Origin of the sequence: Agromyces sp. Root1464 (assembly GCF_001427265.1) — a bacterium.
Taxonomy (GTDB): domain Bacteria; phylum Actinomycetota; class Actinomycetes; order Actinomycetales; family Microbacteriaceae; genus Agromyces; species Agromyces fucosus.
The window spans coordinates 282,042-337,456 of the sequence record NZ_LMFU01000001.1; the positions used below are offsets into that span (position 1 = coordinate 282,042).

At 70.6% G+C, this 55,415-nt stretch carries 52 protein-coding genes (2 of these 52 cut by a window edge); 26 read left to right on the top strand and 26 right to left on the bottom strand.

Annotation, left to right across the window (positions count from 1 at the left end; all coding sequences use genetic code 11):
• Positions 1 to 531, top strand: partial view of a TetR/AcrR family transcriptional regulator gene (locus tag ASD23_RS01320; RefSeq protein ID WP_235507596.1) — the 3' portion only. 90 nt of this gene lie to the left of the window's left edge; the window shows 531 of its 621 coding nt (coding positions 91-621); its start codon lies off the left edge, out of view; its stop codon occupies positions 529 to 531.
• Between the two features lie 3 nt (positions 532 to 534).
• On the opposite strand, the gene ASD23_RS01325 is transcribed toward ASD23_RS01320, so the two are convergent.
• A complete protein-coding gene (locus ASD23_RS01325; RefSeq protein ID WP_157376972.1) occupies positions 535 to 1,527 on the bottom strand; it encodes an AraC family transcriptional regulator in 993 nt (330 codons plus the stop codon).
• Positions 1,528 to 1,663: 136 nt separating this feature from the next.
• On the opposite strand from ASD23_RS01325, the gene ASD23_RS01330 reads away from it, so the two are divergent.
• A complete protein-coding gene (locus tag ASD23_RS01330; protein ID WP_056005245.1) occupies positions 1,664 to 2,506 on the top strand; it encodes an SDR family oxidoreductase in 843 nt (280 codons plus the stop codon).
• A gap of 12 nt (positions 2,507 to 2,518) precedes the next feature.
• Here the strand turns inward: ASD23_RS01330 and ASD23_RS01335 are convergent, their stop codons facing one another.
• Entirely contained in the window at positions 2,519 to 2,755 is a 237-nt protein-coding gene (locus ASD23_RS01335; RefSeq protein ID WP_056005248.1) for a helix-turn-helix domain-containing protein, read from the bottom strand.
• Positions 2,755 to 3,252 carry a DUF2975 domain-containing protein gene (locus ASD23_RS01340; protein WP_056005252.1) on the bottom strand — a complete coding sequence of 166 codons (498 nt, stop codon included), beginning with the start codon at positions 3,250 to 3,252 and terminating at the stop codon, positions 2,755 to 2,757. Before ASD23_RS01340 ends, ASD23_RS01335 begins: the two co-directional genes overlap by 1 nt.
• Positions 3,253 to 3,463: 211 nt before the next feature.
• On the opposite strand from ASD23_RS01340, the gene ASD23_RS01345 reads away from it, so the two are divergent.
• The 3 genes from ASD23_RS01345 (at position 3,464) to ASD23_RS01360 (ending at position 9,287) form a co-directional block, all read left to right on the top strand.
• Positions 3,464 to 6,925, top strand: coding sequence for a glycosyl hydrolase family 95 catalytic domain-containing protein (locus ASD23_RS01345; RefSeq protein ID WP_082571084.1), 3,462 nt, complete (start codon positions 3,464 to 3,466; stop codon positions 6,923 to 6,925).
• A 1,005-nt stretch (positions 6,926 to 7,930) separates the two neighbouring features.
• Positions 7,931 to 8,302, top strand: a complete 372-nt coding sequence (locus tag ASD23_RS01355) for a hypothetical protein (RefSeq protein ID WP_056005258.1) — start codon at positions 7,931 to 7,933, stop codon at positions 8,300 to 8,302.
• Positions 8,303 to 8,411: 109 nt separating this feature from the next.
• Positions 8,412 to 9,287, top strand: coding sequence for a CPBP family intramembrane glutamic endopeptidase (locus tag ASD23_RS01360; RefSeq protein ID WP_056005261.1), 876 nt, complete (start codon positions 8,412 to 8,414; stop codon positions 9,285 to 9,287).
• A 12-nt stretch (positions 9,288 to 9,299) separates the two neighbouring features.
• Here ASD23_RS01360 and ASD23_RS01365 read toward each other — a convergent pair whose 3' ends face one another.
• From ASD23_RS01365 to ASD23_RS01375, 3 genes are read right to left on the bottom strand one after another with little or no spacing between them, the layout of a single operon-like run.
• On the bottom strand, positions 9,300 to 10,097 hold the full coding sequence (locus tag ASD23_RS01365) for an SDR family NAD(P)-dependent oxidoreductase (protein ID WP_199470601.1): 798 nt from the start codon (positions 10,095 to 10,097) through the stop codon (positions 9,300 to 9,302).
• Positions 10,094 to 10,528 (bottom strand): SRPBCC family protein, encoded by a 435-nt coding sequence (locus ASD23_RS01370; RefSeq protein ID WP_056005264.1) that lies wholly within the window; start codon positions 10,526 to 10,528, stop codon positions 10,094 to 10,096. Before ASD23_RS01370 ends, ASD23_RS01365 begins: the two co-directional genes overlap by 4 nt.
• Positions 10,525 to 10,917, bottom strand: coding sequence for an ArsR/SmtB family transcription factor (locus tag ASD23_RS01375; RefSeq protein ID WP_056005267.1), 393 nt, complete (start codon positions 10,915 to 10,917; stop codon positions 10,525 to 10,527). Before ASD23_RS01375 ends, ASD23_RS01370 begins: the two co-directional genes overlap by 4 nt.
• A 130-nt stretch (positions 10,918 to 11,047) precedes the next feature.
• Between ASD23_RS01375 and ASD23_RS01380 the strand changes: the two genes are divergently transcribed.
• Together ASD23_RS01380 and ASD23_RS01385 are read left to right on the top strand one after the other, a co-directional pair.
• Positions 11,048 to 11,548: a GNAT family N-acetyltransferase gene (locus ASD23_RS01380; protein WP_056005270.1), complete on the top strand. Its 501-nt coding sequence runs from the start codon at positions 11,048 to 11,050 to the stop codon at positions 11,546 to 11,548.
• A gap of 80 nt (positions 11,549 to 11,628) precedes the next feature.
• Complete coding sequence (locus ASD23_RS01385) at positions 11,629 to 12,204, top strand: GNAT family N-acetyltransferase (protein WP_056005272.1); 576 nt, start codon at positions 11,629 to 11,631, stop codon at positions 12,202 to 12,204.
• On the opposite strand, the gene ASD23_RS01390 is transcribed toward ASD23_RS01385, so the two are convergent.
• Positions 12,182 to 14,791: an MMPL family transporter gene (locus ASD23_RS01390; RefSeq protein WP_082571085.1), complete on the bottom strand. Its 2,610-nt coding sequence runs from the start codon at positions 14,789 to 14,791 to the stop codon at positions 12,182 to 12,184. The genes ASD23_RS01385 and ASD23_RS01390 overlap by 23 nt on opposite strands.
• A 122-nt stretch (positions 14,792 to 14,913) precedes the next feature.
• Here ASD23_RS01390 and ASD23_RS01395 point away from each other — a divergent pair, with 122 nt between their 5' ends.
• Genes ASD23_RS01395 through ASD23_RS01405 form a run of 3 tightly spaced genes read left to right on the top strand, consistent with a single transcriptional unit; the run spans position 14,914 to position 18,003 of the window.
• Positions 14,914 to 15,471 carry a TetR/AcrR family transcriptional regulator gene (locus tag ASD23_RS01395; RefSeq protein ID WP_056005275.1) on the top strand — a complete coding sequence of 186 codons (558 nt, stop codon included), beginning with the start codon at positions 14,914 to 14,916 and terminating at the stop codon, positions 15,469 to 15,471.
• A 46-nt stretch (positions 15,472 to 15,517) separates the two neighbouring features.
• Positions 15,518 to 16,873 carry an FAD-binding oxidoreductase gene (locus ASD23_RS01400; protein WP_056005278.1) on the top strand — a complete coding sequence of 452 codons (1,356 nt, stop codon included), beginning with the start codon at positions 15,518 to 15,520 and terminating at the stop codon, positions 16,871 to 16,873.
• A gap of 32 nt (positions 16,874 to 16,905) precedes the next feature.
• Positions 16,906 to 18,003 (top strand): DNA glycosylase AlkZ-like family protein, encoded by a 1,098-nt coding sequence (locus ASD23_RS01405; RefSeq protein ID WP_056005282.1) that lies wholly within the window; start codon positions 16,906 to 16,908, stop codon positions 18,001 to 18,003.
• A 4-nt stretch (positions 18,004 to 18,007) separates the two neighbouring features.
• Here the strand turns inward: ASD23_RS01405 and ASD23_RS01410 are convergent, their stop codons facing one another.
• The 6 genes from ASD23_RS01410 to ASD23_RS01435 form a co-directional block, all read right to left on the bottom strand.
• The gene (locus tag ASD23_RS01410) at positions 18,008 to 19,486 is read right to left on the bottom strand and encodes a sulfatase family protein (RefSeq protein ID WP_056005285.1); all 1,479 of its coding nucleotides are present in this window, start codon (positions 19,484 to 19,486) and stop codon (positions 18,008 to 18,010) included.
• A 117-nt stretch (positions 19,487 to 19,603) separates the two neighbouring features.
• On the bottom strand, positions 19,604 to 20,617 hold the full coding sequence (locus ASD23_RS01415; RefSeq protein ID WP_056005287.1) for an aliphatic sulfonate ABC transporter substrate-binding protein: 1,014 nt from the start codon (positions 20,615 to 20,617) through the stop codon (positions 19,604 to 19,606).
• Between the two features lie 60 nt (positions 20,618 to 20,677).
• Entirely contained in the window at positions 20,678 to 21,463 is a 786-nt protein-coding gene (locus ASD23_RS01420; RefSeq protein WP_056005290.1) for an ABC transporter ATP-binding protein, read from the bottom strand.
• Positions 21,460 to 22,275 carry an ABC transporter permease gene (locus tag ASD23_RS01425; protein ID WP_056005293.1) on the bottom strand — a complete coding sequence of 272 codons (816 nt, stop codon included), beginning with the start codon at positions 22,273 to 22,275 and terminating at the stop codon, positions 21,460 to 21,462. Before ASD23_RS01425 ends, ASD23_RS01420 begins: the two co-directional genes overlap by 4 nt.
• 72 nt (positions 22,276 to 22,347) lie before the next feature.
• Entirely contained in the window at positions 22,348 to 23,541 is a 1,194-nt protein-coding gene (locus tag ASD23_RS01430) for an ROK family transcriptional regulator (RefSeq protein WP_199470602.1), read from the bottom strand.
• A 200-nt stretch (positions 23,542 to 23,741) separates the two neighbouring features.
• On the bottom strand, positions 23,742 to 26,480 hold the full coding sequence (locus tag ASD23_RS01435) for a family 20 glycosylhydrolase (RefSeq protein WP_056005296.1): 2,739 nt from the start codon (positions 26,478 to 26,480) through the stop codon (positions 23,742 to 23,744).
• 122 nt (positions 26,481 to 26,602) lie between these two features.
• Between ASD23_RS01435 and ASD23_RS01440 the strand changes: the two genes are divergently transcribed.
• Positions 26,603 to 26,899 (top strand): Dabb family protein, encoded by a 297-nt coding sequence (locus tag ASD23_RS01440; RefSeq protein ID WP_056005299.1) that lies wholly within the window; start codon positions 26,603 to 26,605, stop codon positions 26,897 to 26,899.
• A gap of 68 nt (positions 26,900 to 26,967) precedes the next feature.
• Positions 26,968 to 27,900: a hypothetical protein gene (locus tag ASD23_RS01445; RefSeq protein ID WP_056005302.1), complete on the top strand. Its 933-nt coding sequence runs from the start codon at positions 26,968 to 26,970 to the stop codon at positions 27,898 to 27,900.
• A gap of 54 nt (positions 27,901 to 27,954) precedes the next feature.
• On the opposite strand, the gene ASD23_RS01450 is transcribed toward ASD23_RS01445, so the two are convergent.
• The 4 genes from ASD23_RS01450 to ASD23_RS01465 form a co-directional block, all read right to left on the bottom strand.
• Positions 27,955 to 28,995: a CPBP family intramembrane glutamic endopeptidase gene (locus ASD23_RS01450; protein ID WP_235507597.1), complete on the bottom strand. Its 1,041-nt coding sequence runs from the start codon at positions 28,993 to 28,995 to the stop codon at positions 27,955 to 27,957.
• 53 nt (positions 28,996 to 29,048) lie between these two features.
• Positions 29,049 to 30,734, bottom strand: a complete 1,686-nt coding sequence (locus ASD23_RS01455; protein WP_056005305.1) for a 3-ketosteroid-delta-1-dehydrogenase — start codon at positions 30,732 to 30,734, stop codon at positions 29,049 to 29,051.
• Positions 30,735 to 30,848: 114 nt separating this feature from the next.
• A complete protein-coding gene (locus ASD23_RS01460; RefSeq protein ID WP_056007541.1) occupies positions 30,849 to 31,337 on the bottom strand; it encodes a GNAT family N-acetyltransferase in 489 nt (162 codons plus the stop codon).
• Between the two features lie 53 nt (positions 31,338 to 31,390).
• Entirely contained in the window at positions 31,391 to 31,906 is a 516-nt protein-coding gene (locus tag ASD23_RS01465) for a MarR family winged helix-turn-helix transcriptional regulator (protein WP_056005308.1), read from the bottom strand.
• Between the two features lie 145 nt (positions 31,907 to 32,051).
• Between ASD23_RS01465 and ASD23_RS01470 the strand changes: the two genes are divergently transcribed.
• From ASD23_RS01470 to ASD23_RS01485, 4 genes are all read left to right on the top strand, one after another.
• Positions 32,052 to 33,347, top strand: coding sequence for a SufS family cysteine desulfurase (locus ASD23_RS01470; protein WP_235507598.1), 1,296 nt, complete (start codon positions 32,052 to 32,054; stop codon positions 33,345 to 33,347).
• On the top strand, positions 33,344 to 33,802 hold the full coding sequence (gene sufU, locus ASD23_RS01475; RefSeq protein ID WP_056005312.1) for a Fe-S cluster assembly sulfur transfer protein SufU: 459 nt from the start codon (positions 33,344 to 33,346) through the stop codon (positions 33,800 to 33,802). The genes ASD23_RS01470 and sufU overlap by 4 nt, the downstream gene beginning before the upstream one ends.
• A gap of 297 nt (positions 33,803 to 34,099) precedes the next feature.
• Positions 34,100 to 35,563, top strand: a complete 1,464-nt coding sequence (locus tag ASD23_RS01480; protein ID WP_082571086.1) for a Gfo/Idh/MocA family protein — start codon at positions 34,100 to 34,102, stop codon at positions 35,561 to 35,563.
• Positions 35,564 to 35,591: 28 nt separating this feature from the next.
• Complete coding sequence (locus tag ASD23_RS01485; RefSeq protein ID WP_082571226.1) at positions 35,592 to 36,776, top strand: NEW3 domain-containing protein; 1,185 nt, start codon at positions 35,592 to 35,594, stop codon at positions 36,774 to 36,776.
• A 78-nt stretch (positions 36,777 to 36,854) separates the two neighbouring features.
• Here the strand turns inward: ASD23_RS01485 and ASD23_RS01490 are convergent, their stop codons facing one another.
• Together ASD23_RS01490 and ASD23_RS01495 are read right to left on the bottom strand one after the other, a co-directional pair.
• On the bottom strand, positions 36,855 to 38,201 hold the full coding sequence (locus tag ASD23_RS01490; protein ID WP_082571087.1) for a class I SAM-dependent methyltransferase: 1,347 nt from the start codon (positions 38,199 to 38,201) through the stop codon (positions 36,855 to 36,857).
• Positions 38,198 to 39,577 carry an FAD-binding oxidoreductase gene (locus ASD23_RS01495; protein WP_056005315.1) on the bottom strand — a complete coding sequence of 460 codons (1,380 nt, stop codon included), beginning with the start codon at positions 39,575 to 39,577 and terminating at the stop codon, positions 38,198 to 38,200. Before ASD23_RS01495 ends, ASD23_RS01490 begins: the two co-directional genes overlap by 4 nt.
• Positions 39,578 to 39,678: 101 nt before the next feature.
• On the opposite strand from ASD23_RS01495, the gene ASD23_RS01500 reads away from it, so the two are divergent.
• Entirely contained in the window at positions 39,679 to 40,356 is a 678-nt protein-coding gene (locus ASD23_RS01500) for a YdeI/OmpD-associated family protein (protein WP_056007559.1), read from the top strand.
• A 13-nt stretch (positions 40,357 to 40,369) separates the two neighbouring features.
• Here the strand turns inward: ASD23_RS01500 and ASD23_RS01505 are convergent, their stop codons facing one another.
• Positions 40,370 to 41,173, bottom strand: coding sequence for an alpha/beta fold hydrolase (locus ASD23_RS01505; protein ID WP_056005318.1), 804 nt, complete (start codon positions 41,171 to 41,173; stop codon positions 40,370 to 40,372).
• A 150-nt stretch (positions 41,174 to 41,323) separates the two neighbouring features.
• Here ASD23_RS01505 and ASD23_RS01510 point away from each other — a divergent pair, with 150 nt between their 5' ends.
• Genes ASD23_RS01510 through ASD23_RS01520 form a run of 3 tightly spaced genes read left to right on the top strand, consistent with a single transcriptional unit; the run spans position 41,324 to position 43,880 of the window.
• Positions 41,324 to 42,034, top strand: a complete 711-nt coding sequence (locus ASD23_RS01510; protein WP_056005321.1) for a DUF2306 domain-containing protein — start codon at positions 41,324 to 41,326, stop codon at positions 42,032 to 42,034.
• A 5-nt stretch (positions 42,035 to 42,039) separates the two neighbouring features.
• Entirely contained in the window at positions 42,040 to 43,194 is a 1,155-nt protein-coding gene (locus ASD23_RS01515) for a sensor histidine kinase (protein WP_157376974.1), read from the top strand.
• Entirely contained in the window at positions 43,191 to 43,880 is a 690-nt protein-coding gene (locus ASD23_RS01520) for a response regulator (RefSeq protein ID WP_056007563.1), read from the top strand. The genes ASD23_RS01515 and ASD23_RS01520 overlap by 4 nt, the downstream gene beginning before the upstream one ends.
• A gap of 16 nt (positions 43,881 to 43,896) precedes the next feature.
• Here ASD23_RS01520 and ASD23_RS01525 read toward each other — a convergent pair whose 3' ends face one another.
• Entirely contained in the window at positions 43,897 to 44,400 is a 504-nt protein-coding gene (locus tag ASD23_RS01525; RefSeq protein ID WP_056005327.1) for a bifunctional nuclease family protein, read from the bottom strand.
• Between the two features lie 164 nt (positions 44,401 to 44,564).
• Here ASD23_RS01525 and ASD23_RS01530 point away from each other — a divergent pair, with 164 nt between their 5' ends.
• Positions 44,565 to 45,704, top strand: coding sequence for an acyl-CoA dehydrogenase family protein (locus tag ASD23_RS01530; protein ID WP_056005330.1), 1,140 nt, complete (start codon positions 44,565 to 44,567; stop codon positions 45,702 to 45,704).
• A gap of 27 nt (positions 45,705 to 45,731) precedes the next feature.
• Here the strand turns inward: ASD23_RS01530 and ASD23_RS01535 are convergent, their stop codons facing one another.
• From ASD23_RS01535 to ASD23_RS01550, 4 genes are read right to left on the bottom strand one after another with little or no spacing between them, the layout of a single operon-like run.
• Positions 45,732 to 46,322 (bottom strand): TetR/AcrR family transcriptional regulator, encoded by a 591-nt coding sequence (locus ASD23_RS01535; RefSeq protein ID WP_056005333.1) that lies wholly within the window; start codon positions 46,320 to 46,322, stop codon positions 45,732 to 45,734.
• 1 nt (position 46,323) lies between these two features.
• Positions 46,324 to 47,940, bottom strand: a complete 1,617-nt coding sequence (locus ASD23_RS01540) for a cytochrome b/b6 domain-containing protein (protein ID WP_056005340.1) — start codon at positions 47,938 to 47,940, stop codon at positions 46,324 to 46,326.
• Positions 47,941 to 47,946: 6 nt separating this feature from the next.
• Positions 47,947 to 48,933, bottom strand: coding sequence for an electron transfer flavoprotein subunit alpha/FixB family protein (locus ASD23_RS01545; RefSeq protein ID WP_056005346.1), 987 nt, complete (start codon positions 48,931 to 48,933; stop codon positions 47,947 to 47,949).
• A 9-nt stretch (positions 48,934 to 48,942) separates the two neighbouring features.
• A complete protein-coding gene (locus ASD23_RS01550; protein WP_056005348.1) occupies positions 48,943 to 49,719 on the bottom strand; it encodes an electron transfer flavoprotein subunit beta/FixA family protein in 777 nt (258 codons plus the stop codon).
• 165 nt (positions 49,720 to 49,884) lie between these two features.
• Between ASD23_RS01550 and ASD23_RS01555 the strand changes: the two genes are divergently transcribed.
• The 5 genes from ASD23_RS01555 to ASD23_RS01575 all read left to right on the top strand — a co-directional run bounded on the left by ASD23_RS01555 (position 49,885) and on the right by ASD23_RS01575 (position 54,732).
• Positions 49,885 to 51,681 (top strand): acyl-CoA dehydrogenase, encoded by a 1,797-nt coding sequence (locus ASD23_RS01555; protein WP_056005351.1) that lies wholly within the window; start codon positions 49,885 to 49,887, stop codon positions 51,679 to 51,681.
• Positions 51,682 to 51,881: 200 nt separating this feature from the next.
• Positions 51,882 to 52,583 carry a GAF and ANTAR domain-containing protein gene (locus tag ASD23_RS01560; RefSeq protein ID WP_056007567.1) on the top strand — a complete coding sequence of 234 codons (702 nt, stop codon included), beginning with the start codon at positions 51,882 to 51,884 and terminating at the stop codon, positions 52,581 to 52,583.
• A complete protein-coding gene (locus ASD23_RS01565; protein ID WP_056005354.1) occupies positions 52,580 to 53,299 on the top strand; it encodes a GAF and ANTAR domain-containing protein in 720 nt (239 codons plus the stop codon). The genes ASD23_RS01560 and ASD23_RS01565 overlap by 4 nt, the downstream gene beginning before the upstream one ends.
• A 116-nt stretch (positions 53,300 to 53,415) precedes the next feature.
• Positions 53,416 to 53,778, top strand: coding sequence for a hypothetical protein (locus tag ASD23_RS01570; RefSeq protein ID WP_056005357.1), 363 nt, complete (start codon positions 53,416 to 53,418; stop codon positions 53,776 to 53,778).
• A gap of 132 nt (positions 53,779 to 53,910) precedes the next feature.
• Positions 53,911 to 54,732, top strand: coding sequence for a tryptophan-rich sensory protein (locus ASD23_RS01575; RefSeq protein WP_056005360.1), 822 nt, complete (start codon positions 53,911 to 53,913; stop codon positions 54,730 to 54,732).
• Positions 54,733 to 54,796: 64 nt separating this feature from the next.
• Here ASD23_RS01575 and ASD23_RS01580 read toward each other — a convergent pair whose 3' ends face one another.
• On the bottom strand, positions 54,797 to 55,415 hold the 3' portion of the coding sequence (locus tag ASD23_RS01580) for a lytic transglycosylase domain-containing protein (RefSeq protein WP_056005363.1). 311 nt of this gene lie beyond the right edge of the window; only the last 619 of its 930 coding nucleotides appear in the window; the start codon falls outside the window, past its right edge — the gene reads right to left on this strand; it ends in the stop codon at positions 54,797 to 54,799.

A 55,415-nucleotide genomic window follows, 5' to 3' on the forward strand; every position in this document is an offset into this window, starting at 1 on the left:
GCGATCTACCGGCACTTCCGCAGCAAGGAGCAGCTGATGGAGGCGCTCCTCGACGAGTTGACCCTGCGCAGCGTCGCCGCCGTCACTGCGGAGAAGGCCGAGTGGCGCGAACGACTGCGGCAGCTCTCACGCGCGACCCTGGCCCACTACTCAGCGCACCCGGCCATCGGGGCCGAGGCCATCGTGCTCACGACTCACGGACCGGGCGAGCTCGAGGCCATCGAGATCATGCTCGAGGCGTTCGCCGAGGCCGGCCTGGCCGGCGACGACGTGGTGCGGCACTACGCCCTGCTCGCCTCGCACGTGCTCTCGAGCGCCGCCGGCATCGCGCGAGGCCGCGCCGAGCGCGGCGACGGCCCCGAACCGGGCCCCTGGTTCGACGGTCCGATCCTCGCCGACCCGCGCCGGTTCCCGCTGATCACGGCCTTCAACAGCGAGCTCGCCGACCTGAAGGACGAGGACCTCTTCCTGCTCGGGGTCGAGGCCGTCATCCAGTCCGCCGAGTTGACCGTGGCGCGCAACGCGGAATAGGCGTCACGGGGAGGCGGCCGGCGGCGGGCGCAGCGCCGCGATGCCGAACCCGCCTCCTTCGCGACGCACCGCTCCCGGCGTCCAACCGTGGTGCCGCTTGAACGCACGCCCGAACGACGCCTCCGAGGCGTAGCCGACCCGAGTCGAGATCGACGCGATCGAGTCGGTCGTGCTCGCCAGCTCGGCACGCGCCTGCTCGAGACGCCAGGCCGCGAGGTAGCGCATGGGCGGTTCGCCGACGAGCGCCGTGAAGCGCTCGGCGAACGAGGAGCGCGACATGTTCGCCTCCCGCGCGAGTTCGACCAGGGTCCAGTCGTGGTCGAGGCGGGCGTGCATGCGGCCGAGCGCACGCCCGATGTGGGGGTCGCGGAGGGCGGTGAGCCATCCGGTGGCCGACGGCTCCGAGCTCCGCAGCCATGAGCGGAGCACCTGCACGACGAGCACGTCGGCGAGGCTCGTCATGACCGCCTCGCCGCCCGGCTGAATGCTCTCCGCCTCCCGCGCGAGCAGGCGCAGCACGGTCTGAAAGGCTCCCGACTCGCCGTCGTCCCACGCGTCGACCCTGATGAGGGCTGGGAGTTCCTGGATCAACCGCGCCGAGAGCGGGCCGTCGACCTGCAGGGCCGCATACGCGATCTGCGTGCGATCGCCCCCTCCCCCGAAGCGCATGTGCTCGTAGGTGTCGCTCACCTGCTCGACGGGGATCTCGAAGAGCGGCGTGCTCGAGGCATCCGCTGCACTCAGCAGTCGATGGGATGCGCCGCGCGTGACGAGTGCAGCGCTGCCCGCCTCGAGCGAGTGCCGCTCACCGTCGATCTCGAGGACGCATCGGCCGGCGAGCACGACGGGCAGCATCATGAATCCCTCGAGCTCGGGGAACTCCACGCCCCACGGCGCCGTGAGCTCGGCACGGCAGTAGAGCGCGCCGGTGAACCGGAGCAGGTGGAGGCCGTCGCCGAGGTGGTCCTGGGCGACGGGCGTGCGCGGGTTGACCATGCATCCAACGTGCCATGCAACTTGACCGCAGATCCGCAGATCCGGACGATCGGCATACGAATCCGGCCGCATGGCGATTGAACGTCCGGATACTTCGGTCGAAGGTGGACTCACCACCCACCGAAAGGAACCCATCATGTCAACGAACTTCGCCGTCATCGGCTCCACCGGCAAGACCGGCCGCCGCGTCGCCGACCTCCTCGAGGCGGAGGGCTTCGCAGTGCGCCGACTCTCCCGCGGCACGAGCCCGGCGTTCGACTGGGAGCACCCGGAGCGCTGGGCCGACGCCCTGCGGGGTATCGACCGCGTGTACGCGGCCTATGTGCCCGACCTGGCCGCCCCCGGTTCCGAGACGGCGATCGCCCGTCTGGCGGATGTCGCAGCCGACGCGGGTGTCGAGCGCATCGTGCTGCTCTCGGGGCGCGGCGAAGACGGCGCGCGCCGCTGCGAGGACATCCTGCTCGCATCGAGCGTGCCGGCGACGATCGTACGGGCGAGCTGGTTCGCGCAGAACTTCACCGAGGGCATGCTGAGCGACGCGACCGTCACCGGGGTGCTGGCCCTTCCCGCCGCCGACGTTCGGGAGCCGTTCATCGACGTCGACGACGTGGCAGCGGTCGCCGTCGCCGCACTCACCGAGCCCGGAGCGGTGCACGCGAACCGCATCCATGAGGTGACCGGACCGGAGTCGCTGACGTTCGCCGAGGTCGCGGCGATCATGTCGGAGACCACCGGGCGAGAGGTCGCGTACCTGCCGATGGGCTTCGACGAGTTCCACGCCGCAATGGCGGCGGAGGCGGGCGAGGCCGTCGCGACCCTGCTCACCGAGCTCTGCCGCGAGACCTTCGACGGGCGGAACGTGCTCCCCACCGACGGCGTGGTCGCCGCCCTCGGGCGACCGCCGCGCGACGTCCGGTCGGTGCTGCGCGCTGCGGCGACCGCAGCGACGGCGACGGCAGCGGACGGGTCGTCGTCGTAGCCGACACGCCTCTCAGGCGTCGTCGGATGCAGCGGGCCCGGCGTCCTCCTCGACCCACTCGAGCAGGTCGCCGGGCTGGCATCCGAGCACGCGGCACATCGCGTCGAGCGTGGTGAAGCGGACCGCCTTCGCGCGGCCGTTCTTCAGCACGGCCACGTTCGCGGGGGTGAGCCCGATGCGATCGGCGAACTCCCCCACGCTCATCTTGCGCTTCGCGAGCTCGACGTCGATGCGCACGATGATCGGCATCAGATCACGTCCTCGAGGTCGGTACGCAGCAGGGTCGCCTGGCGGAGCAGCGCGCGCATCACGACCATGGTCAGCACGAGTACCGCACCGATCAGCACCATGCCCGTGAGAACCACCGGGATGCCGGGGTCGCGCAGTTCGGGCGTGAAGTAGATGACCGAGACGAAGTAGGCCGAAACTCCCGCCAGCAGCACCCAGGCGACGACCATCGCCCAGACGATGCCGTCGACCCAGGCGAAGGCCTCTTCGCTGAAGATCCGGTCGGACCGGACGAGGCTGAGCAGCCGCCACGTGCAGACGATGACGACCTGGAAGCACAGCACCTCGAGGATCGAGAAGATCAACAGCAGCCACGGGATGAATCCGCTCTCGGGATGCTCGCTCGCCATGTGGGAGAACTGGCCGGGCAGGCTCAGCAGTTGCGCGATCAACAGCCCGACGAAGACGAGCACGAGCAGGACTCGCAGGGGCACGATGACGCGATCGATCGTATGCATGCATCGAGTTTCGTTATTTCTCTATCGATTGTCAATCGACCGGCTCAACCGAGTTCGTGCGCCAGAGCACCCGACGCGTCATATGCCCGCGCCCCCCTGTACATCCGGCCCGTCGTCCGGCAATATGAAGGCGGTGAGAATCAAATAGGATATTTGCTCACTGCATCCCGACAACGACGTCCCGGAGGTCCCATTGATTCTGAACCGTGAAATGCCGCGGCGACGAGCGCTCCAGCTCGGCAGCGTGGCTGCCCTGGCGCCGCTCCTCCCGAACCTGCTGACCGCGCAGTCCGCTTCCGCCGCGGCGATCGCCGGAGTCCGGCGCGCCACCGTCGGAGCACTCGAGCTCCCCGACATCTCCACCAAGTCGCTCTGGTACGGCGTACCGGGCACCGATTGGGCGTCGCAGGCCCTGCCCGTCGGCAACGGCCGCCTCGGCGCCATGCTCTACAGCCACCCCGAGGAAGAGGTCGTGCAGTTCAACGAGCAGAGCCTCTGGGGCGGTGTCAACAACTACGACAACGCCCTCATGGGCCAGTCCGAGACCGCCTTCGACACGAGCATGACCGGCTTCGGCTCCTACCTGAACTTCGGCACCGTGAAGGTCTCGTTCGGTGGACGGCCGACGGTCACGGCACCCGGCGGGCCGTACCAGGACTCGACCTCGAGCCAGACGGTCGCGCAGACGTACGACGGCGACACCAATTCCAAGTGGTGCATCATCGCGCCGCCCGCTCACGTGCTGTGGCAGGCTCAGCTGCCGGCCCCGACGGTCGTGTCGTCCTACAAGTTCACGAGCGCCGCAGACGTGCCGGCTCGCGATCCGCAGAACTGGAGCCTGCTCGGCTCCAACGACGGCACCACTTGGGCGACCCTCGACACGCGCGCGATCCCGCCGTTCGAGCAGCGGTTGCAGACGAAGACCTTCGAGTTCGCGAACACCACGGCCTACCGGTTCTACCGCTTCGACATCCTGCCCATCGCCGGGGTCAGCCACTTCCAGGTGGCCGAGATCAGCCTCGTCGGCGTCGACATGGCCGGCGGCGGACTGGTCTACGCGACCTCCCCCAGCGGCCACTCGGCCGACGCGGGCAGCGACCTCGTGCGCAGCGTCGACGGCGACCCCTCGACCGTCTGGCGGGTCGACGGCGTCGGCTCGGGCGCGAGCTGGCAGCTCGAGCTCCCCACGAAGCAGGCGCTCACCAAGTACGTGCTCACGAGCGCGGCCGACCAGCCCGAGCTCGACCCCCGTGACTGGACGCTCGAGGCGTCGAACGGCGCGAACACCTGGGTCACCCTCGACACGAAGTCCGGCCAGACCTTCGCCGCTCGCGGCGAGGCGAAGGAGTTCGCCTTCGCGAACACGACGACTTACTCGCTGTACCGCCTGACGTTCACCGCGCCCGGCACCCTGCAACTCGCCGGCGTCGCATTCGTCGGCACGGGCTTCGACAGCCGCACTCGACGCGTGATCGCCGACTACCGGCGCGCGCTCGACACCTCCGTCGGCGTACAGGTCACGCAGTTCTCGACGCCCGCGGGCCGCGTGCTGCGCGAGTCCTTCGCGAGCCGCGCCTCCGACGTGGTCGTGCTGCGCTACACGACGGATGCCGCGGCCGGCCTCACCGGCACGATCGACGTCACCTCGGCGCACGCCTCGGCTCCCACCACGGCCGATGGCACCGCGAGACGGCTCGGCTTCCAGGGCACCCTGGGCAACGGCCTCAAGCACGCCGCCACGATCCAGATCGCCGACACCGACGGCGAGGTGGCCGCAGAAGGCGCCTCGCTGAAGTTCACGGGTGCCTCCACGCTCACCCTCGTGCTCGACGCCCGCACGAACTACAAGCTGAGCGCCGCCGACGGCTGGCGGGGGTCCGAGCCGCGGCCCGCCGTCGATGCGGCGATCGCCGCGGCATCCGCTCGCCCGTACGCCGAGCTGCGCAGCGAGCACACGGCGCAGGTCGCCGCGCTCATGTCACGGGCGACGGTGACCTGGGGCGATTCGGATGCCTCGGTGCTGGCGCTGCCGACCAGCGTGCGCCTCGCCCGCTACAAGGCCGGCGGCGACGACCCCACGCTCGAGCAGGCGATGTACGACTACGGCCGCTACCTGCTGGTCAGCTCCTCGCGTCCGGGCGGTCTGCCCGCCAACCTGCAGGGTCTCTGGAACAACAGCAACCAGCCCCCGTGGGCCGCCGACTACCACACCAACATCAACGTGCAGATGAACTACTGGGCGGCCGAGAGCACCGCGCTGCCCGAGTCGCACGAGGCCCTGGTCGGCTTCGTCGAGCAGGTGGCCGTGCCGAGCCGCATCGCGACGAAGAACGCGTTCGGCCAGAACACGCCCGGCTGGACGGCGCGCACCTCGCAGAGCGTGTTCGGCGGCAACGCGTGGGAGTGGAACACCGTCGCGAGCGCCTGGTACGCACTGCACCTCTACGAGCACTACGCATACACGCAGGATCGCGACTACCTGCAGAACGTGGCCTACCCGATCCTCAAGGAGATCTGCGAGTTCTGGGAGCACCGCCTCAAGGAACTGCCCGACGGCACCCTCGTGTCGCCGAACAGCTGGTCGCCCGAGCACGGCCCGCGTGAAGACGGCGTCATGTACGACCAGCAGATCATCTGGGACCTGTTCCAGAACTACCTCGACAGTGCCGACGCCCTCGACATCGACACGGAGTACCGGGCGACCGTCGCCGACCTGCAGTCGCGCCTCGCGCCGAACAAGATCGGCAGCTGGGGCCAGCTGCAGGAGTGGCAGACCGACCGCGACGACCCGAACAGCATCCACCGCCACACCTCGCACCTGTTCGCGGTGTTCCCGGGCCGTCAGATCACGACGCAGACGCCCGAGCTCGCGGCCGCGGCGCTCGTCTCGCTGAAGGCCCGTTGCGGCGAGAAGGCGGGGGTGCCGTTCACGGCCGCCACCGTCTCGGGCGACAGCCGCCAGTCGTGGGCGTGGCCGTGGCGCGCCGCGCTGTTCGCCCGCCTCGGCGATGCGTTCCGCGCTCGCGAGATGGTGCGGGGCCTGCTCAGCTACAACACGCTGACGAACCTGTTCTGCACCGCGTCGGGCGTCTTCCAGATGGATGGCAACTTCGGCATCCCGGCGGCGATCACCGAGATGCTGCTGCAGAGCCACGACGGCAAGATCCGACTCGTTCCGGCCCTGCCCGCCGAGTGGGCCGCCGCCGGTTCGTTCACGGGCCTTCGCGCTCGTGGCGGCTACGCGGTCGACTGCACCTGGGCGAACGGCCAGGTCACGGCCTTCACCGTGACCGCCGACAAGACGACGAACGCGAGCGCCGTCACGGTCGTCGTGAACGGCGCGGAGCAGACCGTCATCCCCGTCGGCGTCACCCCCAACCCGACGCTTGCAGTGGCCGTGACGGTCGAGCCGCGCATCATCGGCGGCAAGGTGGTGCTCTCGGTGAAGGCGACGAACAACGAGGCGGTGCCGGTGGCGCTGACCTTCGAGTCGGCGTACGGCACCAAGTCGTTCGCGTCGATCGCCCCCGGCAAGAACGCGACCCACGCGTTCTCGACGCGCAAGACGAGCGTGCCCGCGGGCGCGGTCACCGTCACGGCGACCGCGACGATCGACGGTGCGCCCGTGACGGCCTCCACCGAGACGGCCTACGCGGCGGCGCCCGCCAACTGATCCCGCCTCTTCACCCTGTTCGACACCAGTTCCGAATGCACGACACCCGTACCAATGCAAGGAGAATCCCCATGAGCAAGACAGCATTCGCCGCACGATGCACCGCGGTCACGATCGGCACCGCACTGCTGGTCGGCGTCGCCGGCATCGCGNATGCAAGGAGAATCCCCATGAGCAAGACAGCATTCGCCGCACGATGCACCGCGGTCACGATCGGCACCGCACTGCTGGTCGGCGTCGCCGGCATCGCGATGGCCGARGAAGGCACCAACGGCGACCACGACGTCGCCGTGAACGTCGCGATCACCGAGATCGCCCAGCCCGGCGTCCTCGCCATGACCGTGGCCGGCACCACCACCGACCTCGTCGAAGACGGCTCCACCGCCACCGTGCGCCAGTTCACCGGTGCACTGCCCACCGTCACCGTCACCGACACCCGCGCCGCCGAGGACATCCCCGCCGACGCCGCCTGGTACGTGCTCGGCAGCTCCACCGACTTCACCGGCAACGCCGGACAGGCCCCGATCAGCGCCGGACACCTGGGCTGGACCCCCGACCTCGTCGACGGCGGCGAATCCGGACAGGTCTCCGAAGGCGACCAGGTCGACACCGTCCTCGACTCCGGCGCCAACGCCGTCGGCCTCGTCGACCAGGAACTGCTCGCCGCCGCNCGAATCCGGACAGGTCTCCGAAGGCGACCAGGTCGACACCGTCCTCGACTCCGGCGCCAACGCCGTCGGCCTCGTCGACCAGGAACTGCTCGCCGCCGCTTGGAACTCCGGCGACATCGCCACCGAAGGCCAATGGACCGCCACCGCCAACCTCTTCCTCCGCACCCCCGCAACCGTCGCCGCCGGCGACTACACCGCCAACCTCACCCTCTCCCTCTTCGAGTAGAACGAGGAACGACGCGACGTCGGCCGCCCATCGGCCGACCGCGAGCACAGGGGCCCGGTGCACTCGCACCGGGCCCTTGGCCGTCACCTCGCCCGGTAGGCTCACGGCATGCTCGCCGCCGTCGCGCTCTGCGCGATCCTCGCCGCCCTCGCCGTCTTCCAACTCGCACTCGCCCTCGGCGCCCCACTCGGCAGGTTCGCGTGGGGCGGGCAGCACCGCGTGCTCCCGACACGGCTGCGCATCGGCAGCGCGGTCTCGATCGTGATCTACGCGGTCATCGCGGTGCTCGCGCTCGATCGAGCAGGCGCCGTCGACGTCGTCTCCGACGTGGTCTCGACCGTCGGCATGTGGGTCGTGTTCGCGTACTTCGTGCTCGGCATCCCGATGAACGCAATCTCGCGCAGTACCGCCGAGCGGTACACGATGACGCCGATCGTCGCCGTGCTCGCCGTTTTGAGCCTCGTCATCGCCATCGGTTAGTGCGACGCGCAGTGTCGACACGGCGTCGCTGCGTTTCCCGAGCACGGCTCGGCGATACCGTTGACGAGCGCGCAGACTCCGCGCCTCGCCCCCCTTGAGATGAGGCACCATGACCGACCACGTTTCCGAATCCCGCTGGCAGTCGTTCTGGAACCGCGGCGGCTGGTGGAAGGCGTTCGGCCTCGCCGCCGTGTACCTGGCCCTCTACCTCGGCACCGGATGGGTCGTCGACACGCTCGGCCGTGATGCGATCGACTTCGAGAACCTGTTCGGCGACGCACTGAGCGTCTTCCTCGCGGTCGGCATGCCGGTGATCGTCGGCTCGATCATCCTGCTCGCCTTCGCATGGTCGCTCGGCTGGATCCCGAAGCCCCTCTTCACCAAGCAGCCCGTGCGTGGCAGTTGGTGGATGTGGATCGCGCCGGTGCTCGTGCTCATCCCGGTGCTGCTCCGGCTCTTCGGCACCGACTACAGCCAGTACACCGGCGGTGTCATCGCCGTCACCTTCCTCGTCGGCATCTTCGTCGGCGTCTCCGAAGAGCTGCTCACCCGCGGTCTCGCCGTGACGCTGCTGCGCAAGCACGGGTACAACGAGTGGGTCGTCGCCGTGCTCTCGTCGCTGATCTTCGCAATGCTGCACTCGAGCAACGTGCTCTCCGGCCAGCCGATCGTCACGGTGCTGGTGACCATGGGCTACACCTTCGTGTTCGGCATCATGATGTACCTGACCTTGCGCGTCACGGGCAACCTGATCTGGCCGATCCTCCTGCACGCGATCACCGACCCGACGACGTTCCTCGCCACCGGCGGTATCGACGTCGCCGCCGCCGGCGCCCAGAACCCGCTCCTCGCCTTCGTGACCCCCGCGACGCTCTTGATGGCGGTCTTCGCCCTCATCGCGCTCATCTTCATCCGCGGCCGTGCCGACGCCGGTGTTCCGGGTCTCGTCGCGGCCCACAGTGCCGACACCGCCCCGAAGGGCTGACGCGGACCAGACTCAGTCGACGAGCGCCCCGGCCGTGAGGTTCGAGATCACGCCGGTCATCGAGCGCGCGCGATCGGATGCCGCGAACGCGAGGTACTCCGCGACCTCGGCGAGCGACGGCAGCCGGCCGAGCAGGGTCGTGCCGGCGAGGCCCGCGAGCCACTCGTCGCGACCGATGCCGCCCGCCGCCGCGATGCGGCCGAACATCTCCCCCGTGTACGAGGTGTCGTATGCATCGGCCATCGCGTGCGGTCGCACGCAGACGACCCGAACGCCGCCGGGGCCGAGCTCGCCGGCGAGCGCCCGAGAGAAGCCCTCGAGCCCCGCGCTCTGCGCGGCATTTCCGATGAGGCCAGTGCCCGAGAGCCGCGCGCCGGGCGTCGAGATCGTGAGGATCACGCCGCCGCCCTGCGCGAGCATGGGCCGGGAGACGGCCTTGGCCGTCACGAAGTTCGTCTGCAGGTACCCGGTGACGGGGTGCAGGTAGTCGGCGAGGGAGGTGTCCGCGATCGGCAGTCCCTGCACGTGGTCGAAGCCGACGGCGTTCAGGGCGATGTCGATGCGCCCCGCGGCATCCGTCACCTCGTCGACGTGCCGGTCGACCGCCGCCTGGTCCATCGCGTCGACGACCGCGATGTCGACGGATGCCCCGAGCTCGCGCGCCTCGGCCGCCGCGGCTTCGAGCCGTGGCAGGCTCCGCCCGGCGAGGAACAGCCTCGCTCCTTCGCGCGCGAACACCCGCGCCGTCGCGGCGCCGATGGACCCGCCGCCGCCGTGGATCACGGCCACCTTGTCTTCGAGCAGCATCATGAATCTCCGTTCCCTGCGAGTGTTCGGGCGAACCGGTCGATGATCTCGGTCCAGCCCTCGGTGTGCCGGCGCACGGCCTCGGCGTCGGGCAGGCGCTCGTGGCGCACCTCGACCACCGTGGCGTCGCCGTCGGGCGTGAAGGTGACGCGCACGAGCGAGTCGACCTGGTGCGTGGCGATCGAGCGCCACGTGAACTCGAGCGTGTGCGGCCGGTCGATCACGGTGTAGGCGCCGGCGTGCACGAAGGAGCCGCTCGGGTCGTTCATCGTGATCGCGAAGGCGCCACCGACCCGGCGGTCGGCGACCACGCTCGACGGCGCGCTGCCGTCGCGGCGCATCCAGACGGCGAGGCTCTCGGGGTCGAGCCAGGCGTCGAAGAGCCGTTCGGCGGATGCCGCGATGCGCCGACTCACCGTCACGGTCGCGGTCATCGTGCTGCTCCGCTCGGGGCGTCGTCGGGCGAGCTCGGCGGCGCCGCGGCATCCGCTCGGCCGTCGCCGGCCTCGCCCGCGAGCACGAAGGCCTCGAGCGCGGCGAGGCGCTGCTCCCAGAACTCGCGGTACTGCGTCATCCACGCGACCGCGTCGCCGAGCGCCTCGGCTCGGAGCGAGAGCACGTGGTCGCGACCGCGAACGTGCCGCTGCACGAGCTGGGCGCGCTCGAGCACCTTGATGTGCTTGCTCGTCGAGTTCAGCGAGATCGGGAACTCGCGCGCGAGTTCGGTGACGCGCGCGTCGGAGACCCGGAGCCGGTCGAGGATCGCACGACGCGTCGGATCGGCGACGGCGCTGAGCACGGAGTCGAGTTGATATTCACCCATGTGGGTGAATATATGCCCCTCGCACCTGTGCGTCAAGGCACGAGCGCCGCGTCGACGCCGTGCAGGCCCCGGTGCCGACCTCACGGGCCGCCGTCTTGCCACGTCCATGAACCGATGCGAGAGTGAATCGATGCCCTACGAACCGATGCCCTTCGAGCTGCGCACCGAACGACTGGCCCTCCGGCTCTGGGAGGAATCGGATGCCGCAGGCTACCGCTTCCTCGTCGGCGAACGCGGCGACGCGATGCCGACCTTCGAGGAGGCGACGGAGGAGATCCGTGGTGCACGCGACAGCGCCCCGGCCCGCGGCATCCACCTCCTGACGCTCCGGCGCCATGACGAGGGCGACTTCCTCGGCTACTGCGGGCTCGTCATCGGGCGCTCGACCCTCGACGAGCCCGAACTCGCGTACGAGTTGCTGCAGGGCGCGCACGGCAACGGCTACGCCACCGAGGCGGCGACCGCCGTGGTCGCTGCGGCGCGCGAGACGGGCAGGTCGCGACTCTGGTCGACCGTGCGCGCGTGGAACACGCCGTCGTTCCGCGTGCTCGACAAGCTCGGCTTCCGCCGCGACCACTTGACCGCCGATGAGAAGGGCGAGATCGTCTGGAGCGTGCTCGAACTGCGCTGACGGCGCAGTGCGCGTCGGCGGTTCGCGGGTGACGGGCGTCGCCGGCTCCGGATGTCGGCGGGCGGTGGCAGTCTGACGTCATGGCCATCGAGGTACGCCCCGCGACCGAGTTCGACGACGTGGCGGCGGTCGTCGGGCCGAAGAACCCCACGTCGAACGTGTGCTTCTGCCTGAGCTACCGACTGCTCTCGTCGAAAGAGAACGTCGAGCTCCGCGGGCCCGAGCGGGCCGATCGGGTGCGCGAGCTCTGCACGCTCGACCCGCCGCCCGGCGTGCTCGCCTACGACGGCGACGAGTCCGTCGGCTGGGCGGCCGTGCATCCGCGTGCCGACACGAGCTTCGCGAAGAACCGCAAGATCCCCCACGTCGACGACCTCGACGTGTGGTCGGTGTGGTGCATCCGCGTGCGGCCCGGGCATCGCAAGAGCGGCATCAGCCACCACCTGCTCGCGGGCGCGGTCGAGTTCGCCCGGTCGCACGGCGCACCCGCGATCGAGGGCTACCCCGTCGACAATCGCGGCGAGAAGGTCGACCTGACCATGGCCTACGTCGGCACGCGCGCGTTGTTCGAGCGGGCCGGATTCACGAAGGCGGCCGACACGGAGTCGGTGGTCGGCGGTTTCCCGCGAGTGCTCATGCGCCTCGATCTGCGCTGAGCTCGGCCGCGCCGCCGGCCTCCACGTCGCCGTTCGAGGCATCCGTCGCCGACTCGCCGGCCGCCGGCGCGCCGTGCACCGGGTGGCTCCGCTCGAGCGCGGCGCCCTCGACGTCGACATCGGGCAGCAGCCGGTCGAGCCACTTCGGCAGCCACCACGCGGCCGGCCCGAGCAGGTGCATGATCGCGGGCGTCAGCAGCATGCGCACGATGAACGCGTCGAACAGCACGCCGATCGCGAGGCCGAAGCCGAGCGGCCGCACCATCGTCAGGTGCGAGAACACGAAGCCGCCGAAGACGGCCGCCATGATGATCGCCGCAGCCGTGACCACGGCGCGGCCGCCGCGGAGCCCCGCAACCACCGCGAGCCGCGCCGGAGTGCCGTGCACATAGGCCTCGCGCATGCCCGAGACGAGGAACAGCTGGTAGTCCATCGCCAGGCCGAAGAGCACGCCCATGACGATGATGGGCGCGAAGTTCAGCACGGGCCCGGGGTTGTGCACCCCGAAGACCTCGCCGAACCAGCCCCACTGGAAGATCGCCACCGTCGCGCCGAACGCCGCGAACAGCGAGAGCACGAAGCCGGCGGTCGCGATGAGCGGTACGAGGATCGAGCGGAACACGAGGATCAGGATGACGAGCGAGAGTCCCACGACGACCGCGAGGTAGAGCGGGAGCACTCCGGCGAGCTTCGCCGAGATGTCGATGTTGCCGCTCGCCCCGCCTGCGACGCCGAGCTCGACGCCGTCGAGTCCCGCAGCGGATGCCGCGTCGCCGCCGATCGGCGACTGGCCGCGCAGCTCGTGCACGAGGGCCTCCGTCGTCTCGCTCGACGGCCCGTCGCTCGGCACCACCTGGAAGGCGAAGAAGTCGCGCTCGTCGGAGACGCCCACCGGAGCCACGGCGACGACGTCATCGACGCCCATGAGCCACTCGGCGAGATCGGCCTGCGTCGCCACGACCTCGTCCTCCGCGACCGCGTCGGGCAGCGTCGCGGTCACCAGCAGCGGGCCGTTCTGACCGGCGCCGAAGGCATCGGAGACGGCGGTGTACGCCTGGTACGTCGTGGCATCCGGCGATTCGGATGCCCCGTCGGGCAGGCCGAGCCGCATCGAGAGCGCCGGGAGGGCGATGACGAGGAGCACCACGATCGACACGACCGCCGTGACGATGGCCCGCCACGTCGGCATCGCCACGAGCTTCGGCGCCGCGTGCACCTCGTGGCCGATCTCGGCACGGGCGCGCTTCGAGAGCACGCGCGTGCCGATCAGGCCGAGCAGAGCCGGCGTGAGCGTGACGGCGATGAGCACGGCGACGAGCACGCAGACGGCGCCGACGGTGCCCATGATGCCGAGGAACGGGATGCCCGTGACGTTCAGGGCGAGGAGCGCGACCAGCACGGTGGAGCCGGCGAAGACGACGGCGTTGCCCGCGGTGCCGTTCGCGAGCTGGATGGACTCGTGCAGCTCCATGCCGGCGAGCACCTGGCGCCGGTGCCGGTTGATGATGAAGAGGGCGTAGTCGATGCCCACGGCGAGGCCGAGCATGACGCCCAGCACGGGGGTGACCGACGACATGTCGACGACACCCGAGAAGGCGAGCGAACCGGCGACGCCGATGCCGACGCCGATGAACGAGGAGATGATCGGCAGGGTGGCCGGCAGGAGCGCGCGGAACACGATGATGAGCACGAGGGCGGCGATGAGCACGCCGACGATCTCGCCGATGCCGATGAGCCCGTCGATCGATGCGGCGATCTCCGAGGAGTAGTCGACGTTCACGCCCTCGATGTCGGCGCCGTCGAGCTCGCCGGCGACCTCGGCCTTCAGCTCGCTCGACAGCGAGAAGAGGTCGTCCTCGAACATGACGGCGCCGATGGCGGTGGTCTCGTCCTCCGACACCGTGCGGATCTCGGCGGCGGCGTCCATGAGACGCTCGCCGTCGTCGAGTTCGGCGGCCGACTCGTCGAGTTCGGCTCGGCCGTCGTCGAGCTGCGCCTGCTGGGCGTCGAGCTCTGCGGTGCCCGCGTCGAGCTGAGCCTGCTGCGCGTCGAACTGGGCGGCGGCCTGGTCGTAGACGCCGGCGGCCTTCGCCTGCTCGACCGCGGCGTCGAGCTGCGCCTGGCCGGCCTCGAGCTGGGTGCGAGCGGCATCGAGCTGCGCTTGGCCCGCCTCGAGTTCGGCACGGCCCGCCTCGATCTGCGCGGCGCCGTCGGCGAGCTGGGCGGCCTGGTCGGAGCGGTCGGATGCCGCGACGAAGGGATCCACGACGCTCGAGACGCCGTCGATCTCAGCGATGTCGGCGAGGAGCGCCGAGATCTCCTCCTGCTGCGCCTCGCTCAGCGCCTCGCCGTCGTCGGTCTGGAAGACGACGGTGCCGGTGGCGCCGCCGAGCCCACCGAGGCGGGCGTCGAGCTGCTCGGTGACGCGCTCGGTCTCGGTGCCCGGGATCGACATGCTCTGCGTGAGCGTGCCGCCGAAGGCGAGGAAGGCGCCGCCGGCGAGGGCGAGCACGCCGAGCCATCCGATGAGGACGAGCCATGCTCGTCGTACGGAGAATCGACCGATGCGGTACAGGAGTTCAGCCATTGAGCCGAGGCGCCCTTCATGAAGTGTCGGAAGTCGGCGCTTCATCGAGCCCTCTCGAGAATAACCGACATCTGTCGGAGATCTTGCCGCTTCGGGACATCCGGAACTGGCAGAATCCCCCTATGGACGTCAGGGTGGAGCGAACGCGGCGACGCCTGCAGGACGCCCTCCTCGAGCTCGCCCGCGAACGGCCGCTCGATGAGATCACCGTCGCCGAGATCACCGTGCGCGCGGGCGTCAATCGCAGCAGCTTCTACCAGCACTACTCCGACAAGGAGACGCTGCTCGCCGACGCCCTCGATGCGGCCGCGGAGGCGGCAGCCAGGATGCTGCCGGATCACTACGAACCGCCGAGCGGTCCGCCGCAGGCGCTCGTCGTCTTCCTGCAGCACGTCGACGAGCACGCCGAGCTCTACCGCTCCGTCTTCGGGCCGACGGGGTCGGCCGCCGTGCTCACCCGGCTCCGCGCCCGCATCGACGCGATCGTGCGCGCCGGTTTCGTCTCCGCGGCCGCCGAGGCCTACGACGGGCTGCCGGTCGACATCATCGCCGCCGGCATCACCGGCTCCGCACTCGGCGTCGTGGAGGCGTGGCTCATGCGCGATCCGCGCCCGTCGGTTGAGGTCGGCGCCGGCTGGGTCTGGCGTGCGCTGCTCGGACCGGGGCCCGACTGGGCGTGACGCCGTCGGCGGTCTCCGCTAGGTTGACCCCGACGAAAGGAATGCGATGACCTCCGCATCCGAGCTCCTCTCCCTGCGCGCCGAACTGACCGGCACGCTCCTGCTCCCAGACGACGCCGAGTACGACGCCGCCCGCAAGCCGTGGAACCTGAGCGTCGACCAACGGCCCGCCGCGATCGCCGAGCCCGCCGACATCGCCGACGTGCAGGCGATCCTCCGCGCCGCGACCGCGGCCGGGCTCGGCGTGACCGTGCAGCCCAACGGCCACGGTGCGAACGGCGACCTGCGCGGCACCGTGCTCATCCGGCCCACCCGATTCGACTCGGTGGTCGTCGACACGCAGGCGAGGGTGCTGCGCGCCGGCGCCGGCGTGAACTGGGGCCGGGCGCTCGAGCACCTCGACGGCACCGGTCTCGTCGCGCTCGCGGGCTCGAACCCCGAGGTCAACGTCGTCGCGCTCGCGATCGCGGGCGGCCACTCGATGTTCAGCCGCCGGTACGGCATCACGGCCCGCTCGATCATCTCCGTCGAACTCGTCGACGCGGCTGGCGTCGTGCATCGCGTGAGCGACGCCGACGACGCCGAACTGATCTGGGCGCTACGCGGCGGCGGCGGCCTCTTCGGCATCGTCACCGAGGTCGAACTCGCGCTGTACCCTGGCGACGCGATGTTCGGGGGCGGCCTGACGTTCCCGTCCGAGGCGGCCGAGCGCGTCATCACCGCGGCGCTCGAGCTCGCTCGCGATGAGCCCGAGCTCGGCATCGACGTCGGCATGATGCGCTTCCCCGACGCACCGCAGCTGCCGCCGCACCTGCGCGGCCGCACCGTCGCGACGGTGAACCTCGTGCACGTCGGCGACGAGGCCACCGGGCGAGCGTTCGCCGATCGCATCACCTCGGTCGCCGAGCCGATCGCCGACGCCCTCACGACCTTCACGATCGGCGGGCTCGCCGCCGTCGCGGCCGAACCGGTCGATCCCATGCCGTCGGCCGAGTTCGGCGCCGCGCTCACCGACCTCAACGCCCCGTTCGCACGCGAGTTCATCGACGCGTTCCTGCGCGGAGCCGACCGCGGGCTCATGCGGTGCAGCATCCGCATCCTCGGCGGAGCGATCTCCGACGAGCTCGGCGCCGACCGAGCGGCCGTCGGCGCGACGCAGGCCGACGGCCTCATGAGTTCGGGAGTGCTGCTCTTCGACCCGACGATCGACGTCGGCGCCGCGTTCGCACCGCTCCGCGAACTCGTCGCGAGGCATCCGGGCGGCAACCCCCTGCCGACGTTCCTCAGCTCCGGGGCGACGCTCGCCGACGCCTTCGACCGAGACGTGCTCGACCGCCTCGCCGCCGTCAAGCGGCGTGTCGACCCGGGCGGGGTCATCCGCAGCAACCGCCCGTTGGGCTGATGCCGGTCGGCATCCGCCTGGAGAACGCCCGCATGGAACCGCATCGCCTCGATCGCGCCGAGGCGCGACGCATCGCGATTCGCGCGCAGTTGCTCGACGCTCCTCGACCGACCGGGCTGTTCGACGTCGTACGGCAGCTGACCCTGCTGCAGGTCGACCCGACCGCGGCGATCGCCCCGAATGCCGACCTCGTGGCGTGGAGCCGCCTCGGCGGCGCCTACCGGCCGGGCGACCTCGTGCGCGCCCTCGAACAGGAGCGCACGCTCTTCGAGGTCGACGCGCTCATCCGCCCGATCGAAGACCTCGAGCTGCTCCGTGCCGACATGGCCGCCTGGCCGGTGTGGCAACGGTCGCGCAACTGGCTCGAGCAGAACGAGTCGTTCCGCCGCGACATCCTGAGCCGGCTCGCCGACTCCCCCGAACCGCTGCTCTCCCGGGACATCCCCGACACGAGTGCGGTGGCATGGCAGTCGAGCGGATGGACCCACAATGAGAACGTCGGCAGGATGCTCGAGCTCCTCGCGCTGCGCGGTGAGGTCGCGATCGCGGCCAGGCGCGGGCGTGAGCGGCTCTGGACGCCGGCCGACCGGGTCTATCCCGCCGAGCTGCTCGCAGCCCCCGTGATCCCGGCCGACGAAGCACTGCGACGACGCAACGAGCGCCGCCTGACGGCGCTCGGCATCGCTCGCGAGAAGTCGACGAAGATGCCGCTCGAACCCGTCGACGTCGGCCTCGCCGGCGAGCCGGCGATCGTCGAGGGCGTGCCCGGCGTCTGGCGGGTCGACCCCGCTGCACTCGGCCGGCCGTTCACCGGTCGCACCGCCCTGCTCTCGCCGTTCGACCGGCTGACCTACGACCGCGTGCGCGCGCAGCAGCTCTTCGACTTCGAGTACGTGCTCGAGATGTACAAGCCGGCCGCGGCACGCCGCTGGGGCTACTTCGCCCTGCCGATCCTCCACGGCGACCGGCTCGTCGGCAAGCTCGACGCGAAGGCCGACCGCAAGGCGGGCACGCTCACGGTGCACGCGGTGCATGAGGACGTGCCGTTCAGCCGCGACATCCGCCGCGCCGTCGACGACGAGATCGCGAGCCTCGCCGAATGGCTCGCGGTCGAGGTGGTCAAGACCTGACCGATCAGCCGGCGACGAGCCGCTCGGGCCGGGGCATCGCCGGTTCCGGGGAGGCGAGCCCCGCCGGTCGAGGCTGCGACGGATGCGGCGAGTCGAGCAGCTCGGCCTGCAGCTGCCAGAGCGTGACCTTCAGCTCCTCGCGGAGCTCCGCGTATCCCGGGTCGAAGTACACGTTGTTCAGCTCTTCGGGATCCGCCGCGAGGTCGTAGAGCTCCCACTCCGGCGGATAGCGGTGGGATGAGGCGCCGGGCAGGCCGAGACCGTCGTTGTAGAAGTAGATGAGCTTGTACCGGTCGGTGCGCACGCCGTAGTGGGCGAAGGCGTGGTGGTTGACGTCGTCGTTCTCGAAGTACCGGTAGTACATCGCGGGTCGGGTCGGGCGCTCGGGCTCGACGGTCAGTTGCGGCCAGAAGCTCGTGCCTTGCATGCGCGGGTGCGGCTCGAGTCCGACGCCGTCGAGGATCGTCTGCGCGAAGTCGACGTTCGTGATGATCTGCTCGAGCGGCTCATCGCGATGCCGGATCCGCGACGGGCAGCTGATCAGCAGCGGCATCCGGAGGGATTCGTCGTACATGAAGCGCTTGTCGAACCATCCGTGGTCGCCGAGGAAGAACCCCTGGTCGGAGGTGTACATCGTGAGGGTGTCGTCGAACTGGCCACGATCGCGGAGCCAGTCGATGACGCGGCCGACGTTGTCGTCGACGGATGCCACGCAGGCGAGGTAGTCCTCCATGTACCGCTGGTACTTCCAGAGCGCGGCCTGCTCGTAGTCGAGTCCTTCGGGCGGGGCCTCCTTCAGGTCGGTGAGCGTGAGGTGGTCGGCGATGCGCATGGCGGCGCGATGCGCGGCCGACGAGCGCGTGCGGTAGTCGTCGCCGAACGTCGAGGGCACCGGGATCGGCTCCGAGTACATGCCCGTGTGCTTCTCGTCGGGCTCCCACGGCCGGTGCGGCGCCTTGTGGTGGATGAGCAGGCACCACGGCTCGTCGCCCTCGAGCGATTCGAGCCACTCCAGCGAGAGATCGGTGATGACATCCGTGGCGTAGCCCTCGACGATCCGCACGCCGTCTTCGGTGAGGATCTGCGGGTCGAAGTACTCCCCCTGGTCGCGCAGCACCGCCCAGTGGTCGAACCCCTGCGGGTCGTGCCCCGGGCCCTCGCCCATGTGCCACTTGCCGACGATCCCGGTGCGGTAGCCCGACTCCCGCAGTTGCGAGACGAACGTCGGCTGGCTCGCGTCGATCGGCGTCTCGAGGGTCGTGACTCCGTTGACGTGGCTGTAGGTGCCGGTGAGGATCGACGCCCGGCTCGGCGTGCAGAGCGCGTTCGTGCAGAAGCAGTTGTCGACGCGCACGCCGGCCTCGGCGATCTCGTCGATCCGCGGCGTGCGGTTGACGACGGAGCCGTATGCGCCGATGGCATGCGCTGCGTGGTCGTCGGTCAGGATCAGCAGGATGTTCGGGCGGCGTTCGGTGGAACTCATGGATCTCATTCGTCTCGTGCGTGCAGGGTCGGCCGGGCATCCGCTGCTCGTGGGCCGTCGCGCGGCGGAGCTGGGGCTCCGCCGCGCGACGGGCGCGGATCCCGGCTGCAGGTCTCCCTACTCGCCGGCCTCCACGAACTGCTCGCCGAGGTAGTACTCGGTGGGATCGGTCGGTTCGGTGAGCTTGCCCGCGGTCGTGAAGTAGTCGTTCAGGGCGGTCAGCCAGGTCACCACCGTGCCGTCCTCGGTCAGGGCGTCGACCTCGGCCGCGGTCATGTACTTCGCGTTCTCGGCCTCGACCTCGAGTGCCGCGGCATCGATCTTCAGCATCTTCGACGTGAGCCCGATCACCTCGTCGAGGTTCTCGACCCGGTAGTCCATCGCCTCGCGGAGCACGGCGAGCACCTTCGTCGTCGCCTCGGGGTTCTCCTCGACGAACGAGGGGCTCGCGACGAACGCGCTCGGGAACGCGACGTCGTCGATGAAGTCCTCGTTCTCGGCGAGGATCTCGAGATCGGGCACCTGCTCCTGGATCGTGTCGATGAGCGGATACCAGATGCCGGCGGCGTCGACCTGCTTCGACGAGAACGCGGCGACGATGGTCGCGGGGTCCATGGCGACCTTCTCGACGTCGTCGATGGTCATGCCGGCCGAGCGCAGCGCCATGGTGAGGATCATGTCGCCGGACGTGCCCTCGGGCACCGCGACCTTCTTGCCCTTCAGGTCCTCGATCGAGGTGATCCCAGCCTGCGCGATGACGCGGTCGGCGTTGCCGAGGCTGTTGATCGCCGCGACCTTCGCCTGCCCGGATGCCGGGAGCCACATCGCGCCCGGGCCGATGTAGCCGAAGTCGAGGTCGTTGGTGCCGAGCGCCTGGATCTGGAGCGGGCCGTTCGTGAAGACGGGCGTCTCGACCTCGATGCCGTGCTTCTCCCAGAGGCCCTGGTCGTCGGCGATCGCGAGCAGGCTCGCGCCGTTGAAGTCGGCGATGTAGCCGAAGCGCACATGCTCGAGTGCTTCGGGAGCGTCGGCGGAGCCGCCTGAGGCGCTGGTCGCGCAGCCGGCGAGCGCGAACGCGACGACGGCAGCAGCGGCGGCGAGGATGCCGCGCTTGCGGAGTGAGTGGGTCATGGATCTTCCTTGGTGTCGTGCTGTCGGTCGACAGCGGTCGGGGGCCGTGCGGGTGGGGCGTTACGGGTTCTGGTGGTACACCGCGTTCCAGACGCGGTTGCGGAGCGCCGCGAACTCGGGGCTCAGTCGCATCTCCTCCGTGCGCGGGTACGGCAGGTCGACGTCGACGATCTCGAAGATCCGTCCGGGGCGGGCGGCCATCACGACGACGCGGTTGGCGAGATACACGGCCTCGTCGACGTCGTGCGTGATGAAGACGACGGTGCGCTTGTCGCGGCTCCAGGTGTCGAGCAGCTGCTCCTGCAGCTTCACCCTCGTGAGGGCGTCGAGCGCACCGAACGGCTCGTCCATCAGCAGGATGCTCGGGTTCACCGCATAGGCGCGGGCGATCGCGCACCGCTGCTTCATGCCGCCCGACAGCATCTTGGGCAGCGCGTCGGCGAACTGGCCGAGCCCGACCATGTCGATGAAGTGCTCGGCCTTCTCGCGGCGGTCCTTCGCGCTGAGCCCGGCGGTCTTGAGCCCGAACTCGACGTTCTTGCGCACCGTGAGCCACGGGAACAGCGCGTACTGCTGGAAGATCACGCCGCGCTCGGGACCGGGGCCGGTGACGGCGTCGCCGTCGACCAGCGCCTCCCCCGAGCTCGGCATGTCGAGGCCCGCGAGGATGTTCATGAGCGTGGACTTGCCGCATCCCGACGGCCCCACGACGGTGACGAACTCGTTGTCGGCGACATCGAGCGACACGTCGCCGAGTGCGACGAACTCCTCGCCCTTCAGGTCGAACGTCTTGCGCACGTGACGCACCGAGATGCGGGCGTCGGCGAGCTGCGTGGTTGCGGTCATCGGCGTTCCTGCCATCCCGTGAGCTTGTGTTCGGCGAAGAGCAGCACCCGGTCCATCAGGAGGCCGAGGATGCCGATCGTGATGAGGCCGACGAAGATCGTCGGCAGGTCGTAGTAGAGCTGCGCGTTCTGCATCCGGTAGCCGAGGCCCGCCTGGGCGGCGATGAGCTCGGCGGCGACGAGCGTCGCCCAGGCCGCTCCGAGTCCCACGCGCATGCCGACGAGGATGAAGGGCACGGATGCCGGTACGACGACCCTGAGGAAGATGCCGGCGTCCTTCGTGCCGAGCACCCGTGCGGCGTTGATCAGCGTGCGATCCATGTTCACCACGCCCTGGAAGGTCGAGATCACGCAGGCGAAGAAGGCCGCGAGGAAGATGACGAAGATCTTCGGCTCCTCGCCGATGCCGAGCAGCACCAGCGCGAGCGGGATCATCGCGAGCGGCGGGATGGTGCGGAAGAACTGCACCCACGGCTCGATGAGGCCGCGCGCCCAGGCGTACCAGCCCATGAGGAAGCCGACGGGGATCGCGACGAGGGTGCCGAGCGCGAAGCCGATGAGCACGCGGGTGAGGCTCGCGGCGGTGTCGGAGAGCAGGGTGCCGTCGACGAGCAGCTCCCAGCCGCGCACCGCGACCTCTGCGGGAGACGGCAGCCGCAGCCCGGAGGCGGACAGCGCCCACCACAGCAGGATGCCGATGGCGACACTCACGAGGTTCAGGACGAGCATTCGGCGACGCGGCGACCTCCCCTTCTGGGGCGTCGAGCGCTGCGCGGCGGTCTGCCGCACGGTGGCGTCGGTCACAGCGACCATGCGCGACCTCCTCGGTTCAGGGGGGACATCAGCTGTTGCTCCTTCGCAATGGGGTGGTCGCGGGCGCGACGTTCACGCCGACCGGTAGCCGGCCAGCAGGGGGGAATTCTGGAAGATGGCGATGATCGCGCCGATCGCGCCGCCCTCGTCGCCGAGCGCGGCGGTGCGGATCGTCGGCGAGTACTCGCCGACGGGCAGCAGCTCGTAGGCGGTCGTCGCCGCAGCCTGCTCGAGGATCACGTCGGACACGTGCGCCACCTCGCCGCCGATGACGATCTCCGACGGGTTCAGGGCGACCGCGAGCGAACCGAGCACGCGGCCCACCGCCTCACCGGCGTCGCGCAGTACTCCGACGACGAGGGGATCGCCCTTGCCCGCGGCATCCCCGAGTTCGGCGAGTGAGGCGACGGGCGCACCCGCCTCGGTGCAGCGCCGCAGGATCGCGCCGATGGAGGCGACGGTCTCGAGGCAGCCGCGCTTGCCGCAGCGGCAGAGCTCGCCGGTGCCGCCGAGGCTGATGTGGCCGAACTCGCCGGCCAGCCCCGATGCGCCCGTGACGAGCCGGCCGCCGACGACGAGACCGCCGCCGATGCCGTCGGAGAGTCGCAGGTAGAGCAGGTGATCCGCCCCGGCCGCGGTGTCCCAGGTCGCCTCGGCGAGGCCGGCGAGACGCGTGTTGTTGTCGAGGAGCACCGGCGCGTCGAAGCGATCCGCGAACGCCGTGCGCATGAACACCGCGCCGGCACGGCGCGCCTCGGCGACGGGCTCCGACGGCTCGTGCGGCACTCGCGGCGAGAACGGTCCGGGGAATCCGATGCCGACGCCGAGGACGCCCTCGAAGTGCAGCCCGCGCTCGGCGCCCATGCGGTCGACGAGATCGAAGGCGGCGGCGATGCGATCGGCCCATGAGGCGGATGCGTCGTAGCCGACGGCGTCGGAGGCGATCAGGTCGTGCGCGGCGTTCGCGACGACGATCCGCACCCGCCGTCGGCCGAAGTCGACGCCGAGGTATTGGCCGGCCGCAGGGTCGAGCGTGAGCTTCTCGGCGGGCCGGCCGCGGCCGAGGCGCCGCGTCTCGTCGGCCGAGACCGAGATCACGCCGCGCTCGAGGAGCTGCGACGTGATCTCCGAGAGGGTCGTGCGCGAGAGGCCGATGCGCGTGGCGAGCTCGCCGCGCGTCATCGCGCCGTGCTCGCGCAGCACCTGGAGGACCCGGTCTTCATGGGTCCGTCTGACGAGTGCGTGCACTCCGCTGGGCAAGGTCACAACGGAGACGCTACGAGGGCCGATTTTTTCCGTCAACACACCGACATAATTCGGTTCGAAATCCGCCGGAGCGCGGATGAAGGCGTCTCACGCGATGGGCCGAACGAAGCCGACGACGAAGGGCACTTGGTCGACGACCAAGTGCCCTTCGTTCAGGGGTCGACCGGCAGAACCGATCGCCCGCTCAGCGGATCACGCCGTCACCCGCACGACCGCGCCTCGTACGGCAACTGCGAGGTGGTGGAGACGGGAACGCCGTCGATCACGGCGGTCGCCTCGATCGACACCTCGCCGGCCGGCGATTCGGGCAAGCGGGTCGAGAAGGCGTGGAACGCGTTCTTGCCGGCCGCCACGGTCTCGAAGGCCTTCGTACCGTACGGCGACGTGAACGTCACCGCGAGCGACACCTCTTCGCCGTTCGTCGCCCTGACCGAGAGCACGGCCTTCGACGCGACGCACCTGCTGGTCACGACGGTGTCGAGGTCGAGGCCGGCATCGACCACGGTCACCGAGACCTCGCCCGCCAGGACCGGCTCGCCGCCTCCGACGGTCACCTCGAGCCGGCCGACGTGCACTCCCGCCGTCTCGAAGCCGCGACTCGAGGTACCCGCGTAGGCCGAGTTCATCGTCATCGCGGCGATGTCGGTCACGGCCGTGCCGGCCAGTGCGACCGGCTGGCGCTGCCCGTCGTCCCACACGAGTTCGGCTGCGACATCCGCTGCCGCCGTATCGGGCGCGATCACGTGCCATCCGATGTCGACCGTCGACCCGACGGCCGCCTCCCCGCCGCCCGCGACGGTGGGGGCGGCATCGACCCGCCAGTCGACCGTCGGGGTCGGGAAGAAGTTGACGCCCTGTGCGGTCATGCGCGGGCCCAGCTGTCCGACCCGGTCGATGAACTCCGCGAGCACCTTGCCGTCCTGCGGGGTCCAGCCCGCCTCGGCCGTCGCCAGGAGGCGGGGGAAGGTGTAGAACTGCGCCTGGTCGACGCCGCGGATGAACTCGCCCCAGAACGCCGCCTCGACGCCGAGGATCGACTCCTCGGCGACGCCCGGGATCTGGGTCGCCGGGTTCCAGTTGTACGCGTTCTCGAGCGTGCACGGCCCGCCGCACGCCCACGTGCCGCCGAGCGGCTGGCGGGAGTCCTGCTTCTGCGGCATGTACGTCTTGTTCGCGGGCGACAGGATCACCTTCGCACCGCGGGTGTCCACCGCGTCGCGCGTGGACGCCCCATTGCCGGTCCAGAGCTGCACGACCGCGGCATCCTGCGGCAGGTTCGTGCTCGCGTACTCGTTCCAGCCCACGACGGTCTTGCCGAGGTCGGCGACCGTCGCGGTCGCGAAGTCGACCATCTCGACGTAGTCCTCGTGCGAGGTGGTGTGCGCCTCGTCGCCGCCGATGTGCAGGTACTCGCCCGGCGTGAGCTCGGCGACCTGGCGCAGCACCTCGGTGATGAAGGTGTACGTGTGCTCGTTGTCCGCATCGAGCGTCGAGATGCCGACCTGGCCGGTGCCCTGGTGCGGGGCGGTGGTCTCACCGGGCAGCGGCTTCGGGTTCGAGCCCGCCGAGTTCAGTTGGGGAATCGCGTGCAGGGCGGCGTTCGTGTGGCCGGGCAGGTCGATCTCGGGGATCACGGTCATGCCGTTCTCGCCCGCGTACTCGACGATCTCGCGGTAGTCGTCCTTCGTGTAAAAGCCGGTGTGTCCGAGCTCGGTGCCCATGAGGGTGCCCGTCGGGCTGTACGTCATCGCGGTCGCGCCGCTGATCGTGGTGAGGGCGTCGTAGTCGATGCCCGAGGGGTTCTCCGCCGGGACGTCCATCGCGATGCGCCAGCCCTGGTCGTCGGTCAGGTGCAGGTGCAGGCGGTTGAGCTTGAGCGGTGCCGCGCTGTCGATCAGTCGCTTGACCTCGTCGACGGTGTAGAAGCTGCGCGCCGTGTCGACCATGAGACCCCGGTGCTCGAAGCGCGGGTAGTCGCTGATCGCCACGAACGGCACCGACCACTCGATGTCGGTGACCCGATCGGACTCGACCCATGCCGGCAGCAACTGACGCAGCGTCTGCACCCCGTTCAGCGCCCCGGCCGGGGTGTCGGCGGCGAGCTCGATGCCGGCTGCGGTCACGTCGAGGGTGTAGCCCTCGGCCTCGTGCCCGGCCGGCGCGTTGCCGGGAGCGACCGAGATCTCGATCGCACGCTCGCCGGCTTCGCCTGGTGCCGCGATCGGCAGCGCGAGTCCGGTACTCGGCCGCATCAGTTCGGCGAGGTACTCGGCCGCGTCGAGAGCGTCACCGGATGCCTCGATCCCGATGTCGTCGGCGAGCACGAACGCACCCTCGGCGCGCTCGAGCGAGACGGGCGCCGGCACGAGGGGCAGTTGCGGCTGGGGCTCGGGCAGCGGCTGGTCGTAGACGCGGAACTCCGAGATCGAGTACCCCCACGTCGACCAGCGCGTCACGCCCTGCATGCGCACGAAGCCGACGGGCTCGTCGACGTCGATGCTGATCTCGTCGATGCGCGGGCAGGTGGCCTGCGCGCTGCGCTCGGCCTCGGTCGTCCATGACACGCCGTCGACCGAGGTCTGGATGCGATACGAGCGCGCACACGCGTTCGGCCAGTCGATCACGACGGTTGCGACGTCGGCTGGCTCGGCGAGTTCGAGTTGCAGCCAGCTCGCGTCGACGTACTTCGAGGACCATCGCGTCGAGATGTCGCCGTCGTTGACCTGCGTGGGCGCGAATCGCGCTTCGTCGAGCTCGGTCGACGACGCCGTTGCGACAGCCTCGAGGGCGAGGTTCGCCGGCATCGCGGCGAGCGCGGTGGAGCCGGTCGTCGGGGTGGCGGCCGATGTCGGCTCGGTGGCCGAGGCGGCGACCGGCACCGCCGCGAACGCGACGGCGGCCACCGTCACGGCAGCGGCGAGACGGAATCTGGTTGGCATGGAACACTCCTCGTCGAGGCTTCTGGCACGTGCTGCCCAACGCTAGGGAGGGGTATTTTTTCCGTCAACACTCCGTCGGTATTCGGCCGTCACCGACCTCTGCACGGCCCTACAGTGAGGTCATGATCCGTCACACCGTCGCCTTCCGCCTGCGCCACGACTCCGGCTCCGCCGACGAACGCTCGTTCCTCTCCGAAGCCGAGTCGCTCGCCGCGATCCCCGGGGTCGAGCGCTTCGAACAACTCCGTCAGGTGAGCTCGAAGAACGGGTTCTCGTACGGCTTCTCGATGGAGTTCGCCGACCAGGCCGCCTACGACGCCTACAACGTGCACCCCGTGCACGTCGCGTTCGTGCGCGACCGCTGGGTGCCCGAGGTCGAGGACTTCCTCGAGCTCGACTACGTGCCGCTCGACGCCTGAGTCGCCGCGCTGCGAGCGGAGACACGCCGCCACTGGCGACCGCGCCCGAAGTCCGCGAACATGGGCGAATGGATGTCACCGAATGGCTGCTCGACTCCGATCCGGCGATCCGCTGGCAGGTCATGCGCGACCTGCTCGACGCGCCGCCGGGCGACACCGCCGGCGAGCGCGCCCGCATCGCGACCGGGGGCTGGGGCGCGAGCCTGCTGGCCCTGCAGGCCGAGGACGGCTACTGGGGAGGCCAGGAGTACGGCATCGACGGCGATCGCCGCAGCGTCATGTGGACCCTGCACCTGCTGCGTCGCCTCGGCATCGACCCGGATGCCCCGGAGACCCGTTCCGCGATCGCCCGGGTCCGCGACGGCGTCGTCTGGCGGGAGTGGGGAGACCTGCCGTTCTTCCACGGAGAGGTCGAGGAGTGCGTGAACGGCGGGGTGCTCGCGCTCGCCGCGTACTTCGGTGAACTCGGTGCCGGCAGCGACCGCATCATCGAGCGACTGCTGGCGGAGCAGCTCCCCGACGGCGGCTGGAACTGCGAGCCCGTCGAGGAGTCGCAGCGCTCCTCGTTCGACTCGACCCTGTGCGTGATCGAGGGGCTCGCCGCCTACGAGCGCTCGGTGCCGGGCGCACCGCCCGAGATCGCGGCATCCCGTCGTCTCGGTGAGGAGTACCTGCTCGAACGCGGCCTGTTCCGACGGCGGTCGACCGGCGAGATCGTGCTCCCCCGCTACGCGAACCTCAAGTTCCCGCCGTACTGGACCTACGACGTGCTGCGCGCGCTCGACTACTTCCGCTCGGCCCATGACCGGCCCGACCCGCGCGTCGCCGACGCCGTCGAACTCGTGGTCGCGCAGCGGGGCGACGACGGCCGCTGGCTCGCCGGGACCCCATGGAACGGCCAGGTCTTCTTCGCCGTGGACGCGCCCGAGAGCGAGCCGAGCCGGTGGAACACGTTGCGCGCCCTGCGAGTGCTGCGCTGGTTCGACGGGCGCTCGGTGTAGCGGGACCGGGCGAAGTCGAGGCGGGCGTGGCCGGAGCGACACCCGCGCGCGGCGTCAGCCGAGCCGGGCGTCGAGCCGGTCGCGACGGAACTGCCCTGCCGCGACGAGCACCGCGACGACCGCGGCCATCACGGCACACGTGATGAGTCCGGCGGGTCCCGCCAGCCACGCCGGCGGCACCGGCGAGTCGGCGGCGACGACGAGCGCTCCGAGACCGGCCGCCGCGTTGAACGCCCCGTGGCCGAACACCGCCGGCCACACCGACCCGGTGTGGAGCCTGGTCCAGCCGAGCAGCACGCCGAGCACCATGCAGGCGAGGATCATGAGCAGCACGCCACTGACGTCGGTGAGCCCGAAGTTGTAGCCGAGCAGGATCAGCGGCGAGTGCCAGAAGCCCCAGAACGCACCGCTGAGGAGCAGCGCCGGCCACACCCCGAGGGGCCGCAGTGCGGGCAGCAGCCAGCCGCGCCATCCGATCTCCTCGCCGAACGCCAACGGCGCGTTGATGATCGCCCCGATGGGGATCATCACGAGCTGCATCGTGACGAGCAGCATGATCGGCGGGGCGGGCGTGCCGGCAGGGAGCATCGCATCGAGCTGCTCGGCGAAGCCCGAGAAGCCCACGAGGTCGAAGCGCGCGAGGTCGAGCAGGCCGACCACGGCCAGCCCGGCGGCGATGAGCAGCGGCAGTATGACGATCGCGACCGCCGACATGCCGAGGGTGCGACCGAGCGGGCGGAGCGGCCACATGCCGAGGTCGCGCAGGATGCCTCGTGCGCCGCGGCGCCCGCGCTGCCGCCGTTCCACGAGCAGCGCCGCGACCGTGGCGATCGCCGGGGTGAGCATCATGGCGGCGGCGATCACCGGCAGCAGCGGGTCGGTCATGCCGAGCCCGCGCACCCAGAGCGGCGAGGCGACGGCCCAGGCGAGCCCGCACGAGACGACCGCGAAGACCGCGACCGCAGCCCAAGGAACGCGGGTCGCCTCGCTGTGCCCGGACTCGGGCGCTGCGTCGCGCGCAGCTCGGGGCACTGCATCGGGTGTCGCGGCATCGGAGGTCGTCGAGACGGTCGGGTCGGCACGTTCATCGCTCACGCGATCCACGCTAACCACGCGCGCCGCCTCGCGGATCCCCCGCGCGACGGAGTTCAGCGCTGGGAGTCGACGGTTCGCGCCGCCATCGCATGACTCGCGGCGATGTGCCCGTAGACGAGACCTTGGCCGATCGTGGCGCCTGCGCCCGGATAGCTCTCGCCGAAGACGTTGGCCGCCGCGTTGCCGATCACGTAGAGGCCGCGGATCGGCGCGCCGTCTTCGGCGAGCGCCCGCCCCGCTGCGTCGGCGGTGATGCCGCCGCACGTGCCGAGGTCGGAGAGCACGACGCGCACGGCGTACAGCGACGCCGGGTTCAGTGGTCGGAGGTTCGGGTTCGGCGCGATCGTGGGGTCGCCGTAATAGCGGTCGTAGGCGCTGGCGCCGCGACCGAAGTCGTCGTCGACGCCGGCTGCGGCGAGTTCGTCGAAACGGCGGGCCGTCTCTCCCAGCGCGACGGTCGGAACGCCCATCCGTTCCGCGAGCTCCGTCCACGAGGAGCCCCGCACGGCGATGCCGTGCTCGTACCAGGCCTTCGGCAGCGACATGCGCGGGAACACCTGGCCGCCGAGCAGGTAGCTGTTGCGGTACTCCTGGTCGAACACGAGCCACATGGCGCCGACCGGCCGTCCCTCGCGCTCGCGCTCGAGCACGTCGTGACCGAACGACATGTAGTCCTCGGCCTCGTTGAGGAATCGCGTGCCCGCGCCGTCGACGATGAAGGAGCCGGGCAGCGAGCGCTCGGCGAGCATCACGACGGGACGCTCCCCGGGCAGCGGGGCGATCGCGGGGAACCACCAGGCCTGGTCCATCAGTGCGACGCCCGCGCCGAGTTCCTGCGCGGCGCGGATCGCGTCGCCGGTGTTGCCGTCGCTGCCGAGGCTCCAGTCCTCGAGCGCAGCTGACTGCGCGGCTCGCCGCAATGCGAGGTCGTGGTCGAACCCGCCGGCGGCGAGCACCACGCCGCGGCGGGCGGTGATCATGATCTCCCGGCCGTCGCGCGTGACGACGGCGCCGACGACGGCCCCGTCGCCATCGGTGACGAGTCGCTCGAGGCCCGCCTCCGTCCACACCGGGATGCCGGCGCGGACGACGCCGTCGAAGAGCCCCGCGGCGAGCGCGCGACCTCCTGCGGCGTACTCGCGCCCGATGAGCTTGCCGCCGATGCCCTGGATCGCGCGCTTGATCGCGACGCCGAAGCCGCGCACCGGTGACTTGGCCATGAGGTTCAGCCACTTGTAGTCGGCGCCGGTCACGGGCATCGGGAGCGGCGCCTCCATGACGGCGGGCCGCAGCCGTGCTCGCTCGGCGCCGAGCCGTGCGACGTCGAACGGTCGGCACTCGCAGCTTCGGCCCGCGGGCGAGCCGCCGGGCAGTTCGGGGTGGTAGTCGGAATAGCCCTGGGCCCATGCGAACCGCATGCGCGTCGTGCGCTCGAGCATGCGCACGGTGTCGGCGCCGTGCTCGAGGAAGCTCTCCCAGCGGGGCGCCGGACTCGTTCCGTCGACGACCGCGCTCAGGTACTCGCGGGCCCGCTCGAGCGAGTCCTTCGCGCCGGACGCCTCGAGCACCGGGTTGGCGGGGATCCAGAACGCCCCGCCCGATCGAGCCGTGGAGCCTCCGACGAACGCGGTCTTCTCGACCACGAGCACCTCGGCGCCCTGCTCGTGCGCGGAGAGGGCGGCGGCGAGCCCGGTTCCCGATCCGACCACGAGCAGGTCGATCGTCATGTTCTCGGTCATCTTCGACGCAGCTCCGATTCATCGGCGGACAGTGCAGCCATCCTCGCCGATGTGCACGTCGTGCACAATAGGCACGTCGTGCCACTCGTGTCAGCCGCCCGCGGACGGAGCAGCTCAGAGGAAGAGCTTGAACCCCACGTGGGATGCCGCGAACCCGAGCCGCTCGTAGAAGCGATGCGCGTCGACGCGGCGGGCGTCCGACGTCAGCTGCACGAGCGAGACTCCCTGTTCGCGCGCATGGCCGATCGCCCACGCGATCATCGCGGAGCCGAGGCCGAGGCCCCGCAGCTCCTCGGACACGCGCACCGCCTCGATCTGCACCCGCGTCGCCCCACGGCGCGCGAGCCCGGGGATGACGGTGAGCTGCATGGTGCCGACCACCCGGCCGTCGGCGGTCTCGAGCACCGTCAGGGTCTGCGCGGCATCGGCGTCGATGGCCTCGAACGCACGCTGGTAGGGCTCCGCCCCGGTCGGGTCGGGCGTCTCCTCGGCGGCGCGCAGCGAATCCGCGGCGATCAGCGCGACGAGGGCGACGAGGTCCTCGCGCCGCGCACGCCGAAGGATGAACGTGGAACCACCGGCTTCGAGCGTCGCGAACGTCATGCTCTCAACCTCCCACACGATCGGGAGGGCGGATGCCGCGGCATCCGCTGCCGTCACTCCGGGTCCTGCGCGAGCCGCCGCAGCAGGGCGGCGAGCGTCGCCTGCTCCTCGCGGCTGAGGCCGCGGAGTTCCTCGGCCTCGCGCTCCGCGAGCGTGCGCATGGCGGCATCGACGCGGGTGGCGCCCTCGTCGGTCAGCCGCACGAGCACGCTCCGGCCGTCGCGCGGGTTCGGCCGGCGTTCGACGAGGCCTCGGCGCGTGAGGTTGTCGAGCCGGTTCGTCATGGCGGCACTGCCGATCATGGTCGCCTCGATGAGCTGCGCCGGGCTGAACTCGTGCGGCGGGTCCTCGCGGCGGAGCGCGGCCAGCACGTCGAACTCCCAGACGGCGAGCCCCGCGCCGCTGAAGGCGGCCGCACGCAGCCGCCCGAGGCGATTCGCCACGCGCCGGAGCCGCGACATGACGTCGAGCGGTGTCAGGTCGACCCCCGGCAGGCGGTGCGACCAGGCGTCGATCAGCAGGTCGACCTCGTCGTCGCGGTCGCCGCGCTCACTCACGCTCCGGGGCATACCGCCACGGTATCCGAACCGGCGCGCCGAACGCATTCCGGGCGCGTGAGATGACGGATGATCCGTCTCACGGCGATCACCGATCGAAACTGCGTCAGACTGGAAGGGTGCAGGCGATCGCCTACGCGGCCCTCTGGGAGGAACAGTGACCCTCGATCGAACGACGACCATCGACGGTCTGCTGCCGACGGATCTCCGTCGCGACTTCCCGTACCTCGACCAGGAGCTGAACGGGCATCCGCTCGCCTATCTCGACTCCGGCGCGACCGCGCAACGACCGATCGCCGTGCTCGACGCCGAGCGCGCCTACCTCGAGCACGCGAACGCCGCCGTGCACCGGGGCGCATCGACCCTCGTCGGCACCTCGACGACCGCGTTCGAGGAGGCGCGCGAGACGGTGGCGCGCTTCGTCGGCGCCGGTAGCCGCGAGATCGTCTGGGCCTCGAACGCCACGGACGCGATCAACATGGTCGCCCTCGGCATGGCGGATGCCTCGGCCGGCCTCGGCGGGCCGGAGGCAGAGATCTTCCGGCTCGGCGCGGGCGACGAGATCGTCGTCACCGAGGCCGAGCACCACGCCGACCTGATCCCGTGGCAGCGCCTCGCGGCGAAGACGGGTGCGACGCTGCGCTTCATCCCCGTGAACGACGACGGCACGTGGTCGATCGACGACGCGGCATCCGTCATCGGACCCCGCACGCGGCTCGTCGCCTTCGGGCACGTCTCGAACGTCACCGGCTTCCTCGCCCCCGCCGCCGAGGTCGTCGAGCTCGCCCACCGCCACGGTGCGCTCGTCATGCTCGACGCCTGCCAGTCGGTGCCGCACCGCCCCGTCGACTTCGCCGAGCTGGGCGTCGACTTCGCCGCGTTCTCGGCGCACAAGATGCTCGGCCCGACCGGCATCGGCGTGCTGTACGGCCGCCAGCACCTGCTCGACGCGCTGCCGCCCGCGCGAACGGGCGGCTCCACGATCACCACCGTGACGATGGAGTCGGCGTCGTTCCTGCCGGCACCGCAGCGCTTCGAGGCGGGCACGCAGCCGGTCTCGCAGGCGATCGCCCTCGCCGAGGCGGTGCGCTACCTCGACGGCCTCGGCATGCAGCGCGTGCACGCGCACGAGGAGGCACTCGCAGAGCTGCTCGTCGAGGAGACGTCGCGCGTCGCCGGCGTGCGACTCGTCGGGCCGCCGCCCGGCAGCCCGCGTGCTGCACTCGTGAGCGTCGACGTGCCCGGTGTGCACGCCCACGACGTCGGCCAGTTCCTCGACTCGCAGGGCATCGCCGTGCGCGTCGGCCATCACTGCGCCCAGCCCCTGCACCGGCGGCTCGGACTCCGGGCGACGACGCGCGCGAGCGCCTACGTCTACACGACGGCCGACGAGGTGCGCCGATTCGCGGCGGCGCTCGCCGAGGTGCGCGGCTTCTTCGGGGTCGGCGCATGAGCGACCTCTCGGGCCTGTACCAGGAGCTCATCCTCGACCACTCCAGGCGACGACTCGGCGACGGCGAACTCGCCGAGCCGCACGCGACGCACCACGAGCTGAATCCCACGTGCGGCGACGAGATCACGATGGGCATCCGCCTCGACGCATCCGGCACCGTGCTCGACGAGATCGGCTGGACCGGCGACGGCTGCAGCATCTCGATGGCCTCCGCCTCGGCGCTCACCGAGCTCGCGGCGGGCGCGGAGCTCGACCGGGTCCGGGAGCTCATCGACGGGTTCCGCACGATGATGCGCTCGCAGGGCGCGGGCGAGGCCGATGAAGAACTGCTCGGCGACGCGATCGCCTTCCACGGCGTCTCGAAGTACGTCATGCGCGTGAAGTGCGCCATGCTCGCGTGGGTCGCGCTCGAGGCGTGCGTCGCCGCGGCGAGCGCCGACGACTCGCGCTCCTGACGGCCGCGCTCGCCGCCGGTGCCGCGAGCGAACGAGCAGGATCCGCTCATGGTGCACCCGCTGGGGTCGGGCGCATCTTCGCCCGCTCTCCCCCAGATCAGGTTGCCTTTCCGCGCGCCGCGACACGTCGTTCGCGCAGCAGTACCCGGCCACATCCTCCGATCGGCACGCACCGTGACTGATCAATACTGATCGAATGGCGCAATCTTCGATCATCTCTTGACACGAATCGATCAGGCCAGCAAGGTATGGGATTACCGAGCTTCACCGAGTTCCCTGACCGACTTGGAGAGTGTCATGACGCGTTTTCTCACCACCCCCCGCCCCACGGAGGAGCCGATCATCGCGGATCGGGATCCGGGGGCATTCGGCTTCAGCCGGCGCAACCTCCTCGGCGGACTCCTCGCCGGCGTCGCCGTCACCGCCGTAGTCCCCTCGGTCGCCAACGCGGCGATCATCCCCGCCAGGAAGGGCGGCGCGACCTCGATGGCGAACGAGCCCTTCGAGGCCGTCGACGTCGTCAAGATCGGCCTCATCGGCCTCGGCAACCGCGGCATGGGCATGCTGAACGGATGGGTCGACGTGCCAGGCACCGCCGTCACGGCGGTGTGCGACATCCGTGCCGATCGCGCAACGATTGCGGCCGACCGGGTCGCCGGCAAGGGCAAGCCGCGACCTCGCGAGTACGGCGGCAGCGACGAGTCCTTCCAGAAGATGCTCGACACCGAAGAGCTCGACCTCGTGTACGTCGCGACGCCGTGGGAGTTCCATCACGCGCACGGCAAGGCCGCCCTGCTCGCGGGTGCCCACGCGGCGATCGAGCTGCCGATCGCGACCGAGCTCGACGAGCTCTGGGACCTCGTCGACACGTCCGAACGCACACGAAAGCACCTGTTCCTCGCCGAGAACTGCTCGTACGGGCGCAACGAGCTCGCGATGCTGAAGATGGCGCACGAGGGCGTCTTCGGCGACGTCACGAGCGGACACGGCGGCTACCTGCACGACCTCCGCTCCCTGCTGTTCGCCGACGGCTACTACACCGACGACTGGCGTCGCCTCTGGCACACCCGCAGCACGGCGAGCTTCTACCCCATGCACGGGCTCGCCCCGATCGCCGCGGCCATGGACATCAACCGGGGCGACCGCCTCGAGACGTTGACCGCGACGGCGACCGCGGCGCGCGGCCTCGCCGACTACCGCGAGCGCTTCGTTCCGCGCGACCACCGCTCGTGGAAGGAGGAGTACATCAACGGCGACCTCGTGACGTGCATGATCACGACGGCGAACGGCCGCACGATCCGCGCCGAGCACAACGTCAGCCAGCCCCGACCGTACAGCCGCATCAACACGCTCGAGGGCAGCCGCGGCATCTTCGAGGACTACGTCGGCGCCGACTCGACGGGTGCCCGCATCTACGCGGAGCCGTACCACGGCGGCGACACCTGGCGCGGGGCGAGCGCGATGCGCACGGAGTTCGACCACTGGCTCTGGAAGGACCTCGAGGGTCCGGCCGCCGGCGGCGGCCACGGCGGCATGGACTACATCCTGCAGTGGCGGATCGTGCAGCAGATGCGCTCAGGCCTCGTGCCCGACATCGACGTCTACGATTCCGCCGCCTGGTGCGCACCCGTACCACTGAGCGTGACGTCGCTCGAGAAGGGCGGCAAGCCGGTCGAGGTGCCCGACTTCACGCGCGGCGAGTGGAAGAAGCTGCGCCTCGGGCTCGATTCCACGCGATCCGCCATGCCCGCCGTCGTCTGATCGATCAGCTGAGAGGAAGAACATGTCCATGAAGTTCCTTCGCCGGGCCGCCGTCGCCGGCGTGCTCGTGCTCGCGGCATCCACCTGGTCGACCGCGGCGGGTGCCTTCGCCGAGGAGTCGCCGGCGACGACGCAGTCGCCCGCGTCCACCGAAGCCCCGTCGACCGACGACGCGCCGCAGACCGAAGCGCCCGAATCGGATGCCCCGGCCACCGAAGCGCCCGAAACGGATGCACCGGCCACCGAAGCGCCCGAATCGACCGCTCCCGCGCCGGAGTCGTCGAAGCCGAGCGACACCGCACCCGAGGCATCCGACGCCGCCGAGCCCGCACCCGAGATCACCGTCACGGTTCCGGAGGTCGGTCTCGACGGGCCGGCGATCGCCGACGTCGAGATCACGGTGTCGAACGATTCGGCGCAGAAGATGAGCTCGGTCGCCGTCTCGTTCGCCGGCCCGGTCGGCTGGCAGGTCGTCCCGTCGAGCCAGAAGCTCGACGCGATCAAGCCCGGCCGCGAGCAGACCGCGACGTTCCAGATCCGCATCCCCGAGAAGCGCCCCGGCTTCGCGCTGCGCATCTTCACGGCGACCGTCACGTACAAGGGCGGTGACGGTGCCGGAAGCGCGACCGGCATCCGTGCGATGCCGACGAGCCCGCCGACCGATTCGCTCGCCGCGCTCTACAACAACGTGGGCATCACGGCCCTGTCGCAGACGACCGCCGGCAACTTCGACGGCGAGGGCAACACGTTCTCGGCGGAGCAGCTCGCCGCGGTGGGCGCAGCGCCGGGAGCGACGCTCGAGGCGCTCGGCGCCACGCTGACGATGCCGGCGTCCCAGCCGGGCACCGCCGACAACGTGACGGCGGCCGGGCAGGCGCTCCGCATCAGCGGGCAGGGTCAGCGCCTCGTCTTCCTCGGCTCCGGATCGAGCCTCGGCGCGACCGGCACGGCGACCGTCTTCTACACCGACGGCACGACGAGCTCGGGCGCGATCGGATTCCCGAACTGGTCGTTCCACGACGAGAATGCGCACGGCGCCGAACTCGCGATCTCGACGAACGGCCGCAACCGACCGAGCGGCTACGGCGATGCCGCCTACCAGTACCGCATGTTCGCGCACTCGGTGCCGCTGACGGCGGGCAAGACGGTCGACTTCGTCGTACTGCCCACGAACGCGACGATGCACATCTTCTCGATCGCGGTCGCTCCCTGACCCGTTCGCGTTGAACGATTCGCGCCCGGCCGATCGCATCGGCCGGGCGCGAACGTGTGAGCGGGGCTGCTCAGTGACTCACGGCGTCCACCACGGCCGGAGCGGGAGGTCGCCGTTGCCGCCGCGCTCGTCGGGTCGCACGGCGAGCACCTGGTGCAGCTGGATGCCGCCGGTCTCGAATGCGAGACGCGAGCCGGCCATGTACAGGCCCCACACCTTCGCGGTCGGCAGCCCGACCTCGGCGACCGCTTCGTCCCAGTGCGCGACGAGGTTCGCGCACCAGTCGCGCAGCGTCATCGCGTAGTGCAGTCGCAGGTTCTCCTCGTGCATCACCTCGAGGCCGACATCCTGGGCCTCGGTGATGATGCGGCCCGAGCCGGTGAGCTCGCCGTCGGGGAAGACGTAGCGGTCGATGAACCCCTTCGCCGCGGGCTCGGAGCGGTTGTCGGGGCGCGTGATGCAGTGGTTCAGCAGCAGTCCGCCCATGCGCAGTCGCGACTGCAGGAACGTGAAGTACGACGCGTAGTTGCGCACCCCGATGTGCTCGAGCAGGCCGATCGAGGAGACCGCATCGAACCCGGTCTCGGTGATGTCGCGGTAGTCGCCGTACCGCACCTCGGCGAGGTCGCCGAGCCCCTCGTCGAGGATCGCCTGCTGCGCCCACGCCGTCTGCTCCGCCGACAGCGTGACACCGAGGGCGCGGATGCCTCGGCGCGCGGCGTATCGCACCATGCCGCCCCATCCGCAGCCGACGTCGAGCAGCCGGTCGCCCGGTTGCAGGCGCAGCTTCTCGAACACCAGCCGGTACTTGTTCTCCTGCGCTTCGTCGAGCGAGGCCCGGGCGTCGGGGTAGCACGCGCACGTGTACGTCATCGAGGGCCCGAGCACCCACTCGTAGAAGGTGTTCGAGACGTCGTAGTGGTGGTGGATCGCCTCGGCGTCGCGGCTCTTGCTGTGCCGAAGGCCCTCGGCCACTCGCCGCCAGCGGGGCGGCGCCTCCTGCGGCGGCGGCGCGATGGGGCGCAGGTGCTCCAGGCCGATCGAGCGGATGACATGGGCCATCGTGCGCGGCGGCGGCAGCTTGAACACGAGTTCGTCGGCCAGCGCCTTCAGCAGCTCGTAGGGGTCGCCGGGGTGCACACCGTGGATGTCGATGTCACCGGCGATGTACGCGCGGGCGAGCCCGAGGTCGCCGCGGCCGGTGGCGAGGTAGGTCGTGCCCCTCGGGCTCTTCAGTTCGATGCCGAGTGCCGCGTCGGCCGGCCCGGCCGAGCTGCCGTCGTAGGCGGTGAAGCGCAGCGGCAGCCGGCCGCCGGCGAAGATCTCGAGGATCTCGGCGAGGGTGAGCTTGCCCGAGGCATCCGTCGCCTCATGCTGGTCGCCCGTCGCCGTCGTCTCGGCCGCCGTGCCCTTGGTCGTGGTCATCGTCGTTGCACCGCCTTCGCATAGAGGTCGAGGAGTCGTGAATCGGGGTCGTACCGCACCTTCGCGGCGCGATAGGCGTCGCCGCCGTAGAGCGCGTCGAACTCGGCGCGCTCGTAGAACGCGTCGGAGTAGAGCGACTTGTGGCCGTCGAGCGCGCTGACCTCGCGCTCGATGCGCCGGTTCGTCTCGCCCTCGCTCGCGCCGACCGGCACCGTCGACCAGAAGCCGACGTTCACGTAGCTGCGGTGCGGCTCGAGGGGGTAGAGCGGCCAGGCGTCGTCGCCGCGCAGGCGCAGCGGGCACAGCCAGATCGGCTCGATCGGCACGTGCTCGAGGAACCAGTCGAGGAACTCCGCGCATCGCTCGATCGGCACCTCGACGTCTTGGATGACGCGTTCGCGGGGCGGCAGGCCCTTCAGCGCCTCGATGCGGTTGCCGAGGTCGTAGCGGCGTTCGAGGCGCATGAGCTTCGCATAGGAGCGGCTGCCTCGGTACCGGCGCGGCCAGAGGCGGCGAACGAGCGGATGCTGCGCGCCGAACGCCTCGGAGCACCAGAACCAGTCGGTGTCCCACCGCCAGAGGTAGTCGTGGGTCGTGAGCCGGTCGCGTGCAGCGCCGTCGTCGTGCTGGATGGAGCGGTAGAAGACGCGCTGTCCGGTGTAGTCGCTGACGGGTCCGGATGCCGCGGTACGCCGGCCGAGGCAGAGGTACGACTCCTCGGCGCTGAACACGACGCCGTCGAGGGAGTCGACGTCGACGCCGTCGTGCCGGCCCGTGTCGATGATGGCCGTCATCGCGGCGACGAGCTCGTCGATCGCATGGAATCGCAGGTGGGTGAGCGCGACGTACGGGAGCACCGGTTCGAGCGCGATGCGAAGGCGCACCGCGTATCCGAGGGTGCCGTACGAGTTCGGGAAGGCGCGGAAGAGGTCGGCATGCTCGGTCGGCGATGCCGTGAGCACCTCCCCCGCCCCGGAGAGGATGTCCATCTCGAGCACGGACTCGTGCGGCAGGCCGTTCCGGAACGAGGTCGACTCGATGCCGAGGCCCGTCACTGCCCCGCCGAGGGTGATCGTCTTCAGCTGCGGCACGACGAGCGGCGCGAGCCCGAACGGCAGCGTCGCCGCCACGAGATCCTCGTAGGTGCACATGCCCGCGACGTCGGCGGTGCGCGCCTCGACGTCGACCGCGATGACGTGCGTCAGACCCGAGGTGTCGAGGCCGGGGGCATCCGTCGCGGCCCTCGACCGGAAGAGGTTGGAGGTGCGCTTGGCGAGTCGCACCGGCGAACCCGCCGGCACCGCCCGATAGCTCGCCAGCAGTCGCTCCACGCCGTCGGCGTGAGCGGCCCGTGCGTCGGTCGCGGGTGCAGACACGCCTCCAAACTAGTCCGCGGTGCCGTCGTGCGCACCAGCTCGAACGCATGATCTCGTGCACGTGGGCCCTGCACATCAGTGGGTGCTGGCAGACTCGGGGCATGACGACGGAGATCGGCACTCCCGGCGGCACTCCCGAGCGGCCGGCGCGCTTCTTCGCCTCGCCCGAGGAGTTCCGCGCGTGGCTCGAGGCCAACCACGACACGGCGACCGAGCTCTGGATGGGCCTGTACAAGAAGCACGTACCCGATCGCGGGCTGACGTGGGAGCAGGCGGTGCCCGAGGCGCTGTGCTTCGGCTGGATCGACTCGGTCTCCCAGCGCATCGACGACGACGCGCGCCGCCAGCGGTGGACCCCGCGCAAGGCCGCGAGCACCTGGTCGAGCGTCAACATCGCGCTCGTCGAGCAGCTCACTGTTGAGGGGCGCATGCACGAGGCGGGCCTCGCGGCCTTCGAGCGACGGCGCGAAGACCGCTCGGGCATCTACTCCCACGAGAACCCCGATCAGGAGCTGCCGGTCGAGGCCGCCGCGCGGCTGGCCGCGAACCCCGGGGCATCCGCGTTCTGGCAGGCCGCGACACCGACGTACCGCCGTCAGGCGACGCACTGGGTGCTGACCGCGAAACAGGAGGCCACTCGCGAACGACGGCTCGTGCAGCTCATCGACGACAGCGCGGCCGGCCGCCTCGTCTCGTTCCAGCGCTACGGCGAGACACCGAAGTGGGTCGAGCGCGCCGCGGCGGCAGCGCGAGCGGCGGCGTCGGGCTCGGCAGGCTGAGGCGCGACGGCGGTCAGGCGGCCGGCGCGCCGAAGAACTCGAGCGCGGCCTCGCGGAACACCCGCGAGCCCGGCGCGTTGAAATGGTGCCGCCCCGGCAGTTCGACGAACGTGCCGTTCGGCGTCGCGCGCGCCAGCAGCTTCGACTGCGCGAGGATCGCGTCCTCACTGCCCGTGGCGAAGAGGATCGGCTGCAGCGGCGGGTGCGCGACATCGGGGTCGGCGTCGCCGAGGCGCATGCCCTCGGCGAGCGCGACGAGCGCGCGCAGGTCGTTGCCGGGCACGCGTTCGGCCAGGGTCACGTAGTTGCGGGTGACCTGGTCTTCGACCGGGGTGCCGTGGTCGGCGAACGCCCGCGCCTGCTCGATCTGCAGTCGCGCGAGGGGGCGCCCGTCGGGGATGCCGCCGAGCACGGCGCGCTCGACGTGATCCGGCAGCTGCACGGCGACCTGCCAGCCCACGCGCGCGCCGAGCGAGTACCCGGCATAGACGACGGTGTCGAGCAGGTAGGTGTCGAGCACGGTCGTGATGTCGTCGACGAAGGCGTCCATGCCGTAGGCGGATGCCTCGTGCGGCTTGTCGCTCGCGCCGTGACCGCGCTGGTCGATGCCGAGCACGCGGTAGCCGGCACGGGTGAGGTCGCGCACCCAGCCGGTGTTCACCCAGTTGTCGCGGCAGCTCGAGGCGAAGCCGTGCACGCACAGCACGGTCGGTGCGTCGTCGTCGCCCCACAGGTAGGTCGCGATGCGGATGCCGTCGCCCGACATCACGTACTGCGGCGCGGGCATCTCGGTGAGGGCGGGGAGGGAGGCATCCATGTCAGCCATTGTCGCGCGGGCGTGGTCTCGACACGGCGCTGGCGCGCCTACTCGACCGACGGAGACGGCGGCGTGCCTCGGCCGAAGGGATGAGACCGATCGGGCCGATCGCCCGATGCCGAGTGCCACCGTTCCCGCGAGCATCGGGTCATGACCGAAGCATCCGCTCGTCCCACCGTTCCGCGCACGACCCGGCACCCCGGCCGGGAGTGGCTCGCGCCGGCCGGCCTCATCCTCCTCAGCCTCGTGCCGGTCGTCGCCGGCAGCATGCGGCTCACCGAGCTCGCGAGCGATCCGGTCGTGACGGCCGACAACGCGCGCTTCGTCGTCTTCCCCGCCCCGGTCGTCGTGCACATCGTCGGCGCGACGGTCTTCGCGTTGCTCGGCGCCCTGCAGTTCGCACCGTCGCTGCGCCGGCACCGCTGGCATCGCATCTCCGGACGCATCGCGGCGCCCGCGGGCTTCCTCGCCGCCGTGTCGGGCCTGTGGCTGACGGTCTTCTCCGACCTCCCCGCCTCCGACGGAGAGGCGCTCGCCGTCATCCGCCTGGTGTTCGGCACCGCTATGGCCGCGAGCATCGTCGTCGCCGTCGTGGCCGTGCGTCGCGGCGACATCCGCCGGCACAGTGCGTGGATGACCCGGGGGTACGCGATCGGCCTGGCGGCCGGCACGCAGGTGTTCACGATGCTCCCGTGGTTCCTGCTCTTCGGCGAGCCCGACGTGAACGTGCGCGCCGCGCTCATGGCCGCCGGCTGGGTGATCAACCTCGCCGTCGCCGAGATCGTCATCCGGCGCCGCGACGCGCGAGGCATGTTCCGTCCTTCCGGCCGATCCGCTCGTGCCGCCGCAGCCCTACGATGAGGGGCATGACGAGCCCCGTCCGCTCGCTGTGGGATGCGCCGGCCGCATCACCGCCGCCGCCCCGTCGCGTGTGGCGCGACTGGGTGCTGGTGACCGTGATCCCGCCGCTCGTACTGCTCGAGGCGGCGCTGCGCACCGAGGTGGCATGGCGCTGGCTCTGGGCCGTGGTGCTCATCGTCCTCGTGCCGACCCTGCTCTGGCGTCGCGCCCGGCCGCTCCTCATGCTCGTCATCGCGTTCGGCACCGGCGCGGTGGTCGCCGTGGCGACGGGCGGCGACCCGCAGTTCGTGTCGACCGCCTACATGCTCCTGCTCGTCTACGCCGCGTTCCGGTGGGGCGACGGACGTGCTCGCATCGCCGGCGCCGCGCTGCTCGCCGCCTCGACGACGCTCTCCCTCGCCATCGGGCCGACGACGCCCACCGACCTCATCGGCGGCGCCGCCGTGCTCGTCGCCACCGTCTCGCTCGGCGCAGGCCTCCGCTGGCGGGCGGCGTCGCGAGCCCGTGAACTCGATCGGGTGAAGCTCGACGAGCGCGAGCAGCTCGCACGCGACCTGCACGACACCGTGGCCCACCACGTCTCGGCGATCGCGATCCAGGCGCAGGCGGGCACGGCCCTGGCGCCCACCGATCCGGCCGCCGCGGCCGCCGCACTGCGGACGATCGAGGGCGAGGCGTCGCGCACCCTCGCCGAGATGCGCTCGATCGTGCGGGTGCTGCGCCGAGCGGATGCCGCCGAGCTCGCGCCCGGGCCGGGCCTCGGCGATCTCGGCGCGCTCGCCTCGGGTGACTCGACCGGCGCCGCCGATGCCGCGGCTCGTGCCCCTCGCGTCGACGTGCACCTCACCGGTGACCTCGCGTCCGTGCCGCCGACGATCGGCGCCGCCGTCTACCGCATGGCGCAGGAGTCGGTCACGAACGCACGCCGCCATGCGCGCGGTGCCACTCGCGTCGAGGTGCTCGTGCGGGTCGACGACGCCGGGATCCGGCTCGACGTGCGCGACGACGGTGACGCCGCGGCATCCGGCTCGCCCGGTTTCGGCATCGTCGGCATGGTCGAGCGCGCGACGCTGCTCGGGGGCACCTGCACCGCCGGCCCGGCGCCCGACGGCGGATGGACGGTCGTCGCCGCACTCCCCCGCAGCGGGTGGTCGACATGACCGTGCGCGTGCTGATCGCCGACGACCAGGAACTCGTGCGCGCCGGCCTCCGGGTGCTCCTCGACACGCAGCCCGGCATCGAGGTGATCGCCGAGGCCGCCGACGGCGCCGAGGCGATCGCGCTCGCCCGCCGTCTGCGGCCAGACGTGTGCCTCCTCGACATCCGCATGCCGGGCACCGACGGGCTCGAGGCCACGAGGGCGCTCGCCGGTCCGGATGTCGCGGAGCCGATCCCCGTCGTCGTGATCACGACCTTCGACCTCGACGAGTACGTCTACGCGGCACTTCGAGCCGGCGCTCGCGGCTTCCTCTTGAAGGATGCCGGCCCGACGATGCTCGCCGAGGCCGTGCACGCAGCCGCCCGCGGCGACGCGCTGATCGCGCCGAACGTGACGGTGCGGCTGCTCGAGGCCTTCGCCGGCACGGGATCGGCGGGTTCGCCGTCGTCGACCACGAGATCCGGCTCGCAGCCCGCCCAGCCCTTCGAACCACCGACCGCCCGTGAGCGCGAGGTGCTGGCCGCCGTCGCCCGCGGCCTCGGCAACACCGAGATCGCGAGCGAGCTGCACATCTCGCTCAGCACGGTGAAGACGCACGTCGCGAGCCTCATGACCAAGCTCGGTGCGCGCAATCGCGTCGAGCTCGCGATCTGGGCGCTGGGCGAGAAGCACCGCCGTCGCGACTGAGCCCTCCGGCCGCCGCTCAGCCCTGGAAGTCCTCGGGATCCACGTCGTCGAGGAACCGCTTGAACTCGTCGAGCCGCGCCTCGTCGCCGGACTCGGCCGCGAAGTCCACCATTTCCGCGGGGATCCCGGCCGCTTCGAGCACGTCGTCGGCCACCCAGATCGGCGCGTCGGCACGCAGCGCGAGCGCGATGGCGTCCGACGGGCGCGAATCGATGGTCTGGGGGCCCGACGGCGTGATGAGCGAGATCTCGGCGAAGAAGGTGCCCTCGTCGATGCGCGTCAGGTCCACTCGGCGGAGTTCTGCGCCGACGGCGGTGAACAGCGTTGCGATGAGGTCGTGCGAGAGCGGCCGGGGCGCCTGCCGCCCCTCGAGGGCGATGAGGATCGACGTGGCCTCCTGCGTGCCGATCCAGACCGGCAGCACGAGCCCGGTCCCGGACTCCTCGTGCAGCGGCTTCAGCAGCACGAGGTTGCGTTGCAGGGAATCGAGCGCGATTCCGATGACCCGGACCTGGACCATGGCGCCTCCCGTCCGATGCTCGGGCGTGACCCTGCCATGGTACGTCGGGCACCGCTCGGCCGCCTCTGTGGGCCGGGCGGCGACACGGAGCGGTCCGTCCGTCCGCGGCGTCACGCGCCGGACTAGGCTCGGCCTCACCGGCAGCGACGAAGGCCGAGGGGGCCATGGGGAACGCACTCACCGAAGACCAGCTCGCGATCGTCGACGCGGTGCGCGACTTCACGGCGGCCGAGCTGGCCCCGTACGCGAACGAGCGCGATCAGGCGAAGCACTTCCCGATCGAGGCGCTCGAGCACGCGGGCCGGCTCGGACTCGGCGGAATCTACGTGCGCGAGGACGTCGGCGGGTCAGAGCTCGGCCGATTCACCGCCGCCTTGATCTTCGAGGAGCTCGCCAAGGGCGACACCGCGATCGCGGCCTATGTCTCGATCCACAACATGGTGGCGTGGATGATCGACCGGTACGGCGACGACGGGCAGCGCGAGCAGTGGCTGCCCGCGCTCACCACCTTCGTGAACCGCGGCAGCTACTGCCTGACCGAGCCGTCGGCCGGGTCGGATGCCGCGGCGATCATGACGACCGCCAGGCGCGAGGGCGACGAGTACGTGCTGAACGGCGTGAAGCAGTTCATCTCGGGCGCCGGATCGTCGGCGGTCTACCTCGTCTTCGCTCGCACCGGGGAGCCGGGGTCGCACGGCATCAGCGCGATCATCGTGCCCGCCGCGGCATCCGGCCTCTCGTTCGGCCCCGACGAGAAGAAGATGGGCTGGAACGCCCAGCCGACGCGCCAGGTCGTGCTCGACGCGGTGCGGGTTCCCGTCGGCAACCGTCTCGGGGCCGAGGGCGATGGCTTCGCCATCGCGATGTCGGGACTCGACGGGGGCCGGGTGAACATCGCCGCCTGCTCGATCGGGGGCGCGCAGTGGGCGCTCGACCAGACCCTCCGCTACGTCAGCGAGCGCGAGACCTTCGGGCATCCGCTCAGCGACCACCAGTCGGTCGTCTTCACGCTCGCCGACATGGCGACCGACCTCCACGCCGCCCGCCTGCTCGTGCACGATGCAGCGGAGGCGCTCGACGCCCGGCTGCCCGACGCCACCTCGAGGTGCGCGATGGCGAAGCGCTTCGCGACGGACGCCGCGTTCACCGTTGCGAACAGCGCGCTGCAGCTGCACGGCGGCTACGGCTACCTCTCGGAGTACGGCATCGAGCGGGTCGTGCGCGACCTGCGGGTGCACCAGATCCTCGAGGGCACGAACGAGATCATGCGCATGATCGTCGGCCGGCGGCTGCTCGGCCGCTGACGCGACGCGCCCGCTGCAAGGGCCGTCTCAGCCCTCGACGGTGAGCATCCCGTGGTGCAGCAGGTCGAGGTAGTTCTCGCTGACGCTCGCCGCCGTGTGGCTGCCGCCCGGCCGGAACCAGAACACCGTCGACCACACCGCGTCTCGGATGAAGCGGAAGGCGAGCCGAGGGTCGATCGTGTCGCGGAACACGCCGGCGGCCTGCCCCTCGGTGATCTGCTCGAGCCAGAGCTCCTCGATGCGCTCCGCCCCGTCGGCGAGGAACTCGAACCCGGGCTGGGTCATGAGGAACCCGGTCTCGTTCTGGTAGATGCGCACGTCGTCGGGGCGCTGCTCGATCGTGAGGAACGCGTGCTCGATGAGCTGGTCGAGCCGCTCGCGGGCGCTGCCGCCGCTCGCGGCGATGCGCTCGAACGCCGAGAGCGTGTCGTGCTGGAAGCCGTGCAGGATCTCGTGCAGCACCGCCTCCTTCGAGGCGAAGTGGTGGTAGAGGCTGCCCGAGAGGATCCCCGCCTCGTCGGCGATGTCGCGTACCGTCGTCGCCGAGTAGCCGCGCGCGGCGATGAGCCGCCTCGCGATGACGATGATCTGGTCGCGCCGTTCGGAGCCGTCGCCCATGTCAGCGCCCGCTGACCTTGCCGAACAGGCGTGCGATCGGCGCGAGCACGAGCGGTCGGGCCGCGACCCAGGCTGCGGCGATCACGACGAGCGACGCGACGAAGATCCAGAACCCGGTCCAGTTCACGACGTCCTGGCTCGCGTACATGTGGTTGAGGTTGCGCAGCGCCCCGGTCGCGAAGACGAGCCCCACGTGCACGATGATGAACAGCACGAAGTAGAGCATCACGGGGAAGTGCACGGCGCGCGCCCACTCCACCGGGTAGATGCGGTTCAGCGTCTTCGCGTTCTTCGGCCAGATGCCCGACATGCGCACGCCCGTGACCGCCGCGAGCGGCGCCGCGATGAAGACGGTGACGAAGTAGGCGATCTGCTGCAGGCTGTTGTAGTTCACCCAGCCGTTCTCGGTCGGCCAGTCGAGCGAGAGATACTGCAGCAGCGCCGACAGCGCGTTCGGGAAGACCTCCCAGCTCGTGGGCACGAGTCGCATCCACTGCCCCGTCATGAAGAGGAGCACGACGAACACCACGCCGTTGACGAGCCACAGGATGTCGAGCGACTGGTGGAACCACAGCGAGAGGCTGATCTTGCGCTTCGAGTTCCAGCTCGGCGACCAGAACGCGGTCGGCCGCTTCTGCGTGCGCACCTCGAGGCCCGAGCGGATGATGAGCACGATCAGGAACACGTTGAAGAAGTGCTGCCAGCCGATCCAGGCCGGGATGCCGACCGGAGCGGACTCGGGCAGGTGGTACTCGCCCGGGTAGCGCGCGATGAACTCCTCCATCGGCGCGAGGCCGAGCAGCCAGTTGACCCCGACGACGACTCCGGTTGCGGCGAGCAGCAGCCCGAAGCCGCCGAGGACGAGCGCACTCGCCCACTCCGCACGGGAGTACGGACCGTACAGCTTCGGCCACGGTTCGGCAGTAGGGCGAGCGGATGCCGCGGCGACCGCGACCGGGCGACGCGGCGGCTGCATCGGGGTGCGCTGTGGCGCCGGCGCCGGGGCTGCGGCGGCCGCGGGTGCGATGACCGGTTCGGGGTTCGGCTCGAGGACGGGCTCGGAGATTGGCTCCGGCGCTGCCTCGAGCACCGGTGCCGCGACGACGCGCTCGGGCCTCGCGGGCGCCGAACCTGCGGGCGGCCAAGGCTCGCCGTCGGGCGTGCGCGGGAGTCCACGACGGAGCGCCGTTCCGCCGGCCGCCGACGGCGCCGAGGCGGCGGTGGCGGTCGAGACCGCGGTGAGCGGTTCGACGGGAGGAGCCGCGGCCGGGACATCCGTCGCGGTGGTGGCCGGCACCTCGACCGTTGCCGCCGTCGCAGCGAGCGGGGCTGCGGAGGCGGGCGGCCACGGCTCACCGCCGGGCACGCGAGGCAGCCCGCGCCGCACCGCACGAGCAGTCGGAGCGGCTGCGGGCACAGCGGCCGGAGCGACCGTGGCAGCCGTCGCCACGGGTGCCGAGACATCCGCGACCGCCGCCGGAGCGCTCGCCTCGTCGACGGCTGCCGCGCTCTCGCTCGCGGCCTCAGCGCCCCCTGCGATCTCGAACACCGGGGGCCAGGGTTCACCGCCGGCGACGCGGGGCAGGCCCTGCCGCGTCGTTCGCCCGTACGTCGCCATCGCGCGCTACGCCTTCCGCGCCTCGAGCGCGGCGATCAGCTGCGGCACGACCGTGAAGAGGTCGCCGACGATGCCGAAGTCGGCGATCTCGAAGATGGGGGCGTCGGCGTCCTTGTTGATCGCGACGATCGTCTTCGCGGTCTGCATGCCGGCGCGGTGCTGGATCGCGCCCGAGATGCCGAGCGCGATGTAGAGCTGGGGCGACACCGAGACGCCGGTCTGGCCGACCTGGTGCGACTGCGGGATGTAGCCAGCGTCGACCGCGGCGCGCGATGCGCCAACGGCGGCGCCGAGCACGTCGGCGAGCTGGTCGACGAGTGCGAACTTGTCTTCGGAGCCGAGCCCGCGACCGCCCGAGACGACCTTCGCGGCGCCGCGCAGCTCGGGGCGCGACGATGCCACGACCTCTTCCTCGAATGCGCCGATGACGGCGGCCTTCCGACCGGATGCCGCGACCTCGAGCCGCTCGACCGAGGCGGGCTGCGCCTCGGCGCGGGCATCGATGGAGCCCTCGCGCACGGTGATGACGGGTGCGCCCCACGTGACGGCCGAGTCGACGTTGTAGGCGCCGCCGTACACCGAGTGATGGGCGACGACACCTTCGGCATCGCGCGAGACCCCGACGGCGTCGACCGCGAGGCCCGACCGCGAACGGGCGGCGAAGCGGGCGGCGATCTCGCGGCCCTCGATCGAGTTGGAGACGAGGATCGCGTCGGGCCGCACCGCGTCGGCGGCCGCGGCGAGCGCGTCGGCGCCCGGCACGGTGAGGCCTGAGCCGGCGGCGGCGTGCTCGGCGACGAGCACGTGGGTCGCGCCGAGCGCGGCGGCATCCGTCGCGGCCTGCTCGCCCTCGCCCGGAGCTGCGACGATCACGGCGACCGGGGTTCCGGCCTGGGCCGCCGCACCGAGGAGGCCGGCGGCGCTCTTGGCGAGCGCACCCGACGGCGTGACGTCGAGGAGCACGAGGATCGAGTCTGCGGAGTAGTCAGTCATCGTGGTCCCTTACGCGAGCCGGTTCTGGACGAGGTACTCGGCGAGGCGCTCGCCGGCGTCGCCCTCGTCGACGATCTTGGTGCCCGCCGAGCGGGGCGGCTTCTCGCCGAGGGAGATCACGATCGAGCGCGACGCCTCGGTGCTCTCGGCGTCGACGCCGAGGTCCGCGAGCGTGAGCGTCTCGAACGGCTTCTTCTTGGCCGCCATGATGCCCTTGAAGTTCGGGAAGCGGGCATCGGGCAGTGCCTCGGTGATGGAGATCACCGCGGGCAGCGACGCCGAGACCTGCATCGTGCCGTGATCGGTCGCACGCTCGCCCCGGAGCTCGGCGCCGTCGATCTCGACCGAGTTCAGGCTCGTCGCGTTCGGCACGTCGAGGAGCTCGGCGACCATCGCCGGGAGCACTCCGCCCGAGCCGTCGGTCGACTGGTTGCCGGCGATGACGAGATCGAACCCGATGCGCTGCAGCGCTGCCGCGAGCACCTCGGCGGTGAGGCCGAGGTCCGCGCCGAGGAGCGCCTCGTCGGCCACCTGCACGGCGCCGGCGGCGCCCATCGCGAGGCCCTTGCGCACCGTGGCCGCAGCGGACCCGGGCGACATCGACAGCACGACGACCTCGGTGTCGGGGTGGGAGTCGGCGTACGAGAGCGCCACCTCGAGCGCGCGCTCGCCGATCTCGTCGAGCACCGTCTCGCTCGCGGCACGATCGGCGAGGCCGGTCTGCAGGTCGAGCTTCCGATCCCCGTAGGTGTCGGGGACTTCCTTGACCAGGACGACGATCTTCATTCCGCTCCTTCGACGAGTTGCTTCATCCTAACCAAGCACTTGCTTGCCCGAAAAGGGGCCTGATTTGTGGGATGCCGCCAAACCATGCCGAGTCCCGGCCCGCACCCGTCGTGGAACCCGCACAGTTCCCGCCCTGTTGCGAGGTGCCGGGCTTACGCTGCGGGCATGAGTGGATTCCGACCCCCTGTTGCAGATATCGCCTTCGCCCTCGAGCATGTCGTCGACTACGACGCCGTCGCGCAGCTGCCCGGATTCGAGCACGCCGACCTCGAGACCGTCACCGAGATCCTCGACGAGGCCGGCAACTTCATGGCCGAAGTCGTCGCCCCCACCAACCGAGCCGGCGACCTCGAGGGTTCGAAGCTGAACCCCGACGGCACCGTCACCACGGCCACCGGTTTCAAGGAGGCCTACTCGGCCTACGTCGACGCAGGCTGGGGCTCGGTGCCGCTGCCCGAGGCGTTCGGCGGCGGCGGGTTCCCGCGCACCATCGGCCTCGCGCTCCAGGAGCTCATGGCGACCGCCAACATGGCGTTCGCACTCGCACCGCTGCTCACGCAGGGCGCGATCGAGGCGCTGCTGCACTACGGCAGCGACGAGCAGAAGCAGCAGTGGCTGCCGAAGATGGTCACGGGCGAGTGGGCCGGCACCATGAACCTCACCGAGCCGCACGCCGGCACCGACGTCGGCGCGCTCACCACGAAGGCCGTCAAGCGCGACGACGGCACTTACGGCATCACCGGCCAGAAGATCTTCATCACCTTCGGCGACCACGACCTCAGCGAGCAGATCGTGCACCTCGTGCTCGCCCGCACCCCCGATGCGCCGGCCGGCACCAAGGGCATCTCGATCTTCATCGTGCCGAAGTTCCTCATGAACGACGACGGTTCGATCGGCGAGCGCAACGGCGTCCACACCGTCGGCGTCGAGCACAAGATGGGCATCCACGGTTCGCCCACCTGCGTGCTCTCGTACGAGGATGCGACCGGCTACCTCGTCGGTGACGAGAACATCGGCATGCGCATCATGTTCGTCATGATGAACAGCGCCCGCCTCTCGGTCGGCATGCAGGGCCTTGCCGTGTCGGAGCGCGCCTACCAGCAGTCGCTCGACTACGCCCGCGAGCGCATCCAGGGTCGCGCGATCGGCGCCACCCAGGACTCCCCCATCATCGACTTCCCCGACGTGCGCCGCATGCTCATGACGCAGAAGGCGTACATCGCCGCGATGCGTCGCATGATGCTGCTGACCGCGACCTACACCGACGTGTCGACCCACCACCCCGACGCCGCCGTACGCGGCCGGGCGAACGAGATCGTCGGCCTGCTCACCCCGATCAACAAGTCGTTCGGCACCGACCTCGGCAACGAGCTCACCTCGCTCGCACTGCAGATCCACGGCGGCATGGGGTTCATCGAGGAGACCGGCGCTGCGCAGCACTACCGGGACGTCCGCATCGCGGCGATCTACGAGGGCACGAACGGCGTGCAGGCCGCCGACCTCGTCGGCCGCAAGCTCCCGGTTCGCGGCGGGGCATCCGCTCTCGAGTTCATCGCGACCATGCGTGAGCTCGACGGCGAGCTGGCCGCCGCGGGCGACGAGTTCGCGTCGATCCGCACGCAGCTGAACGCCCAGCTCGACGCGCTCGAGCAGACGACGGCGTGGATGCTCCGCACCGGCGCCACCGACCCGAACGCCGTGCTCTCGGGCTCGACGCCGTACCAGCGCATCTGGGGCCTCGTCGTCGGCGGATGGCTCATGGCCAAGTCGGCGCTCGCCGCCCGCGGCATGGACGACGACGGCATCGCGGAGACGCAGCTGCCGCTCGCCCGCTTCTACGCCGAGCAGCTGCTGCCGCAGGCCGCAGGGCTCGCCGGGGCGGCCACCGCAGGTTCGCGCGACCTCTTCGCCCTCGGCGCCGACGCCCTTGGAAACGTGGCGCTCCGCGGAGCTCGCGTCTGACCTGACGCTCGACTCAGTCGCCGGCCCGTCCCATGGACGGGCCGGCGTCGTGTTTCCCCCATGGGCGACGTCCTTCGCCACGTACCGGGACGATGCCCTCGCGCCGCTTTCCTCCCGGTCAAGCCCCTGACGTCTCGCTGCCCGGTGTGATGGAATGATCTGTATCCGGTCGAGGAGATCGGGCGCATTTGGAGGACTCGGTGGGCGATTTCGGCTCTGCAGTCGATGCACTGGAACGTTGGGCGGAGTCGCCCGACGGGCTGGCCGCGCTCTTCGTCGGCGCCTTCCCGATCACGGGGGCGTCCGTCTCGACGGTCGGCAACATCCTCGGCAGCGAGACCCTGTCGGCGACCGATCAGCGTGCCCTCCGAATCGACGAGCTCCAGTTCGATCTCGGTGAGGGCCCATGCTGGGACGCGCTGCGCTCGGCACGCCCAGTGCTCGTGCCTGACCTTCGGCGCGACGCTCCCACGATCTGGCCCGCCTTCACCGCCGCAGTCCTGCGTGAGGACCTGAGCTCGATCTTCGCCTTCCCGATGACCGTCGGGCCGCTCCGGCTCGGCGCCGTCGACCTGTACTCCGTGGCACCGGTGCGCCTGAATCCGACGCAGACGTCCCAGGTCGGGGTCATGGCCGATCTCGTGGGCAAGCAGGTGCTGCGCCGGGCCCTCGACGCCGTCGGGCAGCACGAGGAGGACCTCGGCAACGCCTACTCGCGCCGCTTCGTGCACCAGGCGACGGGCGTCGTGCTCGCGCAGCTCGGACTGTCGCCGGACGAGGCGCGGCTCGTCATCCAAGGGCACGCCTTCGCCGAGTCCCGCACGATGATCGACGTCGCCCAAGACATCGTGGAGGGCAGGTTGAAGTTCACGAACGGCCCCACGGGCATCGAGGCGATATGAACAGCCGCACCCGCGAGCAAGAGCTGCTGCGCACCTTCGCGTCCCTCGCCGACACCCTCGTGGAGGGCTACGACGTCGTCGAACTCCTGCAACTGCTCGTCGACAGCTGCCAGCAGTTGCTCGACACGACGGCCGCGGCGATCCTGCTCGCCGACGCCGACGGCGAACTCGACGTGATCGCATCCACGAGCGAGGCGAGTCGCCTCGTCGAGCTCATCCAGATCGGTGCCGAAGCCGGCCCGTGCGTGGAGAGCTTCACCACGGGAACGTTCGTCTCCGTGCCCGACATCAGCGATTCTCCCGAGCGATGGGGCCGATTCCGCGACGGCGCCATCGCTCAGGGATTCGCATCGGTGCACGCCTTCCCGATGCGATTGCGCGAGACCCGGATCGGCACCTTGAACCTGCTTCGCGACTCGGTCGGCGAGCTCGACCCCGACGACCGGGCCGCCGCGCAGGCCTTCGCCGACGTGGCCACGATCGGCATCCTGCACGAACGCTCGATCCACGAGAGCCACGTCCTCTCCGAACAGCTCGAACGCGCGTTGCAGAGCCGGGTGGTCATCGAACAGGCGAAGGGGGTCGTCGCACACACCAGGGGCGTGCCCATCGAAGAGGCGTTCACGCTCATCCGTGCCTACGCGCGAGCCAATCGGATCGGCATCAGCCAGGTGGCGGCCGGGCTCGTCGACCGCAGCCTCGCGCTGCCCGAGTAGGCGCCCAATGATCGGCCGAGCACACGGGTCACCATGCAGCAGACGGGTTTACACTGGAATGGCGTCGACCCGGACCCCGCCGGCCAACTCGCATCGAGATGCTGCAGGGGGTTCCCATGAAATTGCTCATCAATCGGCTCGGTTCCTACCTCACCGGTGATGATCTCGCAGACGCCGTCTTGAACTACGGTCTCGCGCTTGCGCGTCAACGCCGACTCGATCTCATCGACGTTCCCTATCGTCGCAATGACGGCTCCATCGCCCGCGTGCGGATGACCGTCGGATGGCGCTCCGACACCTCGTCGGTCGAGTTCACGTCCTCTCGCGAAGCCCACGACGACGAACTCGTCGAGCCCGACACGACACTCGCCATGTACGACAAGGCGTCGTCGATCGACGAGGCTCGCTCCACCGTGTTCTCGGTCACGGAGGCGACGACGCAGCTCGACTGGGACGTGGACCTCACGCAACAGCCCTGACCCGAAGCCGCGGCCGACCGGCGCGCCCGTGTCAAGCCCCACGGCGTTTCTTGTGCACCCTGCCGAACGGGCATTACGTTTCCTCCAACCGGCCTCGATCACGGTCGGCAGGAGCGAGCGACCGGAGCTGACATGACGAGCACCTCGGCAGAACTCACCACCCCCCGCGGCGACCTCGCCCGGCAGATCACGGTCGCCGTGAGCGCGGCGCTCGCGGTGATCGGCGCGTTCATCGGCTCGGGAGCGGCCGGAGGCACGCCGGTGCAGGATGCCTCGGGCGGCGCGCTCGCCGCCGACGCCACGCTCCTCGCGCCGGGCGGTGGTGCCTTCAGCATCTGGTCGGTCATCTACGTGGGACTGGTGGCGTATGCGGTGTGGCAGTTCCTCCCGGCGCAGCGCGCTGCCGAACGGCAGCGCCGGCTCGGCTACCTGGTCGCCGCATCGCTGGTGCTGAACGCCGCGTGGATCCTCTCGATCCAGTTCGACCAGCTCGCCCTCAGCGTCCCGGTCATCGTCGCGCTGCTCGTCGTGCTCGTCCTGGCATTCCGGATCTGCCGTGCGACCCGTCCTGCCGGTCCCGTCGACGCCGTGCTGACGGATGGCACGATCGGCCTCTACCTCGGTTGGGTCAGCGTCGCCACGGCGGCGAACATCACCGCCGTGCTCGTGGCGGCGGGCTTCGACGGCTTGGGACTCGCGCCCGAGGCGTGGGCGATCGGCGTGCTCGCCGTCGTCGGCGTCATCGGGGTCTGGCTCGCCGTCTGGGATCGCGGCCGCATCGCCCCGACGCTCTCGCTCGCCTGGGGCCTCTCATGGATCGCGGTCGCGAGGCTCACGGACGCACCGCCGTCGACCCCCACCGCGGTGGCGGCCATCGCAGCAGCGGCGGCCATCGTCATCGCGACGATCTGGAGCCGGCTCGCGACGATGCGGGCGCGGTCGACCTCCGCCTGAACGGCGGGTTCCGCGGCGGTCAGCGGATGCCGCGGCATCCACTATTCGGATCGTCCCCGCTCGGCTAGTGGCCGAGCTCGGCCACCGACTCCGCGAACTCGAGCGCGACCTTGGCGATGTTGTCGACGTAGTCGTTGTCGTGGTTGTACGAGAAGACGGCCGCTCGCCATCCCTCGGAGCTCGTCATCGGACCCGACTCGCAGAGGTACCGTGCCGTCGACAGCGCAGCGTCGTCGATCTGGTGCGGGTCGGCGACTCCGTCGCCGTTCGCGTCGGTGCCCCACTTGTGCCAGGTCGACGGGATGAACTGCATCGGTCCGACGGCGCGGTCCCAGGTGGTGTCGCCGTCGAGCGCACCGTCGTCGGTGTCATCGATCCTCGCCACATCGGCACTCCCGTCGAGAGCGGGCCCGATGATCGGCGGCGTGGTGCGGCCGTCGTCGTCGAGCTTCGACGTGCCGTGGCTGCCGTGCTTCGACTCGATCGCTCCGATCGCGGCGATCGTCGCCCAGTCGAGGCCGCACTCGGCGTCGTCCTGGGCGATGGTGACGTGCGCGAGCGCATAGGCCGCGAGGGCGCGCTTCGGGATGCCGGTGGCATCGGCGACCGTGGCGATCCACTCGGGATCGACCGACGACATCGGGGCGAGCTTCGAGCCGGAGAGCCCGGTCGGCTCCTCGACG

What these genes read in the sequence shown, in the direction of transcription:
- ASD23_RS01415 (WP_056005287.1), bottom strand. Translation starts at nt 20,617, where the DNA reads ATGACCCACTCACTCCGCAAGCGCGGCATCCTCGCCGCCGCTGCTGCC.
- ASD23_RS01570 (WP_056005357.1), top strand. Translation starts at nt 53,416, where the DNA reads ATGAAATTGCTCATCAATCGGCTCGGTTCCTACCTCACCGGTGATGAT.
- ASD23_RS01565 (WP_056005354.1), top strand. Translation starts at nt 52,580, where the DNA reads ATGAACAGCCGCACCCGCGAGCAAGAGCTGCTGCGCACCTTCGCGTCC.
- ASD23_RS01490 (WP_082571087.1), bottom strand. Translation starts at nt 38,201, where the DNA reads ATGACCACGACCAAGGGCACGGCGGCCGAGACGACGGCGACGGGCGAC.
- ASD23_RS01485 (WP_082571226.1), top strand. Translation starts at nt 35,592, where the DNA reads ATGAAGTTCCTTCGCCGGGCCGCCGTCGCCGGCGTGCTCGTGCTCGCG.
- ASD23_RS01385 (WP_056005272.1), top strand. Translation starts at nt 11,629, where the DNA reads ATGGCCATCGAGGTACGCCCCGCGACCGAGTTCGACGACGTGGCGGCG.
- ASD23_RS01395 (WP_056005275.1), top strand. Translation starts at nt 14,914, where the DNA reads ATGGACGTCAGGGTGGAGCGAACGCGGCGACGCCTGCAGGACGCCCTC.
- ASD23_RS01505 (WP_056005318.1), bottom strand. Translation starts at nt 41,173, where the DNA reads ATGGATGCCTCCCTCCCCGCCCTCACCGAGATGCCCGCGCCGCAGTAC.
- ASD23_RS01500 (WP_056007559.1), top strand. Translation starts at nt 39,679, where the DNA reads ATGACGACGGAGATCGGCACTCCCGGCGGCACTCCCGAGCGGCCGGCG.
- ASD23_RS01525 (WP_056005327.1), bottom strand. Translation starts at nt 44,400, where the DNA reads ATGGTCCAGGTCCGGGTCATCGGAATCGCGCTCGATTCCCTGCAACGC.
- ASD23_RS01325 (WP_157376972.1), bottom strand. Translation starts at nt 1,527, where the DNA reads ATGGTCAACCCGCGCACGCCCGTCGCCCAGGACCACCTCGGCGACGGC.
- ASD23_RS01445 (WP_056005302.1), top strand. Translation starts at nt 26,968, where the DNA reads ATGGATGTCACCGAATGGCTGCTCGACTCCGATCCGGCGATCCGCTGG.
- ASD23_RS01440 (WP_056005299.1), top strand. Translation starts at nt 26,603, where the DNA reads ATGATCCGTCACACCGTCGCCTTCCGCCTGCGCCACGACTCCGGCTCC.
- ASD23_RS01435 (WP_056005296.1), bottom strand. Translation starts at nt 26,480, where the DNA reads ATGCCAACCAGATTCCGTCTCGCCGCTGCCGTGACGGTGGCCGCCGTC.
- ASD23_RS01370 (WP_056005264.1), bottom strand. Translation starts at nt 10,528, where the DNA reads ATGACCGCGACCGTGACGGTGAGTCGGCGCATCGCGGCATCCGCCGAA.
- ASD23_RS01375 (WP_056005267.1), bottom strand. Translation starts at nt 10,917, where the DNA reads ATGGGTGAATATCAACTCGACTCCGTGCTCAGCGCCGTCGCCGATCCG.
- ASD23_RS01520 (WP_056007563.1), top strand. Translation starts at nt 43,191, where the DNA reads ATGACCGTGCGCGTGCTGATCGCCGACGACCAGGAACTCGTGCGCGCC.
- ASD23_RS01510 (WP_056005321.1), top strand. Translation starts at nt 41,324, where the DNA reads ATGACCGAAGCATCCGCTCGTCCCACCGTTCCGCGCACGACCCGGCAC.
- ASD23_RS01330 (WP_056005245.1), top strand. Translation starts at nt 1,664, where the DNA reads ATGTCAACGAACTTCGCCGTCATCGGCTCCACCGGCAAGACCGGCCGC.
- ASD23_RS01380 (WP_056005270.1), top strand. Translation starts at nt 11,048, where the DNA reads ATGCCCTACGAACCGATGCCCTTCGAGCTGCGCACCGAACGACTGGCC.
- ASD23_RS01455 (WP_056005305.1), bottom strand. Translation starts at nt 30,734, where the DNA reads ATGACCGAGAACATGACGATCGACCTGCTCGTGGTCGGATCGGGAACC.
- ASD23_RS01460 (WP_056007541.1), bottom strand. Translation starts at nt 31,337, where the DNA reads ATGACGTTCGCGACGCTCGAAGCCGGTGGTTCCACGTTCATCCTTCGG.
- ASD23_RS01540 (WP_056005340.1), bottom strand. Translation starts at nt 47,940, where the DNA reads ATGGCGACGTACGGGCGAACGACGCGGCAGGGCCTGCCCCGCGTCGCC.
- sufU (WP_056005312.1), top strand. Translation starts at nt 33,344, where the DNA reads ATGAGCGACCTCTCGGGCCTGTACCAGGAGCTCATCCTCGACCACTCC.
- ASD23_RS01545 (WP_056005346.1), bottom strand. Translation starts at nt 48,933, where the DNA reads ATGACTGACTACTCCGCAGACTCGATCCTCGTGCTCCTCGACGTCACG.
- ASD23_RS01480 (WP_082571086.1), top strand. Translation starts at nt 34,100, where the DNA reads ATGACGCGTTTTCTCACCACCCCCCGCCCCACGGAGGAGCCGATCATC.
- ASD23_RS01355 (WP_056005258.1), top strand. Translation starts at nt 7,931, where the DNA reads ATGCTCGCCGCCGTCGCGCTCTGCGCGATCCTCGCCGCCCTCGCCGTC.
- ASD23_RS01420 (WP_056005290.1), bottom strand. Translation starts at nt 21,463, where the DNA reads ATGACCGCAACCACGCAGCTCGCCGACGCCCGCATCTCGGTGCGTCAC.
- ASD23_RS01465 (WP_056005308.1), bottom strand. Translation starts at nt 31,906, where the DNA reads ATGCCCCGGAGCGTGAGTGAGCGCGGCGACCGCGACGACGAGGTCGAC.
- ASD23_RS01340 (WP_056005252.1), bottom strand. Translation starts at nt 3,252, where the DNA reads ATGCATACGATCGATCGCGTCATCGTGCCCCTGCGAGTCCTGCTCGTG.
- ASD23_RS01335 (WP_056005248.1), bottom strand. Translation starts at nt 2,755, where the DNA reads ATGCCGATCATCGTGCGCATCGACGTCGAGCTCGCGAAGCGCAAGATG.
- ASD23_RS01550 (WP_056005348.1), bottom strand. Translation starts at nt 49,719, where the DNA reads ATGAAGATCGTCGTCCTGGTCAAGGAAGTCCCCGACACCTACGGGGAT.
- ASD23_RS01425 (WP_056005293.1), bottom strand. Translation starts at nt 22,275, where the DNA reads ATGGTCGCTGTGACCGACGCCACCGTGCGGCAGACCGCCGCGCAGCGC.
- ASD23_RS01530 (WP_056005330.1), top strand. Translation starts at nt 44,565, where the DNA reads ATGGGGAACGCACTCACCGAAGACCAGCTCGCGATCGTCGACGCGGTG.
- ASD23_RS01365 (WP_199470601.1), bottom strand. Translation starts at nt 10,097, where the DNA reads ATGATGCTGCTCGAAGACAAGGTGGCCGTGATCCACGGCGGCGGCGGG.
- ASD23_RS01515 (WP_157376974.1), top strand. Translation starts at nt 42,040, where the DNA reads ATGACGAGCCCCGTCCGCTCGCTGTGGGATGCGCCGGCCGCATCACCG.
- ASD23_RS01360 (WP_056005261.1), top strand. Translation starts at nt 8,412, where the DNA reads ATGACCGACCACGTTTCCGAATCCCGCTGGCAGTCGTTCTGGAACCGC.
- ASD23_RS01405 (WP_056005282.1), top strand. Translation starts at nt 16,906, where the DNA reads ATGGAACCGCATCGCCTCGATCGCGCCGAGGCGCGACGCATCGCGATT.
- ASD23_RS01400 (WP_056005278.1), top strand. Translation starts at nt 15,518, where the DNA reads ATGACCTCCGCATCCGAGCTCCTCTCCCTGCGCGCCGAACTGACCGGC.
- ASD23_RS01390 (WP_082571085.1), bottom strand. Translation starts at nt 14,791, where the DNA reads ATGGCTGAACTCCTGTACCGCATCGGTCGATTCTCCGTACGACGAGCA.
- ASD23_RS01410 (WP_056005285.1), bottom strand. Translation starts at nt 19,486, where the DNA reads ATGAGTTCCACCGAACGCCGCCCGAACATCCTGCTGATCCTGACCGAC.
- ASD23_RS01555 (WP_056005351.1), top strand. Translation starts at nt 49,885, where the DNA reads ATGAGTGGATTCCGACCCCCTGTTGCAGATATCGCCTTCGCCCTCGAG.
- ASD23_RS01345 (WP_082571084.1), top strand. Translation starts at nt 3,464, where the DNA reads ATGCCGCGGCGACGAGCGCTCCAGCTCGGCAGCGTGGCTGCCCTGGCG.
- ASD23_RS01575 (WP_056005360.1), top strand. Translation starts at nt 53,911, where the DNA reads ATGACGAGCACCTCGGCAGAACTCACCACCCCCCGCGGCGACCTCGCC.
- ASD23_RS01535 (WP_056005333.1), bottom strand. Translation starts at nt 46,322, where the DNA reads ATGGGCGACGGCTCCGAACGGCGCGACCAGATCATCGTCATCGCGAGG.